This window comes from Pseudomonas sp. URMO17WK12:I7, from assembly GCF_003269045.1.
Classification (GTDB): Bacteria; Pseudomonadota; Gammaproteobacteria; order Pseudomonadales; family Pseudomonadaceae; genus Aquipseudomonas; species Aquipseudomonas putida_J.
Genome location: NZ_QLTL01000007.1, coordinates 57521 through 115191 on the forward strand (window position 1 = coordinate 57521; position 57671 = coordinate 115191).

Annotated in this window: 51 protein-coding genes and 1 tRNA gene (2 of these 52 running past the window's edge); 31 read left to right on the plus strand and 21 right to left on the minus strand. The window is 60.5% G+C overall.

All coding sequences use genetic code 11. The features are described 5' to 3' along the window. From H040_RS11185 to H040_RS27270, 3 genes are all read left to right on the plus strand, one after another. Positions 1 to 23, plus strand: a tRNA-Ile gene (locus H040_RS11185); it begins 54 nt to the left of the window's first position. 126 nt (positions 24 to 149) lie between these two features. Then, a complete protein-coding gene (locus H040_RS11190; RefSeq protein ID WP_027917477.1) occupies positions 150 to 1214 on the plus strand; it encodes a tyrosine-type recombinase/integrase in 1065 nt (354 codons plus the stop codon). A gap of 459 nt (positions 1215 to 1673) precedes the next feature. Continuing rightward, complete coding sequence (locus H040_RS27270; protein WP_143512529.1) at positions 1674 to 2507, plus strand: hypothetical protein; 834 nt, start codon at positions 1674 to 1676, stop codon at positions 2505 to 2507. 275 nt (positions 2508 to 2782) lie between these two features. On the opposite strand, the gene H040_RS11200 is transcribed toward H040_RS27270, so the two are convergent. The 5 genes from H040_RS11200 to virB5 form a co-directional block, all read right to left on the minus strand. Then, on the minus strand, positions 2783 to 2974 hold the full coding sequence (locus H040_RS11200) for an antitoxin VbhA family protein (RefSeq protein WP_027917478.1): 192 nt from the start codon (positions 2972 to 2974) through the stop codon (positions 2783 to 2785). A 283-nt stretch (positions 2975 to 3257) separates the two neighbouring features. Further along, positions 3258 to 4292: a type IV secretion system protein gene (locus tag H040_RS11205; RefSeq protein WP_256208032.1), complete on the minus strand. Its 1035-nt coding sequence runs from the start codon at positions 4290 to 4292 to the stop codon at positions 3258 to 3260. Between the two features lie 47 nt (positions 4293 to 4339). Continuing rightward, complete coding sequence (locus tag H040_RS11210; protein ID WP_027917480.1) at positions 4340 to 4594, minus strand: EexN family lipoprotein; 255 nt, start codon at positions 4592 to 4594, stop codon at positions 4340 to 4342. Beyond that, positions 4591 to 5082: a hypothetical protein gene (locus H040_RS11215; RefSeq protein ID WP_027917481.1), complete on the minus strand. Its 492-nt coding sequence runs from the start codon at positions 5080 to 5082 to the stop codon at positions 4591 to 4593. Before H040_RS11215 ends, H040_RS11210 begins: the two co-directional genes overlap by 4 nt. Before the next feature lies 1 nt (position 5083). After that, a complete protein-coding gene (gene virB5 / locus H040_RS11220; RefSeq protein ID WP_027917482.1) occupies positions 5084 to 5848 on the minus strand; it encodes a P-type DNA transfer protein VirB5 in 765 nt (254 codons plus the stop codon). A gap of 393 nt (positions 5849 to 6241) precedes the next feature. On the opposite strand from virB5, the gene mobC reads away from it, so the two are divergent. The 4 genes from mobC (at position 6242) to H040_RS11240 (ending at position 9876) form a co-directional block, all read left to right on the plus strand. After that, a complete protein-coding gene (gene mobC, locus H040_RS11225) occupies positions 6242 to 6787 on the plus strand; it encodes a plasmid mobilization relaxosome protein MobC (protein WP_027917483.1) in 546 nt (181 codons plus the stop codon). A 233-nt stretch (positions 6788 to 7020) separates the two neighbouring features. After that, positions 7021 to 7905 carry a sce7726 family protein gene (locus H040_RS11230; protein ID WP_081784239.1) on the plus strand — a complete coding sequence of 295 codons (885 nt, stop codon included), beginning with the start codon at positions 7021 to 7023 and terminating at the stop codon, positions 7903 to 7905. A gap of 5 nt (positions 7906 to 7910) precedes the next feature. Continuing rightward, positions 7911 to 8843 carry a sce7725 family protein gene (locus tag H040_RS11235; protein WP_081784240.1) on the plus strand — a complete coding sequence of 311 codons (933 nt, stop codon included), beginning with the start codon at positions 7911 to 7913 and terminating at the stop codon, positions 8841 to 8843. A 49-nt stretch (positions 8844 to 8892) separates the two neighbouring features. Next, on the plus strand, positions 8893 to 9876 hold the full coding sequence (locus H040_RS11240) for an RES domain-containing protein (protein ID WP_256208029.1): 984 nt from the start codon (positions 8893 to 8895) through the stop codon (positions 9874 to 9876). A gap of 9 nt (positions 9877 to 9885) precedes the next feature. Here H040_RS11240 and H040_RS11245 read toward each other — a convergent pair whose 3' ends face one another. Next, positions 9886 to 10302 (minus strand): hypothetical protein, encoded by a 417-nt coding sequence (locus H040_RS11245; RefSeq protein ID WP_027917484.1) that lies wholly within the window; start codon positions 10300 to 10302, stop codon positions 9886 to 9888. 258 nt (positions 10303 to 10560) lie between these two features. Beyond that, positions 10561 to 12384, minus strand: a complete 1824-nt coding sequence (locus tag H040_RS11250) for a retron Ec67 family RNA-directed DNA polymerase/endonuclease (protein ID WP_081784242.1) — start codon at positions 12382 to 12384, stop codon at positions 10561 to 10563. A gap of 606 nt (positions 12385 to 12990) precedes the next feature. Between H040_RS11250 and H040_RS11255 the strand changes: the two genes are divergently transcribed. From H040_RS11255 to H040_RS11300, 10 genes are all read left to right on the plus strand, one after another. Next, on the plus strand, positions 12991 to 13452 hold the full coding sequence (locus H040_RS11255; protein ID WP_027917485.1) for an Lrp/AsnC family transcriptional regulator: 462 nt from the start codon (positions 12991 to 12993) through the stop codon (positions 13450 to 13452). A 192-nt stretch (positions 13453 to 13644) separates the two neighbouring features. Continuing rightward, on the plus strand, positions 13645 to 15327 hold the full coding sequence (locus tag H040_RS11260; RefSeq protein WP_027917486.1) for a flavin monoamine oxidase family protein: 1683 nt from the start codon (positions 13645 to 13647) through the stop codon (positions 15325 to 15327). A 15-nt stretch (positions 15328 to 15342) separates the two neighbouring features. Continuing rightward, positions 15343 to 16137 (plus strand): carbon-nitrogen hydrolase family protein, encoded by a 795-nt coding sequence (locus H040_RS11265; protein ID WP_027917487.1) that lies wholly within the window; start codon positions 15343 to 15345, stop codon positions 16135 to 16137. 156 nt (positions 16138 to 16293) lie between these two features. Then, positions 16294 to 18573 carry a pyrroloquinoline quinone biosynthesis protein PqqF gene (gene pqqF, locus H040_RS11270; RefSeq protein WP_027917488.1) on the plus strand — a complete coding sequence of 760 codons (2280 nt, stop codon included), beginning with the start codon at positions 16294 to 16296 and terminating at the stop codon, positions 18571 to 18573. Positions 18574 to 18742: 169 nt separating this feature from the next. Continuing rightward, the gene (gene pqqA, locus H040_RS11275; protein ID WP_003243383.1) at positions 18743 to 18814 is read left to right on the plus strand and encodes a pyrroloquinoline quinone precursor peptide PqqA; all 72 of its coding nucleotides are present in this window, start codon (positions 18743 to 18745) and stop codon (positions 18812 to 18814) included. Between the two features lie 81 nt (positions 18815 to 18895). Next, positions 18896 to 19807: a pyrroloquinoline quinone biosynthesis protein PqqB gene (pqqB, locus tag H040_RS11280; RefSeq protein ID WP_027917489.1), complete on the plus strand. Its 912-nt coding sequence runs from the start codon at positions 18896 to 18898 to the stop codon at positions 19805 to 19807. A 27-nt stretch (positions 19808 to 19834) separates the two neighbouring features. Continuing rightward, complete coding sequence (gene pqqC, locus H040_RS11285; RefSeq protein WP_177326674.1) at positions 19835 to 20572, plus strand: pyrroloquinoline-quinone synthase PqqC; 738 nt, start codon at positions 19835 to 19837, stop codon at positions 20570 to 20572. After that, positions 20569 to 20844 (plus strand): pyrroloquinoline quinone biosynthesis peptide chaperone PqqD, encoded by a 276-nt coding sequence (pqqD, locus tag H040_RS11290; protein WP_027917491.1) that lies wholly within the window; start codon positions 20569 to 20571, stop codon positions 20842 to 20844. The genes pqqC and pqqD overlap by 4 nt, the downstream gene beginning before the upstream one ends. After that, the gene (gene pqqE, locus H040_RS11295) at positions 20816 to 21964 is read left to right on the plus strand and encodes a pyrroloquinoline quinone biosynthesis protein PqqE (RefSeq protein WP_027917492.1); all 1149 of its coding nucleotides are present in this window, start codon (positions 20816 to 20818) and stop codon (positions 21962 to 21964) included. Before pqqD ends, pqqE begins: the two co-directional genes overlap by 29 nt. Next, positions 21930 to 23753, plus strand: a complete 1824-nt coding sequence (locus tag H040_RS11300) for a S9 family peptidase (protein ID WP_027917493.1) — start codon at positions 21930 to 21932, stop codon at positions 23751 to 23753. Before pqqE ends, H040_RS11300 begins: the two co-directional genes overlap by 35 nt. Before the next feature lie 108 nt (positions 23754 to 23861). Here the strand turns inward: H040_RS11300 and H040_RS11305 are convergent, their stop codons facing one another. Further along, positions 23862 to 24020, minus strand: coding sequence for a YqaE/Pmp3 family membrane protein (locus H040_RS11305; protein ID WP_033696002.1), 159 nt, complete (start codon positions 24018 to 24020; stop codon positions 23862 to 23864). 139 nt (positions 24021 to 24159) lie between these two features. After that, positions 24160 to 25440 (minus strand): aspartate aminotransferase family protein, encoded by a 1281-nt coding sequence (locus H040_RS11310; RefSeq protein ID WP_027917494.1) that lies wholly within the window; start codon positions 25438 to 25440, stop codon positions 24160 to 24162. 212 nt (positions 25441 to 25652) lie between these two features. Between H040_RS11310 and H040_RS11315 the strand changes: the two genes are divergently transcribed. Beyond that, a complete protein-coding gene (locus tag H040_RS11315; RefSeq protein WP_027917495.1) occupies positions 25653 to 26576 on the plus strand; it encodes a LysR family transcriptional regulator in 924 nt (307 codons plus the stop codon). 291 nt (positions 26577 to 26867) lie between these two features. Here the strand turns inward: H040_RS11315 and H040_RS11320 are convergent, their stop codons facing one another. The 10 genes from H040_RS11320 to bioB all read right to left on the minus strand — a co-directional run bounded on the left by H040_RS11320 (position 26868) and on the right by bioB (position 39959). Beyond that, complete coding sequence (locus H040_RS11320) at positions 26868 to 28646, minus strand: acyl-CoA dehydrogenase C-terminal domain-containing protein (protein ID WP_027917496.1); 1779 nt, start codon at positions 28644 to 28646, stop codon at positions 26868 to 26870. A 134-nt stretch (positions 28647 to 28780) separates the two neighbouring features. Beyond that, complete coding sequence (locus H040_RS11325) at positions 28781 to 30064, minus strand: GGDEF domain-containing protein (protein WP_027917497.1); 1284 nt, start codon at positions 30062 to 30064, stop codon at positions 28781 to 28783. 274 nt (positions 30065 to 30338) lie between these two features. Continuing rightward, complete coding sequence (locus tag H040_RS11330; RefSeq protein WP_027917498.1) at positions 30339 to 32480, minus strand: cytochrome-c peroxidase; 2142 nt, start codon at positions 32478 to 32480, stop codon at positions 30339 to 30341. A gap of 495 nt (positions 32481 to 32975) precedes the next feature. After that, positions 32976 to 34781 (minus strand): phenylacyl-CoA dehydrogenase, encoded by a 1806-nt coding sequence (locus H040_RS11335; RefSeq protein WP_027917499.1) that lies wholly within the window; start codon positions 34779 to 34781, stop codon positions 32976 to 32978. Positions 34782 to 35079: 298 nt separating this feature from the next. After that, positions 35080 to 35376, minus strand: coding sequence for a hypothetical protein (locus H040_RS11340; RefSeq protein WP_027917500.1), 297 nt, complete (start codon positions 35374 to 35376; stop codon positions 35080 to 35082). A gap of 124 nt (positions 35377 to 35500) precedes the next feature. Next, positions 35501 to 36181 carry a dethiobiotin synthase gene (gene bioD / locus H040_RS11345; protein WP_027917501.1) on the minus strand — a complete coding sequence of 227 codons (681 nt, stop codon included), beginning with the start codon at positions 36179 to 36181 and terminating at the stop codon, positions 35501 to 35503. 10 nt (positions 36182 to 36191) lie between these two features. Next, entirely contained in the window at positions 36192 to 37010 is an 819-nt protein-coding gene (gene bioC, locus H040_RS11350) for a malonyl-ACP O-methyltransferase BioC (RefSeq protein WP_027917502.1), read from the minus strand. Then, positions 37003 to 37734, minus strand: coding sequence for an alpha/beta fold hydrolase (locus H040_RS11355; protein WP_027917503.1), 732 nt, complete (start codon positions 37732 to 37734; stop codon positions 37003 to 37005). Before H040_RS11355 ends, bioC begins: the two co-directional genes overlap by 8 nt. Next, on the minus strand, positions 37727 to 38899 hold the full coding sequence (bioF, locus tag H040_RS11360; RefSeq protein ID WP_027917504.1) for an 8-amino-7-oxononanoate synthase: 1173 nt from the start codon (positions 38897 to 38899) through the stop codon (positions 37727 to 37729). The genes H040_RS11355 and bioF overlap by 8 nt, the downstream gene beginning before the upstream one ends. A 1-nt stretch (position 38900) precedes the next feature. Beyond that, positions 38901 to 39959 (minus strand): biotin synthase BioB, encoded by a 1059-nt coding sequence (gene bioB, locus H040_RS11365; protein WP_027917505.1) that lies wholly within the window; start codon positions 39957 to 39959, stop codon positions 38901 to 38903. A gap of 89 nt (positions 39960 to 40048) precedes the next feature. On the opposite strand from bioB, the gene H040_RS11370 reads away from it, so the two are divergent. The 4 genes from H040_RS11370 (at position 40049) to rarD (ending at position 43608) form a co-directional block, all read left to right on the plus strand. Continuing rightward, positions 40049 to 40786 (plus strand): ComF family protein, encoded by a 738-nt coding sequence (locus tag H040_RS11370; protein WP_033696005.1) that lies wholly within the window; start codon positions 40049 to 40051, stop codon positions 40784 to 40786. Positions 40787 to 40812: 26 nt separating this feature from the next. After that, positions 40813 to 41577, plus strand: a complete 765-nt coding sequence (locus tag H040_RS11375) for a TOBE domain-containing protein (protein WP_027917507.1) — start codon at positions 40813 to 40815, stop codon at positions 41575 to 41577. A 113-nt stretch (positions 41578 to 41690) separates the two neighbouring features. Then, positions 41691 to 42665 (plus strand): serine/threonine protein kinase, encoded by a 975-nt coding sequence (locus tag H040_RS11380; protein ID WP_027917508.1) that lies wholly within the window; start codon positions 41691 to 41693, stop codon positions 42663 to 42665. Between the two features lie 55 nt (positions 42666 to 42720). Then, complete coding sequence (gene rarD, locus H040_RS11385; protein WP_027917509.1) at positions 42721 to 43608, plus strand: EamA family transporter RarD; 888 nt, start codon at positions 42721 to 42723, stop codon at positions 43606 to 43608. A 258-nt stretch (positions 43609 to 43866) separates the two neighbouring features. Here the strand turns inward: rarD and H040_RS11390 are convergent, their stop codons facing one another. Then, on the minus strand, positions 43867 to 44385 hold the full coding sequence (locus H040_RS11390; RefSeq protein WP_027917510.1) for a glycine cleavage system protein R: 519 nt from the start codon (positions 44383 to 44385) through the stop codon (positions 43867 to 43869). Between the two features lie 456 nt (positions 44386 to 44841). Between H040_RS11390 and H040_RS11395 the strand changes: the two genes are divergently transcribed. Further along, positions 44842 to 47019 carry a malate synthase G gene (locus H040_RS11395; RefSeq protein WP_027917511.1) on the plus strand — a complete coding sequence of 726 codons (2178 nt, stop codon included), beginning with the start codon at positions 44842 to 44844 and terminating at the stop codon, positions 47017 to 47019. Positions 47020 to 47138: 119 nt separating this feature from the next. Here the strand turns inward: H040_RS11395 and H040_RS11400 are convergent, their stop codons facing one another. Beyond that, on the minus strand, positions 47139 to 47582 hold the full coding sequence (locus H040_RS11400; protein ID WP_027917512.1) for a response regulator: 444 nt from the start codon (positions 47580 to 47582) through the stop codon (positions 47139 to 47141). Between the two features lie 214 nt (positions 47583 to 47796). On the opposite strand from H040_RS11400, the gene H040_RS11405 reads away from it, so the two are divergent. From H040_RS11405 to H040_RS11435, 8 genes are all read left to right on the plus strand, one after another. Then, on the plus strand, positions 47797 to 49734 hold the full coding sequence (locus H040_RS11405; RefSeq protein ID WP_027917513.1) for a putative nucleotidyltransferase substrate binding domain-containing protein: 1938 nt from the start codon (positions 47797 to 47799) through the stop codon (positions 49732 to 49734). Next, a complete protein-coding gene (locus H040_RS11410; protein WP_027917514.1) occupies positions 49731 to 50441 on the plus strand; it encodes a 3'-5' exonuclease in 711 nt (236 codons plus the stop codon). Before H040_RS11405 ends, H040_RS11410 begins: the two co-directional genes overlap by 4 nt. A 373-nt stretch (positions 50442 to 50814) precedes the next feature. After that, on the plus strand, positions 50815 to 51333 hold the full coding sequence (locus H040_RS11415; protein ID WP_027917515.1) for an RNA polymerase sigma factor: 519 nt from the start codon (positions 50815 to 50817) through the stop codon (positions 51331 to 51333). Next, positions 51330 to 52286 carry a FecR domain-containing protein gene (locus H040_RS11420; RefSeq protein ID WP_027917516.1) on the plus strand — a complete coding sequence of 319 codons (957 nt, stop codon included), beginning with the start codon at positions 51330 to 51332 and terminating at the stop codon, positions 52284 to 52286. Before H040_RS11415 ends, H040_RS11420 begins: the two co-directional genes overlap by 4 nt. 260 nt (positions 52287 to 52546) lie before the next feature. Then, the gene (locus H040_RS11425; protein ID WP_027917517.1) at positions 52547 to 54979 is read left to right on the plus strand and encodes a TonB-dependent siderophore receptor; all 2433 of its coding nucleotides are present in this window, start codon (positions 52547 to 52549) and stop codon (positions 54977 to 54979) included. 56 nt (positions 54980 to 55035) lie between these two features. Next, the gene (locus H040_RS11430; RefSeq protein WP_027917518.1) at positions 55036 to 56148 is read left to right on the plus strand and encodes a PepSY-associated TM helix domain-containing protein; all 1113 of its coding nucleotides are present in this window, start codon (positions 55036 to 55038) and stop codon (positions 56146 to 56148) included. Continuing rightward, positions 56145 to 56321 carry a DUF4175 domain-containing protein gene (locus H040_RS27475; protein WP_143512528.1) on the plus strand — a complete coding sequence of 59 codons (177 nt, stop codon included), beginning with the start codon at positions 56145 to 56147 and terminating at the stop codon, positions 56319 to 56321. Before H040_RS11430 ends, H040_RS27475 begins: the two co-directional genes overlap by 4 nt. A 72-nt stretch (positions 56322 to 56393) precedes the next feature. Further along, positions 56394 to 57671, plus strand: the beginning of a protein-coding gene (locus H040_RS11435; RefSeq protein ID WP_027917519.1) for a dermonecrotic toxin domain-containing protein. 1740 nt of this gene lie beyond the right edge of the window; the window shows 1278 of its 3018 coding nt (coding positions 1-1278); the start codon lies at positions 56394 to 56396; the stop codon falls past the right edge of the window.

The window sequence follows — 57671 nt, forward strand, 5'->3', positions numbered from 1 at the left end:
TTCGAGTCCGTGTGGGCCCACCAACCTAGAAGCCGCGTATTACGCGGCTTTCGGCTTTTTGGGTTTGTGGCAGCCGGATCAGTCCTATGGTCCGAAGGTACAAATTAGGTACAGTGCGGCTTCGCTTGCACGCCTTTGGAGTCCTTCAGATGGCCACAATCGTCAAAACCCCTGCCGGCACCTGGAAGGCCGTTATCCGCAAGACCGGATGGCCGACCAACGCCAAAACCTTCCGCACCAAACGCGACGCCGAGGATTGGTCGCGGCGCACCGAAGATGAAATGGTGCGGGGTGTCTATATCCAGCGCAGCGGGTCCGAGCGACTGACACTCGAAAATGCGCTGCAGCGATATATGCGCGAAGTCAGCCCTACCAAAAAGCCCACCACGCAGAAGGCCGAGGCGACCAAGGCTCAGCAGTTGATAAAGCACCTGGGCAAATACTCGCTGGCGGCTCTGTCATCCGAGGTTATAGCCAACTATCGCGATACACGCCTGGGCTCCCTGACCAACCGCGGCCAACCCACCAGCAATAACACCGTGCGGCTAGAGCTTGCCCTCCTCAGCCACCTATTCACTGTCGCAATTCAGGAATGGGGCCTCGGACTCACATACAACCCTGTGCTCAACATTCGGAAACCGAGCCCAGGTGAAGGCCGAAATCGTCGGCTTACAGCAGACGAGGAACGTCGCTTGCTGAAAGAGGTAAACAAGCACAGCAACCCTATGCTCGGATGGATCGTCAGCATCGCCTTGGAAACGGGTATGCGGTCGTCTGAAATCACAGGGCTACGTCGGCATCAGGTCGATGTCAAAAAGCGCGTAGCACGTCTTCTGGTAACGAAGAACGACAGCGCCCGGACTGTGCCACTTAGCAAGCTCGCTGCAGCAACATTCCAAGCAGCGCTTCAAAACCCTGTGCGCCCCATCGATTGCGATTTGATCTTTTTTGGTGAACCTGGAAAGGACGGAAAGCGGCGCCCTTATGCCTTCACCAAAATCTGGGGATTGCTCAAATCTAAGCTGGGCATGCCAGATTTCCGCTTCCACGACCTCCGCCATGAGGCTGTCAGCCGATTAGTTGAAGGTGGGCTTTCAGACCAAGAGGTTTCTACCATCAGCGGCCACAAGTCAATGCAGATGTTGAAACGATATACGCATCTTCGCGCGGAGGACCTAGTGGTGAGGCTCGATAGCTTGAAAGCTAAAAAATAATTTCTATTAAATATTCTCCGACGATAGATTTCAGGAAAACACCTATATACGTTAGCTTTCCACACCCGCCAACTAACCAAAACTATATATTTTGGCAATCACAGACTAACAAAGTCTTTAATCCAAACTAATACGCCTTGGTCGAAAACCGAGGCGTAGCCATTTGACGACTGCGCATCATTACCCAAAGATACGCCTAACTATTAGCAGCTATGGTTGATTGACAATGACGACCGAACAATATTTGCTTGAGCGCTTTGGCCCACTAATGAGCATCGTAGACATTGCCGCGATATTAGGCCGATCTCCAGAAGGCGTTAGAGTCGCCCTTTACTCAAACACCGAAATTTCTAAAAGACTCAAACCTACGATGCTCAAGATCGGCCGGCGAGTTTACTTCCGCACCCTCCAAGTCAAGGAGGTATTGTCGCTCGACGGAGAGCGTGGAAGTGCAATCCCATGAGCACGGATCAAACCTTCAAAGTCAAAAGGCCGCCCTACTGCATTGTTCCAGCAAGCGTCCTAACCGAGAGCAGGCTGAGCTGGCGCGCGCGTGTGGTCTTGTCTTGGATGCTGGGTCAGAACGAAGGCTGGGAGCTTAGAGTCGGCCACATACGTGGAAAATTTGGCCTCAGCGAGCAGCAATGGAGCGCTACAAGCAAAGAGCTACGGGCGCTAGGCTACTTCAAGCAGGAGCGATTCCAGAATGAATCAGGGAAGATCATCTGGGAGAATTTTGTCACGTATACCCCCAGTGAACCATCCCCCCAAAAACCAGGGGATGGTCGATCATGCCATGGTGAGCCACTGCCCGGGAAACCATCCCCTGGCCCCAAGGGGGATATACCAATAAAAAGAGAAAACAATACAAACCATACCAATATAAAAGAAACTAGAACAAAACCTAACACCAGCGAGATTTCACCGAAGCATACGCTCACATGGCCAACACTGGCCGCCACAGAGCGGAGCCTCATTGAGCCATTATTGATAGATGTGGACCAACAAGCCGCTCAGATGCTTCTTGATGAGCTAGCAGGCAACCTGGAAGCAGGTAGAGTTAAAGCACCTAACAGATGGTTTAAAGCAGTTCTCAAACGCTACAGGGAAGGTAAGTTCTCACCCACGATTGCACGCGCCATGGCAAATAAGCAGAATTCTTCATTGCCGGACCAGCCGCCCAAAACGAAGCGGGTAATTAAGACGAGATCGGTTGCGGATGCAAACATCTCCGGCATGCCAAAGCACATAGCCGCAGTTCTGAATAGAAAATATCAGCAGCCACAAGCGTAGGAGCGGAGCGCTGTGAAACCTCGCCTTCATTCGCCGTTCATCTCCGCGCTCCGCTTGGGCAACCCCTTCGGTTGCATCCCGCGTCCTATCCTTGCCGGACGGGCGGCAGGGGCAGGTCCGGCGGCTTCGCCTTGTTCCTCCCCCTGTCGCTAGGCTTGGTCGCTTACAGCTGCATCAAGGGTACGGCTAAGCCCATCATCCTCACCCGTTCGGTGCTCGCCCTCCGGGCTGCGCTCCGCTGCGGCTTGCGGTGATGCCCTTGACCCAGCTTCCAGCTATTCGTGAATGCTGGCTGAAACAAATTCGGTCAGAGTGAGCTTCCCGTCCACAAAAGCTTGAGCGCGTCGCTTTTCTTCAGCGCTCAATACAAAGCCCTCGAGCCCGATTGACGCGCAAGCATACTCGACAGCCTTCCGACGCCGCTCCCGCTCAGCACTCGTGATGATGATGCTCTCCGAAGTATTCACGGGCTTCCCCTCGTGTCGGTGACTAAAGCAAGACAATTTCAGCGCTGAACAGATAAACGAGGGTCAAGGGCGTCACCGGAGGCCGCAGCCCGTGAAACGGGACCGGGCGAGGATGACGGCGAAGCGCACCCTTGACGCTGCGCCCCCCAATCCTATTTGCGGGGCTGCTGGGTGTTTTTCCCAGCAGCCCCTGCTACCGGCGAGGGCGGGAAGTCCAGAGGGGCAGAGCCCCTTTGGGCAAGCCCGCCAGGGCGCGCAGCAGGGTCCACGGCACTGATACCCGCTAACTACCAACTTTCCCTCCTCTCGCCCTACCCCAGTTCTTGCCCAGGTTCTGCATCACATGCTGCCGGTAGGCTGGGTTCCAAACACTGTTTCCCGCGATCACATGATTCACACCTCTTGCAGTGGTCATCATGCCCGACTGAAGGTCACGGCGCGTTGACATCGGATTGACTGTGTTGAAGACAGCTTTGGCTGGATTTAACGCAGCCTGAGCCATCTGCCGCAATGTGATCGCACTGGACGACAATCCACCTGCAAGCTGGCCTCCTAAAGAGTAAGCCTGATAAACCATATAGAGCACGACCCCACTCAACGCGAGGATCTCCAGCACGTCGGTCGCTGGACCGCTTCCAGCAGTGGGCTGCACATCAGCAAGCATTGTCGAAAAAAACTTCATCCCCAGCGTAAGCACTGACGTGATCGCTGCGCATTGGATGATGTAGGTCATCACTTGGGCGAACCATTGATCGAACCACTTGCTGGTCATCTGGCCGAACAGCAGCAGTGCAATGAAGAGCGGTCCGCACCCCAGCAAAAATGCCAACAGCACCTTGGCTGTAATGATCATCGCTCCAGCGGGTACCGTCATCAGGAATGTTGCAAAGAGCATCGTCCCAGCGATGAGCCAGTCATAAAGAATCATGCCTATCTCGGTCATCCCACGCCGTCCTGCACGAGCAATGAGATCGGAAAAGATATCCATGCCGTCGGTCATAGCTCTATCAATCACCTGATAGACCGATTTCGCAGCTACACCGTCGCCGTTTGGCGAAAATGCATCTGCCAGGCCAACCTCCAGGCCGTGAATCGCGTCCACCACCCAACCAAGGTACGTATCAGCATTGAGTGCCAATGCGCCGACGAATACCCACTTCAGCATCAACTTGAAGAGATGTGGAAGGGGATGCTCGATGAATCCACCGACTGACAAAAGGCCTAGGATCATGAAGAACAGACCACCGCCGACAACGAACAAGCCCGAGAAATCATCAATGACACTATGTGCCATGAGCTGAACGTAGCTGTTCAACACCGCGTCGACTGAACCTCCTATCCATTCGAAGATATTCGACCCCATAGTCACTGCCCCTCCAAATTCAGCAACTCACGCTTCCGATAGCCACGCTGATCGAGCTGCTGCTCATTCCTGGCTTGCTTGGCATTAACGCAGTTCGGCGTAAGGGCCAGAGTCCCGGCATTTCGCTCGCACTCTGATATACGGATATCCCTCTCCGAGCTGTGGGCTTTGTACCAATCGACAGAATGGACCGGTTCATCCGCCCCGCAGCCCGTGAGCAGAAACAAAACGACAATTGAGAAACGAGAGGCTGTCATTTCCGGCCCTCCCGATTCCGATCCGCCCGATTCACTTCACGAGTCAGCACATGCTCCGCCTCCGTGCGGAATTCCCCAGCAAATTTCAGCGAATAGGCCAGCTCAGCAGCGTTGATAATCTGAAGTGCTGCAAGCGTTCTCAACGCGCTTTCCCTTGTCCCTGCCCAACTACCCGCGATGCGGTATTCAGACCTCGAAATCAATAGCGACGAACCCAGTGCACATGCGAATGAGATCAAAACGGCGAGCGTTGACGAGATTGGTCCAGTTGCTCGGGGCGGCACTATCTGCAACCAATCGGCAAGCGCTAATACACAAGGCACGATCGCGGCCGACGCCGCCAGGAGATCGCTCTGGATCAACTCAGGTGCACGTCTTGACACCTCTTTCAAAGCCCCGAACCGGCCAATGCAAATCCAGAATCGTCGTAAGGAAGTGAGGATGAAGAAGCACACGACCAAGGGGAGGATATGAGCGTACGAGATCATTTCAGTTGCTCCCCAGGTTCAGCAATTCGCGATTCTTGTAGCCTCTCTTGTCGAGCACCTGGGCATTCAGTTCCCGTTGCCGCTGCTCCTGAATCTTGCCCTCGGCCTCAGCGACCATTTGGAACATCTGCAATTTGGTCTGCTCGTTCTGGATCATCGCTTGCTCTGCAGCGATGCGACCCTGCAGCTCTGCGATCCCTTTGGGATCTTGCGTTTGATTGATCTGCCCCATGAGCTGGTCAATCTGACGCAGTCGGGCTTCGGCCTGGTCATAGGCCTCCAGAGCAAACGCCTTATCCTGTGACGGCTTCACCGCCTGTGCTCGGCAAGCATCGCGCTGCTGATCCTGAACCAGGCTTTCGCAGGCATCGAACACCTTGTTGTCCGAATAGATCGAACCAGCACGGCTATTCAGGCCTGAATAGCCGCCACGCTTCACTGCGTCATACACAGCCTGCCAATCTTGGGGCAGATACTCTCGCAGCTGCGGATCATCAAATACTCGACCGAGCCCACGCGACCCCGTGAGCGCGCCGTACTGCTGCTTCATCTGATCAATCTGGGATGTCATCTGCTGAACCTGTTGGGCCCAGCGAGTCGTGTTAGATGTGAACTCTGCAACAGTCATGGGGGAATCCGTCACTTGGGTAGTAACGGTTACAGGGATTTGCGCGTATCCCTGCTGCGAGCCCAGCATCAACGCGAGCGTTGTCGCGAAACTAAATGGTTGGAAGCCTTTGAAGGCGAAACGCTTGAACAGATCCATAGTCACCTCTCCATTGGACATGGTGAACACTGGGCCGTCTGTCCGGCCTGTCGATCTGTTTAGGAATCGCACCCGGCACGGTTGTACCGTTCTTGGGGTGACTATGCGCCAGTCTTACCCGGTGTAGGCCCTGTTTTTTAGGGGCCGCGCCCATAATGCAATAAGCATCAGCGAGGCGGTTACAGCGTTCACAGAATTAACCAAAGCACTACACTTTGGCGATACATATTATCTCACTTTGGATCAATATATAAAAGCGCCATACGTCCCAATTCTTCGTCATGACGAAATCCCGATTGCTATGAAGTACTACTGCAGGATAGGCTAACCGCCGGTAAAACGTCATACATCACGGATGTCACTTTGTTTGCTAGCACAGACAGGGCCCATGCTATGAATACTGAGAAAAGATCACCGATTCTGAGTGTCCGTCTAGGACCTGAGCTTAAAACTCGCTGGGAAAACTATTGCGAAGAGCTAGGCCGAGCCCCTAGCTCCGCAATCAGAGAGGCTGTCGAGCGACAACTTAAGGCTGTTGATGAACCTCTTGCACCTAAAACCTATCGCCAGATCGAGAACGAACAAGAAATAAAACAGCGCTTTGAAATCCTGCTGACCACTTCCGAGAAAAAATCAATAAAAGAGCGGGCGCATATTGAGCGGTGCTCAATGCGTCGCTGGATTATTGATGCCATCCGCGCTGGACTTACGCACGAACCCCAGTTTGGGATGTCTGAAATTGACGCACTAGGTGAGTCCAATTATCAGTTGTTGGCCTTAGGCCGCAACCTTAACCAGATTGCCCGGCGATTGAATGAGGGGAATTACGAGCCTGTCACTGTTCAGAGAATCGAGGCACTAAGCCGGATCATCGACAAGCACACTGACCTGGTTAGCTCAGCCATTCGTGCGAGCTTGGAGCGATGGAGCCTCAAGTGACCTAGCCTGACCTAGGTTCATCCGCGCTTTCGCCACCAGCCGAACGGAACCAGGCACCTCCTCGGCCCCAACACCCAGCGGTAGCCGCCGTAAGCCAAAACTCACGGAGCATTACGAGGTCCAATCGGCGCAGACTGCCTGTGCAGATCGACTCAGAAATTCCCCGCTGCGTGTGAATGGTCTAGAATTGCTTACCGCTTTGAAATCCTAGGCAAGCGGTCTGCGGAGGCATCGTGTCACCTAATGCATCACAACTCTCAGCGCTTTCACGGCTGTTTTCCCCAGGTGTTTTCCGGGAAATTTCGCGGAAAGGGCAGTCGGCGCTGTTTTCTCGGCTATTTTCGCAAACGGGCATTGACTTGGTGTCACACCACACGGTGGCTGATGGCTTCGATGCAGCCTTTGCGATTCTCCGGAGGTCTGGGTGTCGCGACGAGTATGTCTATCGTGCAGCATTAACACAGAACGTCTTGCTCGGTACTCACTCCTTAAATAGTGCAAGCATGTTGACAGAGTTTCGTGCTGGTGCCTGCAAAGCCGATTTGGCTATTCTAAACGGAACAGCAACTGTCTATGAGATCAAATCTGAACGAGATTCGCTCGCACGCCTAGAAAATCAGATCAAAAATTATCGGAAAGTCTTTGCCAAGATATATGTTATCGCAGGTGAAGCGCATGTAAACAGCGTATTGGAAAATACACCTCCCGATATCGGAGTGATGTGCTTAAATCGCAGAAACCAGATTTCAAAACTTCGCGTAGCAGTTGATAAGTCGGAGAGTGTATGTCCTGTCACAATCTTCGAATCTCTGCGTTCCGATGAAGCTCGCTCTATTTTAACCGACCTTGGATTGGTAGTTCCTGACGTACCAAATACCATTTTACGCAGTGCAATGCGTGACTTTTACGCACAACTTGCACCAGCAGAAGTTCATAAGGCTATGGTCAGCACCCTGAAACAGACGCGTAGCCTCGCTCCTCTTAGTGGATTTATTCAGCAGCTGCCTCTATCACTGCGCCCAATAGCTCTATCAGTACAGCTACGGAGCAAAGATCAACAGCAGCGCTTTATCAACGCAGTAAATCTTCCTCTAGCTCAAGCCATGGACTGGAAATAATCTGAATGTACTACCCATATTTTCGTGGAAAACAGTTCGAACTAATTTCTATTCGTGAAAATGCACCTCTTATGGCTGCTTCAAATTTTGCACCCATAGTCGAGCCAGTCCGAGAGGCGCTAAGTGGTTTAGACAGAGCTATAAAAGCTGTATGCGAAGCGAAGGGCAAAGCAATAGTGATCGTCAATCCCTATCATGGTGATCACCGGGAGAATGGGGCAGGCATAACTGAATTTGTACGAGGATATATCGATAACCCATCAATTGGAGCGGGGATTCTACTCCGTCAAGATATGGGGATAGCTGAGGCGATGCAGCTTTGCGAGCGTCATCACCAACACCAATTAAACTTTATCCACGCTGGATTCACGCACGGAAAGGAGTTGGCGCACGAGCTGGGAGAGACTCCCACTACAGCGCGACATATTTTCAATGAAAACTTCTGCCCCAAAACATATCGGAAACATTTCAGCGGAAGTGAGCGTATTCTTCTCCGAGATGGCTTCAAGCGCCGTCGAAATAGAGACTATCCACCGGTAGAACTATTTTCAGACCTTAACGTGACCTTCCAAGATGAAGGCATGAACGCTTTCGGAGATTTTTCGATCGTTGGAGATGACTACTCGGAGTCCGGCGGGCCAGCTTATGCGGTAGCAATCCATTTAACATTCATTGATCCCGACCAAGATGATGCAATGTTTATATATCACTTTGTATCCACTAGCCAAGACACTCCTACCGATCCAGCGGGAAAATTTGCTGAAGCGCTTGACAAACTAATCGACAAGCTGAATTCCGGAACCTCTAATTTATACGAGACTAATGCTTTGCAAGAGCTTCGTTCGCTGCATAGCAAAGGGCATTTCCCAGGACTAGGCTATTTAAAGAAAATCTCACTAAATCACCATATCGAGACCGTAGCCAAATTTTTTAGCTGAGAATAATATGCCAGCCCATTGCTGCCCAGAATGTTTTGGTGACCGCGGATTGAGACACAGTATCATCCCGCTGAATTCTAAAACAGTTGGGAAATGTGACTTTTGTGATTCAGTCGATCAGAATCTAGTGGAACCAGGAGTTCTAGCCGAATGGTTCAACTTATTGATAAGCATATATGAACCAGATGCAGATGGTAAGCTATTAGTTGAGTGGTTGAAAGAAGACTGGGAGCTTTTTTCGCACACAAAGATGGATACTGCTCACGCCAAGGAGCTGCTGGGTGAAATACTTGACGATGGAGATATCGTTCGTCGGAACTTTTCTCCGTCCGAGAAGTATAAGAGTGAAGTACTCGTTAGATGGGAAACTTTCCGCGACGAGTTAATGTACAAAAACCGATACTTCCTTGATGAACCATTAGATACTGATCGGCTTAAAGAACTATTGGCTCACCTGCCTGCTGATGACTTACCACAACTATGGTACAGAGCTAGGATTCGTACTGGCGAAAAAAATTATGAAATCAAAGATATGGGACCTCCACCGAATCGACTAGCTTCCCATGGCCGAGCGAACCCTCCTGGAATTCCATATTTGTATGTTGGCTCACAGCCGGACACAGCAGCCTCGGAAGTCCGCCCTCACACTGGCGAAGTTGCATGCGTAGCTGAATTCAAAATTACCGCTCCCCTCCGAGCAGTAGACCTTAGAAACCCACGAAAGCTGGTATCGCCATTTTTGCTGGGTGACGCAAGTGCAATCGGGCAATTGCGTGCCGACATTCCGTTTCTTGAGCGTTTGGGGGAGGAACTTACCAGGCCAGTTCTACCTCAAGGTGCAGCGATTGACTACGTACCAAGTCAGTATCTATGTGAGTTCATTAAGAAAAGCGGATACGACGGGGTAATCTACCGAAGTTCAGTAAGCGACGGAATGAACTTAGCCCTTTTTGACCCAAGCAAAGCAGAGGGTGGGGATGTTAGCCTGTACAAGATTAATAGAGTATCAGTGGATGTCCAAAGAGAGCAGTGACAATCATCCTTAGAATCGTCCTGACCTTTGAACATCAGTGAGCAACAGATAAACTGCTTTATAGCCACCCATGAAGGCTAATGGGTGGTAAGCCCCTCTCCCCCTACTCGCCATGCCGATTACTTTCATGGATTCCAAGAAAGTATCAAAGCCAATTAGATTTGACTCCGCCTCAACAATGCGCAGCACTTCGTCGAGATTGTCAATCACAAAACTCTTATCTTGGGTTTCATCCGCCAATGGATTATCGATAACCATATCAAACCCCAAATCTGAAGGCTTGACCTTGGCTAAATCCACCCAAAAAAACCTGTTACAACTCCCGAGCTCAATTAAATCTTTTGCCAACGGGCATCCAGCAATCATAGGGATGCCTAAGCTACGCCCCGCCGCAGCTGCTACAGCCAATTCGTGGTTGATTTTCATATGGATCAAACCGTTTTGTTCTCTTAAAACCTTAGGGCGCCTGGCGTATAAGCCCAAGACTCTAAATCCATGAGCGCTGTGCAAGTCCTTGGATAAGCCTGATCCCTCCCGAGTCATCCACGGATAAATTGGGGTTACGGAGGTGTACTTTTCACGTAGTTTATTTACCAGCTCAGGGATAAGCACATACTCCGCAGATCTTTCACATACATAACTTATCGGCCCAAGCATATCCACCCCAAACTTGCTTAAACAATATCATTTTATCGAATCGTAGTGCTCTATGCATTGCACAGTACGATTTAAAATTGTTGAAAACCCTGAAAAATCTATACTGCCTTTTTTAGCCAGAATGACTTTTTTGGCAAACACTTCTTTGCCATACTCCGTAGCGGTGTCTATATTTTTGTCAGGATTGAATTTTTTTCCGGAAACCTTTTCATCCAAAGTCGACTTTAAAAATAGATCTTCAATTGCTGTACTCTTTGCGCCCCCTAAAGGGGTTAGCACGATATATAGATTATGGATGACATGGATAAATTCTGCGTGGCGATACCCTGCCCCTCTACTCGCAACCGGATAAACTACCGCTGAACTTTTGCCCTTGAGAAAATTTTCAGTCGTGCCAAAACCGCTATCATTATCAAACATAATAATTACAGGATTTTTAGGCTTTGGCGCCTGATAGAAACCATAGTGTCTTTCATATTGCTCGATGAAGCTCTTTAGATAATTAGCACCACCATACAACTGAAGCAAAAATTTGGTTCTTTCACTGTATCCGAACAAAGAAATCAGAAGTTTATAGGGCGCAACAGGAGTTTTCACGTTTGCAAGACGCGGGTACGCCGCAGCAAGACTGTGTATGGCTGATCTTATGTAAATATTGTCAGTTTGACCTTCGCATATAATAACCGGTTTATCGTTAGCGTAAAAATGCCGATAATACAAAAATCTACTAAACGTTCTTTCTCTACCGCTTAGGAGTTCGCGAGTATTGAGCTTATGGTCAGCCAAAGCATACTCGCGATTTAGTGGCAGCTTCTGTCGCAGGCGATTATAGTAATCGACCTGGTCAATAAAATTTAAGCGGCCCTCCAACTCAAACAGCGTTCCCCTTCTACTTACGGCGCCATTATTAATTACAAACTCTCCAGTTCTGAAAAGCGAATGGCATTGAGATTTCACTGTCCGCCAGTACTCACTCTTTACGTTTGGCTTTTCATTCACGACAAGGCCTGTAACATCCTGACGTGAGTCCTTATACTGAACCCTTGTTTTTTTAGCGTTCAGTTTAAAGCCAGCTCGAATAATCTCGCGTTCGATGTCGAGGCCGCACTCATAGCTTCCGGAGACATCCTTAGCAATAGCTATAGGAAAAACATTTTTTCGCGTTGAGAAAGTTATATCATCTGCATAGCGTGAGTAAGTACAGGAGTTCTTCTTTGCCAGCGCGGCCAGCCTGATATCTAAACTGTGGGCTATTAGGTTTGTGATGACTGGCGAGCATGGACTCCCTTGCGGAAGCTTATTGTCATAACAGGCTATTTGAGCGAGAACGGTTGCGACATTAGGATCAAGACGAAAATTGTTATTGGTTATAAAAAATCCCCGGACACGGCCGAAGTTAAAACTATCAAAGAAGTTATTAATATCTATGTTTAAAACGTTCTTCTTACCCAAATGCATCAAAGCATTTGTTATGATCGACCTTTTCCGCACAAAACCGTGAGAAAGCGTTGACGTAAAAACATAATCCACCCGCTTTGCGCGCCTCCCACGAGTTTTACCCTCGTTTTTTGCGAATCTACCCTTAGGAGCTCGCGGGGGCTTTGCTTTATTTATTTCCTCGATGCAATCCTGCAGAAGTATAGATAGAGAAGATTGCACAGCTTTGAGCCGCTCAGAGGGGGCAAAGATCGTGCGAGTTCCACCACTTTTTTTTGGAATTTCAAACCTAGCGTACTGGGTAGACGGTTTCAGTACGTAAAGCAGATAGGTAAGAGCAGAGGCTTTGATTCCCAAGAGTAGTGCGAGTTCAGGCTTCGTCCGAACGGCCCGGAGGGCATCGATTTTTCTCATAAGACGCACTACGCAGGTGAGGTGAGAGGCGGCTTATGGGCACTCCTACGCAACTGGAGGGACCGTCAAACGTCGACAAGTCTCATAGGGCAGTCCTTTCGGACATTGTTTTCACTGATCGCGATCCGCGATCCAAAATCTGCCCATAAGCCTGAGCCGAGGCTATCAAAACGATATCACCGATTCAAGGTAATGCCGTTCGTAGGCTTTCCGCTGGTTTCGTCGACCCCTTCGACATGCATCGAATCTCAACACTCAATGATTTTTTGCTACGGAGGACAGCCACTGCGACTCATGGAAACGGTACGATCACGGTACAGCACCGAGCTTGGATGGATTTCTGTAGATTACGGACAACCCCTTGTATTACTGGGATTTCAGGTGTGTTAGGTTACGTTCAGCTTCGGGTGATTTCTCTAGTCATATCAAACCGCCCGGCAACTCATAATCCTTTGGTCCACGGTTCGAGTCCGTGTGGGCCCACCAGATCATGAAAAAGCCGCGCATCCGCGCGGTTTTTTTATGCCCGATTGCCGGCAAGGGTTTGGGGCTTGCCCTGCTCATCTACGGCTGGCTAGGCTAACGGACCAACCGTAGAGACTCACCATGTCGGATGCCCGCCCCATCACCCTCGACGAAATCGACCGTCAGTTGCTCGCCCTGCTGCAGATCAACGCCCGCGAAAGCGTCGCCACCCTCGCCCGCCAGCTGGGCATCGCCCGCACCACGGTCAACTCGCGCCTGGAGCGGCTTGAGAAGAACAAGGTAATCACCGGCTATGGCGTGCGCCTTGGCCAGCGCCTGATTGGCGGTGGGCTGCAGGCTTATGTCGGGATCAAAGTACAGCCACGCTCTGGCAAGGAAGTGGTCCGGCGGCTGAGTGCCATGGGGCAAGTGCAGCAGCTGTGCGCGGTGAGTGGCGAATTCGACTACGTGGCCTGGCTACGCAGCGATTCGCCGGAACAACTCGACCAACTGCTGGACCAAATTGGCAGTGTCGAGGGAGTGGAAAAAACCACCACGTCGATCATCCTGAGCAGCAAGGTTGATCGGGGGCAGCCCATCTAAACCTTCGCGTGGGATCGGCGTTGCCTGCTGATCATCAAAATAGCCACAGAATCGGTCGATATGACCACCGAACACACATTACGACATCATTCTGCATCTTAATTACGAACACCCCGCTTCATAAAATGACCCACAGCCATCTCCTATACTCAGGCTCCGCCCTTCGCGCAGCCGCTCTGGCAAGGTCACTTCATGAACAAGAAAAACCGCCACCCCGCCGACGGCAAACAACCCATCACCATCTTCGGCCCGGATTTTCCCTTCGCCTTCGACGACTGGCTGGAACACCCGGCCGGCCTGGGCAGTATCCCGGCCGAGCGCCATGGTGAGGAAGTCGCCATTGTCGGTGCAGGCATCGCCGGCCTGGTGGCGGCCTACGAATTGATGAAGCTTGGCCTCAAGCCTGTGGTGTACGAGGCCTCGAAGCTCGGCGGGCGCTTGCGCTCGCAGGCCTTCAACGGCACCGACGGCATCATCGCCGAGCTCGGTGGCATGCGCTTCCCGGTGTCCTCCACCGCCTTCTACCACTACGTCGACAAGCTGGGGCTGGAAACCAAGCCCTTCCCCAACCCGCTGACCTCTGCCTCGGGCAGCACGGTGATCGACCTCGAAGGCCAGACCTACTACGCCGAAAAAGCCAGTGACTTGCCCAAGCTGTTCCATGAAGTGGCCGATGCCTGGGCCGATGCACTGGAAAGCGGTGCCAGGTTCGCCGACATCCAGCAGGCGATCCGTGACCGCGACGTACCTCGGCTGAAAGAGTTGTGGAACACGCTGGTGCCGCTGTGGGACGACCGCACCTTCTACGACTTTGTCGCCACCTCGCGCTCGTTTGCCCAACTGAGCTTCCAGCACCGCGAAGTGTTCGGCCAGGTCGGGTTCGGCACCGGCGGCTGGGACTCGGACTTCCCCAACTCGATGCTGGAAATCTTCCGCGTGGTGATGACCAACTGCGATGACCACCAGCACCTGATCGTCGGCGGCGTGGAGCAAGTCCCTCAGGGTATCTGGCGCCATGTGCCGGAGCGCTGCGCCCATTGGCCGCAAGGCACCAGCCTGAGTTCGCTGCATGGCGGCGCGCCGCGCACCGGGGTAAAACGCATTGCACGTGCCGCCGATGGACGCCTGGCGGTCACCGACAACTGGGGTGACACCCGCCACTACGGCGCGGTGCTCGCCACCTGCCAGAGCTGGCTGCTGACCACCCAGATCGACTGCGAAGAGTCGCTGTTCTCACAGAAGATGTGGATGGCCCTGGACCGCACCCGCTACATGCAGTCGTCGAAAACCTTTGTCATGGTCGACCGGCCGTTCTGGAAGGACAAGGACCCACAGACCGGCCGCGATCTGATGAGCATGACCCTTACCGATCGCCTCACCCGCGGGACCTACCTGTTCGACAACGGTGAGGACAAACCGGGCGTCATCTGCCTGTCCTACGCCTGGATGAGCGACGCCCTGAAGATGCTGCCGCATCCGGTGGAGAAGCGCGTGCAGCTGGCTCTGGATGCACTGAAAAAGATCTACCCGAAAACCGACATCGCCGGGCACATCATCGGCGACCCGATCACCATTTCCTGGGAAGCCGACCCGCACTTCCTCGGCGCCTTCAAGGGCGCTCTGCCGGGCCACTACCGCTACAACCAACGCATGTATGCGCACTTCATGCAGCAGGACATGCCCGCCGAACAACGCGGCATGTTCATCGCCGGCGACGACGTGTCGTGGACCCCGGCCTGGGTCGAAGGCGCAGTACAGACGTCGCTGAATGCGGTGTGGGGTATCATGAACCACTTCGGTGGCCACACCCACCCGGACAACCCAGGGCCGGGCGATGTGTTCGACGAGATCGGGCCGATCGCCCTGGCCGACTGAAAACAAGGAGGCAGCATGCGCATCGCTCTGTTCCAGGGCGCACCCAACCCGCTGGACGTGCCCGGCAACCTGCAACGGCTGCGTCACCAGGCGCAACTGGCAGCCGAGCGTGGCGCGCAGCTGCTGGTGTGCCCGGAGATGTTCCTGAGCGGCTACAACATTGGCCTGGCGCAGGTCGAACGGCTGGCCGAAGCCGACGATGGCCCCTCGGCCATGGCGGTGGTGGAAATCGCTCAGGCGCACCGGATCGCCATCGTCTATGGCTACCCGGAGCGTGCCGATGACGGGGCGATCTACAACAGCGTGCAGTTGATCGATGCCCATGGCCGCAGCCTGAGCAATTACCGCAAGACCCACCTGTTCGGCGAGTTGGACCGGTCGATGTTCAGCCCTGGCGCCGACCATTTCCCGGTGGTCGAGCTGGAAGGCTGGAAGGTCGGCCTGTTGATCTGCTACGACATCGAGTTCCCGGAGAACGCCCGGCGCCTGGCGCTGGCAGGTGCCGAGCTGATTCTGGTGCCGACCGCGAACATGGCGCCTTACGATTTCGTCTGCCAGGTGACCGTGCGCTCGCGAGCGCAGGAAAACCAGTGCTACCTGGTGTATGCCAATTACTGCGGGGCCGAAGACGAGATCCAGTATTGCGGGCAAAGCAGCATCATCGGGCCGGACGGCAGCCTGCTGGCCATGGCCGGGCGCGACGAGTGCCTGCTGCTGGCGGAACTGGAGCATGAGCGGGTGGTGCGGGGGCGTGAGGCGTTTCCTTATCTGACCGATCTGCGTCGAGAGTTGCATCTGCTTCAGGGCTGACAGGGGCCGCTTTGCGGCCCATTCGCGGGTAAACCGCTCCCACAGCATGTTTACAGGCCTTGGTCCTGCGCAACGCCTGTGGGAGCGGGTTTACCCGCGAATGGGCCGGGCCTGCCTTACAAATGGGTTAGCATGGACACCTGCCCCGGAGTTCCCATGCCTGACACCACCCGCCACCTCGCACTCGCCAACGGCCTGCAACTGACCTTGCGTCATGCCCCGCGCCTGAAGCGCGCAGCTGCAGCTCTGCGAGTGCACGCGGGCAGCCACGACGCTCCGCGCCAGTGGCCGGGCCTTGCCCACTTCCTCGAGCACCTGTTCTTCCTCGGCACCGCGCGCTTCCCACTGGAAGACGGCCTGATGCGCTACGTCCAGGCCCTCGGCGGCCAGGTCAATGCCAGTACCCGCGAACGCACGACCGACTTCTTCTTCGAAGTACCACCGGCCGCGCTGGCCGGTGGGCTGGAGCGCCTGTGCCAGATGCTTGCCGAGCCGGACCTGAGCATCGAGCGCCAGCACCGCGAGCGGGAAGTCATCCACGCCGAATTCATCGCCTGGTCACGCAACCCGCAAGCACAACAGGCGTTTGCCTTGCTGCAGTCGGTGGTAGGCGATCATCCGTTGGTCGGCTTTCATGCAGGCAACCGCTATTCCCTCGCTTTAGGCAATATTGCCTTCCAGCAAGCCCTCACCGGTTTTCACCAGCGCTTCTACCAGGGCGGTCAGATCACATTGAGTCTGTGCGGCCCGCAGCCACTGGATGCACTGGAACTACTCGGCAGGCAATTCGCCGGCATCTTCGAATCGCGCGCAACTGTGCCCCAAGCATTGCCACCCGCCCTGGCTGCCAACGAGCCGCTACTGTTCGCTCACGAAGGCTTGCCTGCAGGTGCAGAACAGGCGCTGGAGCTGCTGATGGCCTGCCTCGGCGATAACCGCCCCGGCAGTTGGCTGGATGCACTGCAGCGACGTGGCTGGCTCAAAGGGTTCAAGGTCGAGAAGCTATATGCCTTCGCCGGTCAATTGCTCTGGCACATCGACCTGAAGCTCGGCCCAGATGCGAGTTTCGACGAAGCCCGGAAGCTTCTGCACGGCTGGTTCGACTTCATCCGCCAGTCAGACCCCGTCCAGCTCAATGGCGCGTTCGGCCTCTTGCAGCAACGTCGCGAGCGCAATGCCAGCGCACTGGAACTGGCCCGCCGCGACAGCGCCAGACAACCGTTCGCATCGCTGGATACGCAAGCTCTCGCCGCGCTTGCGGCATTGCTTGAGCAGCTGCCGTGCCGCGCATACGCACAATGGCATCTGCCTGCGGCCGAGCCTTTGTTGTTCGATGATTTGCCCATTTCTGAAAATACAGCGCTGCCACGTGCGCTCACCCTCTGCGACCTCCTTCCGCCAGCCAGGCAATACGCAGCGCTTTATCTGCGCTGGCACGTCCCTTCGGCATTGCGCCAGCATCTCTATGGCGTGCTTGAGCGCGCCTTGCACCCCCTGCAAATGCGTTGCGAGCAGGCCTGTGTGCAACTGCAGTTCAGTGCGTCAGGCGAATACTGGCAGTTGCGCTGCGCTGGCCACCCGGCTGCCGTGATACGCGCCACAGCCCAAGCCCTGGCGCTTTTGCAGGCGCCCTCCAACTGGCAACTTTCGCCGCCTGAGGCGCCCACCCTGATACCGATCAGGGCGCTGATCAAGCAACTACCTGACGCAGTGCTCGACACCTGCCCCGAAGCATCTACCTCATGCACCGTCGACCAGTCACGCCTCAACGACGCCTGGCAGCACAGCCACTGGCAGGGCCTCGCGACGGGTTTCGATACCCACGCCGCGCAGGCACTGGGCGCAGTGCTGCAGGGCTGCCCCGGGCAAGGCGCTGCGCCCACGCCTGCCGCCCTTTGGACTGGCCATCGCTGGCAGCATGCCAAGATAGCGGGCAGTGAGAATGCCCTGTTGCTGTTCTGCCCACTGGCTGCCGAGCAGCAGGCCTGTGGTCGTCTGCTGGCGCAACTGCTGCAAGGCCCGGTCTACCAACGCCTGCGCGTCGAACTGCAACTCGGCTACGCGGTTTTCAGTACCTTCCGTCAGGTCGAGGGCATCGGTGGCCTGCTGTTCGGCGTGCAGTCGCCACATGCCAGTCACGCCGAAATCCTCGGCCACCTGCGCGAGCTTCTGAGCCAAGGCGTCACACTCGACACCGACGCCCGACAAGCACTGGCCGAGCAATTCGACGAACCTGCCATGGCCAACGCCGAGGTCGCCGAATGGGCTTGGCAGACACACCTGGCCAGCCAGCGCGCAAGCTTGCCTGCACTTCAGTGGTCTATCCTGAATACACGACAAGCAGATCTGGACGACATGCTACGTGACCTGCTCAGTACCGATCGCGCTTGGCTCTGCGTGGCCAACAGCGCCGCTCCAGATGCGTCCTGGAACTGACCAATCGAAGATTGTTACGTTTTCTACAAGGGCGCATATCAAAGAATTAACCTTTCGGTACAAAATTTTCTTGTAAGATAACGCTATCTCAGCAAATGGAACCTCCTGCTCCAGGCGGCACCCAACGAGTAGCTGAAACACCCCAACCCCATCCGGAAGGAGAACGCCCATGTGGACCAAACCTGCATACACTGACCTGCGTATCGGCTTCGAAGTGACCATGTACTTCGCCAACCGCTAAGCCCTGCTTTGCGGCATGACGCCTCGGCCCGCCGGGGCGTCGTCGTTTTTCGGATACGGCTTTTTCGCAGAAGGAGTGGCCATGTACATCCAGATTCTCGGTTCCGCCGCCGGCGGTGGTTTCCCGCAGTGGAACTGCAACTGCGTCAACTGCAAGGGCTTTCGCGACGGCAGCCTGCGCGCCACGGCACGCACCCAGTCGTCCATCGCCCTGTCCGACGACGGTGAGCACTGGATCCTGTGCAATGCCTCACCCGACATTCGCGCCCAGCTGCAGGCCTTTGCGCCGATGCAGCCTGCGCGTGCGTTGCGCGATACCGGCATCAACGCCATCGTCCTGCTCGACAGCCAGATCGACCACACCACCGGCCTGCTCAGCCTGCGCGAAGGCTGCCCGCACCAGGTCTGGTGCACCGACATGGTCCACCAGGACCTGACCACCGGCTTCCCGCTGTTCAACATGCTCAGCCACTGGAACGGCGGCCTGCAGTGGAACCGCATCGAGCTCGAAGGCAGTTTCGTCATCGAAGCCTGTCCCAACCTCAGGTTCACACCCTTCCCTCTGCGCAGCGCCGCACCCCCCTATTCGCCGCACCGCTTCGACCCACACCCGGGCGACAACCTCGGCCTGCTGGTCGAGGACACCCGCACCGGCGGCAAACTGTTCTACGCCCCCGGCCTCGGCCAGGTCGACGACCAGCTGCTGCAGATGATGCACGGCGCCGACTGCCTGCTGGTCGACGGCACGCTGTGGGAGAATGATGAAATGCAGCGCCGTGGTGTCGGCACCCGTACCGGCCGCGAGATGGGCCACCTGGCGCAGAACGGCCCCGGCGGCATGCTCGAGGTGCTCGATGGTTTCCCGCGCCAGCGCAAGGTGCTTATCCACATCAACAACACCAACCCGATCCTCGACGAAGACTCGCCCGAGCGCGCCGAAGTCCAGCGCCGTGGCGTCGAAGTCGCCTTCGACGGCATGAGCATCGAGTTGTAAGGAGGCCCCGTGAGCGACGCACTGCCAATGTCCCCTGCCGAGTTCGAGCAGGCCCTGCGCGCCAAAGGCGCCTACTACCACATCCACCACCCGTACCACGTGGCGATGTACGAAGGCCGCGCCAGCCGCGAGCAGATCCAGGGCTGGGTGGCCAACCGCTTCTACTACCAGGTCAACATCCCGATGAAGGATGCCGCGATCCTGGCCAATTGCCCGGACCGCGAAGTACGCCGCGAGTGGATCCAGCGCCTGCTCGACCACGACGGCGCGCCCGGTGAGGACGGCGGCATCGAAGCCTGGCTGCGCCTGGGCCAGGCAGTCGGCCTCGACCCCGACCAGCTGCGCTCCCAGGAACTGGTGCTGCCCGGTGTGCGCTTTGCAGTGGATGCCTACGTCAACTTCGCCCGCCGCGCCAGCTGGCAGGAAGCGGCCAGCAGCTCGCTGACCGAGCTGTTCGCCCCGCAGATCCACCAGTCGCGTCTGGACAGCTGGCCGCAGCACTACCCCTGGATCGACCCCGCCGGATACGCGTACTTCCGCACCCGCCTGGGCCAGGCCCGGCGTGACGTGGAGCACGGTCTGGCGATCACCCTCCAGCACTACACCACCCGCGCGGGCCAGGAGCGTATGCTGGAAATCCTGCAGTTCAAGCTGGATATTCTCTGGAGCATGCTCGACGCCATGAGCATGGCCTACGAGCTGAACCGCCCGCCTTACCACTCCGTCACCCAGCAACGGGTCTGGCACAAGGGGATCGCCCTATGAGCTTCGAACGCAACCAGGTGCCGAACTGGCGCCCTGGCTACCGCTTCCAGTATGAACCGGCGCAGAAGGGGCATGTGCTGCTGTACCCCGAGGGCATGATCAAGCTCAACGACAGCGCCGGCCTGATCGGCGGGCTGATCGACGGCAAGCGCGACGTGGCGGCGATCATCGCCGAACTTGAACAGCAATTCCCTGGTGTGCCTGAAGTCGCCGACGACATCGAGCAATTCATGGAGGTGGCCCGTGCCGAACACTGGATCACCCTCGCCTGAGGTGCCGGTCGGCCTGCCGCTGTGGCTGCTGGCCGAGCTGACCTACCGCTGCCCGCTGCAGTGCCCGTACTGCTCCAACCCGCTGGACTTCGCCGCTCAGGGCCAGGAGCTGAGCACCGCGCAGTGGTTCAAGGTGATGGCCGAAGCCCGCGAGATGGGCGCCGCACAGATCGGTTTTTCCGGTGGTGAACCGCTGGTGCGCCAGGACCTCGCCGAGCTGATCGGCGAGGCGCGCCGGCTGGGCTATTACACCAACCTGATCACCTCAGGCATCGGCCTGACCGAAGCGCGCATCGCCGCCTTCAAGGAGGCCGGGCTGGACCATATCCAGATCAGCTTCCAGGCCAGTGACGAGCAGGTCAACAACCTGCTGGCCGGCTCGAAGAAGGCCTTTGCCCAGAAGCTGGAGATGGCCCGTGCGGTGAAGGCCCACGGTTACCCGATGGTGCTCAACTTCGTCACCCATCGGCACAACATCGACAAGATCGACCGCATCATCGAGCTGTGCATTGCCCTTGAGGCGGACTTCGTCGAGCTTGCCACCTGCCAGTTCTACGGCTGGGCGCACCTCAACCGCCTGGGCCTGCTGCCGACCCGCGCGCAACTCGAACGTGCCGAGCGGATCACCAACGAGTACCGGGAAAAACTCAAGGCCGAGGGCCACCCGTGCAAGCTGATCTTCGTCACCCCGGATTACTACGAAGAACGCCCCAAGGCCTGCATGAACGGCTGGGGCAGCCTGTTCCTGACCATCACCCCGGACGGCACCGCCCTGCCCTGCCACGGCGCGCGCCAGCTGCCGGTGCAGTTCCCCAACGTGCGCGAGCATGACCTGCACCACATCTGGTACGACTCGTTCGGCTTCAACCGCTTCCGCGGTTACGACTGGATGCCCGAGCCGTGCCGTTCGTGCGACGAGAAGGAAAAGGACTTCGGCGGCTGCCGTTGCCAGGCCTTCATGCTCACCGGCGATGCCAGCAATGCCGACCCGGTGTGCGCCAAGTCGGCCGACCACGGCATCATCCTCAAAGCCCGCGAGGAGGCGGAAACCGCCCAGCTCGCCATCGAAGAGATGACCTTCCGCAATGAGCGCAACTCCCGTGTCATCGTCCGCGGCTGACTTCAGCGCCGCACAGGCCGTCGCCGCCGGCACCGACTTTGCCGAACTCAAGGTCAGCCCCGAGGGGCTGTTCTGGAACGAGTTCCGCCCGGCCGATGGCGCCTGCCGTATCTGGCATTGGCGTGACCACCAGGCCCGTTGCCTGACGCCCGATGGCTTCAGCGTGCGCAGCCGGGTATACGAATACGGTGGCGGCAGCTTCTGCCTGGGCGGCGACGGGCTGCTGTTCGTCAACGAAGAGGATCAGCAGGTCTATACCCAGAGCCTCGCAGGCTCTGCACCACGCCCCCTGAGCGCCGAGGCCGGCTGCCGCTACGGCGATCTGCAGTGGCACCACGGCAAGGTGCTGGCGGTTGAAGAGCGCCATGGCGACGGCGTCGAACATCGCCTGGTGGCATTGGGTGAAAACACCCGCCAGGTACTCGCCGAAGGTGCCGACTTCTATGCCTCGCCAACGGTCAGCGCTGATGGCAACCGCCTGGCGTGGGTCGAATGGGACCGCCCGGCACAGCCCTGGACCCTGACCCGGCTGATGTGCCGCGAACGCGACGCCAAGGGCGACTGGGGCCCCGCACAGCCCATCGCCGCCGCAGACGAATCGCTGCAACAACCGCGTTTCGACGCTGAGGGCCGCTTGTATTGCCTGTCTGACCGTAATGGCTTCTGGCAGCCCTGGGGCGAGGTCGACGGCCACTGGCAAGCATTGCCGGCCAAGCCTGCCGACCATGCCGCCGCGCCTTGGCAACTGGGCACCTGCACTTGGCTGCCGGTGAGCCCTCGACAATATCTTGCCACCTGGTTCGAAGGCGGTATCGGGCAGTTGGGCCTGCATGATGAAAATGGCCGATTGGAGCGATTCGCCAGCGCTTACACCCGATTCCGCAACCTGGCCATGGACGCCAAACACCTCTACGCCATCGCCGCCTCGCCAATCAGCCCACCAGCGGTGATCGCCATTGCCCGCGCCAACCACGCAGTCAGCGTGCTGGCCGGCGGTGCCGAAGTGCTGCCGGCAGGGCAGATCAGCCTGCCGCAATCGATCCACTACGAAAGCGGCGGCGCGTTTGCCCATGGCTTTTTCTATCCGGCACACGGCTCCAAGGGCCCTGCGCCTTTACTGGTGTTTATCCACGGCGGCCCGACCTCGGCCTGCTACCCGGTGCTCGACCCGCGTATCCAGTTCTGGACCCAGCGCGGTTTCGCCGTGGCCGACCTGAACTACCGGGGCAGCACCGGCTATGGCCGGGCCTACCGCCAGGCGCTGCACCTGCGTTGGGGCGAAAGCGATGTGCAGGATGCCTGCGCCGCGGTCGAGCATCTGGCAGGGCAAGGGCTGATCGACCCCGGTAAGGCGTTCATTCGCGGTGGCAGTGCCGGTGGCTACACCACGTTGTGCGCCCTGGCGTTCCACGACGTGTTTCGCGCCGGCGCCAGCCTTTACGGAGTCAGTGACCCCGTTGCCCTGGGCCGGGCCACGCACAAGTTTGAAGGCGACTACCTGGACTGGCTGATCGGTGATCCGCAACAGGATGCCGAACGCTACCGCCAGCGCACACCGCTGCTGCATGCCTCACGGATCAAGGTGCCGGTGATCTTCTTCCAGGGCGAGCTGGATGCCGTGGTGGTGCCGGAGCAGACGCGCTCGATGCTGCAGGCGTTGCAGGCCAATGGCATCGCGGCCGAAGGGCATTTCTATGCAGGGGAACGGCATGGGCTGCGCAAAGCCGAGAACCTGGCCCATGCGCTGGAGGAAGAGTGGAGGTTTTACTGCCGGGTGCTGCAGGGCTGAGACCTTGGGGCCGCTTTGCGGCCCTTTCCGACCGGTCCGGCGCCCCGGCAAGGCCGCTCCTACAGGGTCGCGTTCAGTTGTAGGAGCGGCCTTGCGGCCCCGGCATCCTCAGCGCTTGGCGATGATGTACACCGCATGCACGATCCCCGGGATGTAGCCCAGTAGGGTCAGCAGAATATTCAGCCAGAACGCCCCGGCAAAACCCACCTGCAGAAACACGCCCAGCGGCGGCAGGATGATAGCGATGATGATGCGAATGAAGTCCATGCGGGTCTCTCCTGAAGGGGTTACATCAGAGACTAGTCGCGCATCGCAGAGGTTCCACAGGCAAAAAAAACGCCCCGGGCCAAATGAAACAGGCACGGGGCGATGCGCAGGAACGCCAGACGGTTCGTTGAATTCTTGATCAGGCCGGCATCTCGCGGCGGGCCTGTTGCTGCGCGTGCAGGCGGGCAAAGGCCCGGGCCAGGCGCAGGAGCATTTCATCGATGTTGCCCTTGCTCACCGTCAGCGCCGGCGAGAAGCGCACCACATCGGGTTGTGGCGCATTCAGCAGCAAGCCTTCGTGCAGGGCGGCCTCGACCAGTTCTTTTGCCAGGTTCTCCTGCAGTTGCAGGGCCCAAAGCAGGCCCTGGCCACGCACTTCCCCCTGACCGTAGCGGCCAGCCAGGCGGCTCAAGCCATCGCGCAGGTGACGACCACTGTCCTGCACCTGTTCGAAGAAGCCCGGCTCCAGCACGGTCTCCAGCACGGCCAGACCGGCAGCGCTCATCAGCGCATTGCCGTGATGGCTGCCCTCCAGCTCACCCGGCTCGGCACAGCAGGCCGTCCCGCGAGCCAGCAACGCGGCCAGTGGCACACCGCCGCCCAGGCCCTTGCCCAGGGTGATGATGTCGGCGCGCACGCCGTAGGTCTGCTCTGCCAGCAAGGCTCCACAACGGCCAATGCCAGTCTGCACTTCGTCGAGAATCAGCAGGATGCCCAGCTCCCGGCAGAGCTGTTCCACCCCTTGCAGGTACTCGCGTGTAGCCGGGATCACACCCGCCTCGCCCTGTACCGGTTCGAGCATGATCGCCACCGTGCGCGAATCGACCTCGGCGTGCAGCGCCGCCAGGTCGTTGAACGGCACCTTGCTGAACCCCGGCAGGCCCGGTTCGCAGCGGTTGCACGGCAGCGGGTCAGAGGCCGACAGCGCACCCAGGCTGCGGCCATGACAGGCCTGGCTGGCGGTGATGATGTGGTAGGCGCCGTTACGGTGCAGCTGGCCCCACTTGCGCGCCAGCTTGATCGCCCCTTCACAGGCCTCGGCACCGCTGTTGAGCAGGTAGGCCTGGTCGCTGCCAGTGCTCTGGCACAACCGATTGACCAGCGCCAGCAGGCCATGGCTGTGGTAGCCCGCACCTGGGTTGATCAGCGCCTGTGCCTGGTTACCCAATGCCTTGACCAGCGCCGTGGGGCTGTGCCCGAGGCTGTTCACCGCGCCGCCCTGGGTAAAGTCCAGGTAGGCATGCCCTTCGTTATCCCACAACCAGGAGCCCTGACCACGCACGAACACTTGCGCCGCACGCTCGGTGCTCGGCATCAGGCGCTCGCGTGACAACTGCGGCGCATCCGCCACGATCACCGGCGCACGCTTGGGCTCGGCAACCGCGGCAGGGGCCGAACGGCGCAGGTTGAACAGGTTCATCGGGGCTCCAACCAATCACGGTAAAGGGCGGCCAGGGGTCCGGTCTTGCTGCCGGCGCTGGATAATTCTGCCTTGCCTATCAAAAGTGTTTTTCAAACGCGGTAACAATGAGCTGAATGATCGCTGTAACCCGTTGGAATACGGCGATAGACTAGGCGTCGCCCGTGTTTTCGGCCATTTCGTTTTCCCAGCTTTTTCGATAAGTGTTACTTATGGATTTTCGCCAACTGCGTTATTTCGTCGCGGTGTACGAAGAGGGCCATGTCGGCCGTGCTGCCGAACGCCTTTCACTGTCGCAACCGGCGCTGTCGCAACAGATTCGCCAGCTTGAGCACAGCCTTGACCTCAGCCTGTTCGAGCGCAGCAACAAGCGCCTGCTGCCGACCCTGGCCGCTCACACCTTGTACAACCATGCGCTGCCGCTGCTGGATGGCCTGCAACGGGCCCATGAGGCCATGCGCAATTTCAAGGGCCATTCACTTCGCACGCTGGCCATCGGTGTGCTGCAGACCGTGCGGCCAAGCCTGGTGCCACAGTTGCTGGAGCGGGTGCGCAAGGCACAGCCGCATCTGGTGGTGCAGATCTACGAACTGTCTGGGCTGGAGATCGAACGGCGGTTGCTCAACGGCAACCTGGACATTGGCATCAGCTACCTGCCACCCCGTCAGCCAGGGCTGCACGGCTCACTTCTGTACGAAGACGAGTTGCAGGTTGTCATCCCGGATACCCACCCCCTCAAGGACTTCAAGAAGGTCTCCATCAAGCAGGCCGCCGAATTACCCATGCTGATGCTCGGTGAGGAATTCCAGATCCGCCAGATCTGGAAGGAACAGCTCGCCGCCCAAGGCCGCAGGCCGCAGGTGCAGGCCGAGATGAACAACATGGCGGGGATCCTCGACAGCCTGGCGCACACGGCGCTTGCGACCATCCTGCCAGGGCGGGCCAAGGATGCCGCCGAGGATGAGCAGGGCTTGCTGTGGAAGCCACTGAGCGAGCCGCGCGTGCCGCTAAAGGTTGGCCTGGTGTTCCGTGATGCACAGCGTCAGCAGGCGTCGGTGGAGCTGCTGCGCACGTTGCTGGAGGAAGAGACCGACACCCGGCAACTGGGCGCCTCGCCGCTGGATGTGCTTGGCTGAAAAACACGCAGACAAAGAAAACCCCGCCGAAGCGGGGTTCTCTAGACTGTTTCCCTGTGACATCCCTATCGCCCCGCCATCCTGGCAGGAAATCCTTCGTTGTCCCTGTTCTGTCCTTTGCACTTCCTGCGCAACGTCCATGTAGAAAGATTAACCGTGGATCCAATCTGACACCAGTGGCGAAAAGTCACCACGTCATGTAGGAAAAGGCTTACAAGAAGTAGTCATTCCCAGATACATCGGCTTGAGCCCATTCGCGGGTAACGCCGCGAATGGGCCCCACGCAATCGGTCAGAACTGCTCGGCATGCAGCAAGTACAACGACTCACTGCCCGCCTTCACCGAGGCCACCAGCGAATTCACCCGCGGCAGCAAGCGCGCGAAGTAGAACCGCGCCGTGCCCAGCTTGGCCGAATAGAACGCCTCATCGCCCTCACCCGCCTTGGCCGCACGTGCCATCAACGCCCACATGTAGGCATAGGCTACATAGCCAAAGGCATGCAGGTACTCGACCGACGCGGCGCCGATTTCATTCGGATTGCCCTTGGCCTGCTCCAGCACCCACTCGGTCAGCCCGTCGAGCTGATCCAGTGAGACGCCCAGCGGGCCGGCAAACTCCTTGAGCTCATCGCCCGCACTGGCAATGAACTGGCGAATCTCGTCAGAGAACAGCCTGTAGTACGCGCCACCGCTGGCCACCACCTTGCGGCCCATGAGGTCCAGCGCCTGGATGCCGTTGGTGCCTTCGTAGATCTGGGTGATACGCACATCGCGCACCAGTTGTTCCTGGCCCCACTCGCGAATGTAGCCATGGCCACCAAATACCTGCTGGCCGTGCACTGTGCACTCGAGGCCAAGATCAGTAAGGAACGCCTTGGCCACCGGCGTCAGCAGCGCCACCAGCTCTTCGCTGCGTTTGCGCGTAGCCGGGTCTTCGCTGTACTTGGCGCTATCGAGTTGCATCGCCACATAGGTGGAGAAGGCACGACCGCCCTCGATCAGCGCCTTCATGGTCAGCAGCATGCGCCGCACATCAGGGTGGACGATGATCGGGTCAGCGGCCTTGTCCTTGGCCTGCGGCCCGGTCGGTGCGCGGCTCTGCAGGCGGTCACGGGCGTATTCCACAGCGTTCTGGTAGGAGCGCTCGGCCGACGCCAGGCCCTGGATACCCACGCCCAGGCGCTCGTAGTTCATCATGGTGAACATGGCCGCCAGGCCTTTGTTCGGCTCGCCGACGATATAGCCGACCGCCTCGTCGAAGTTCATCACGCAGGTAGCCGAAGCCTGGATGCCCATCTTGTGCTCGATCGAGCCACAAGTGGCCGGGTTGCGCGCGCCGAGGCTGCCATCTTCATTCACCAGGTATTTCGGCACCAGGAACAGCGAGATGCCTTTGGGCCCCGCCGGCGCGTCGGGCAGCTTTGCCAGCACCAGGTGGATGATATTCTCAGTCAGGTCGTGCTCGCCGCCGGTAATGAAGATCTTGGTGCCGCTGACTTTGTAGCTGCCATCGGCCTGGGGCTCGGCCTTGGTGCGAATGATGCCCAGGTCGGTACCCGCATGCGGCTCGGTCAGGCACATGGAGCCGGCCCAGACGCCGGCGTACATGTTCGGCAGGTACTTTTCCTTCAGCGCTTCACTGGCATGGGCATTGATCGACAGGCAGGCGCCGGCGGTCAGCATCGGGTACAGGCCGAAGGCCAGGCTGGAGGCGTTGACCATTTCCTCGACCTGGGCCGATACGGCCTTGGGCATGCCCATGCCGCCAAATTGCGGGTCACCGCCCACGCCCACCCAACCGCCTTCGGCGTAGGTGTTGTAGGCCTCGATGAAACCGGCGGGCGTACGCACGGCACCGTTGTCCCAGTGGCAGCCTTCTTCATCGGCAGCGCGGCTGAGCGGGGCAATGCTCTTGCTGGTGACCTTGCCGGCTTCTTCCAGTACGGCCATGGCGGTTTGCGCGTCGACCGCCTCGGCCAGTTCGGGCAGTTGCGCCCACAGCTCGGCCACGTTGAAGACTTCATTCAGTACGAAGCGCATGTCGCGCAGGGGCGCTTTATAGTCAGCCATGACAACCTCTCGCTGGTCGGGTCGGGGCGGCCTCACGGGCCACGGCACGGGTTGAAACCCGGCGTTGAAACCAGTGTAACCGAACAACTTTTGCGAGACATAGGGTCATCACGCGACCATATGGTCAATCCTGGTCACGCCATCCGCACTGCCCCGCGCTGGGATTGTTGCCCATAGACCATGACACAGTTGCGCCCGGCGCTCTTGGCGCTGTAAAGCGCCTGGTCGGCGGACTTGAGCACTTGTTCCGGGTTGCGATGGTCGATTTGGCGCTCTGCCACGCCAATGCTGATGGTCACCGATACCGTACCGCTGGCGCTGCCGCTGCGGCGCTGGCGCCCGGCGGTATCGTCCTGCGGGCGGCTGTTCTGGTCACGCAGGTGCATGGTGTAGTTGGCGATCATCTCGCGTACGGCTTCCACATGCGGCACGCACTCTTCGGCAGTCTTGCCGGCGAACACCAGGGCAAACTCTTCACCGCCGTAGCGATAGGCACGGCCACCGCCAGTGACCTTGGACAACCGGCTGGCGACCAGGCGCAACACCTGGTCGCCGACATCGTGGCCGTGGGTATCGTTGAATTTCTTGAAATGGTCTACGTCGGTCATGGCGATCACGTAGTTGCGCCCCAGGCGCTGCATGCGCTCGTTCAACGCACGGCGCCCAGGCAGCCCGGTAAGCTCGTCACGGAAGGCCATCTGATAGGCCTCGTGCGATACCGCAGCGGCGATCATCAGCATCACCTGGCTGCACATGATGTTCAGGGTGAACGGCAGGATGAAGGTCTTGGGCAACATCCAGAAGATGCCGACCAGGCCAATCAGCTGCGCCGCATGCAAAGGCCGAGGCTCGCGCAGGTATTGCACCACCAGCAGGGCGAACACCCCGAAGAACACCGGGTAAACCATCTGGATCAGGCTCATCCACTGGCCATGCAGCGAAGGCCAACGAATCTCTGCCAGCCAGCCCAGCAGCGCCTCGGGGAAGCTTTGCTCCAGGGCCACCGCCACACTGCCGACGGCAAACAACACGGCGAAGCGGGCCAGCAGGTCCTGGGCCAGGTGAGTGCGTTCCTGCCATGCGCCGAACAACCCATACAGGGCGGGCAGCAGCAGGCACACCAGGTGGAAGATCACTGCCGCATCCTCACGCACACGGCCGTTGTCGCGGTAGTAATCGGTCTGCGTGTCGAGCAGGAAGTAGGCGATGTACACCGTGACCATCAGGAACAGCTCACGCTGGCGGCGGTAGACAGCGCAGTAGGCACCACCCAGCAGCAAGACCAGCGTGGGGAGGACGTTGAACAGTGACGTGAAGAAGACGCTGAGGTCTCTTACGTAAGCCGCCGCAAGCCCAGCCAGCAACAGAAACAGCGAAGGCAGGAAATGGCTCGCGCGAACAGCATTTAGACGAAACAAGGGCAATCTCCGACCCGGCAGATCAATAATAGCATTGTGCCTTTACTTCATCGGCAGCACACGTGAATAGATGAGTACACCGGTGGGTTAACGGCAGCGAGGGTGGAGGGCTTGAGCTTTTCTTGTAACTGCACGATCGGTGTAGGAGCGGCCTTGTGTCGCGAAAGGGCTGCTTAGCAGCCCCTGCGTTCCCTGATCGACGCCGAAATCGAGGGGCAGCCATGCGGCCCTTTCGCGACGCAAGGCCGCTCCTACAGGGCACCACACAGCCCCGCTACAGGTCGTTGTTGAATGGCTGCAGCGGTCCTTGCAGCGTGGAGCGACCTGAAGCACCGACGGCATTGAGCTGGAATTCGGCGTCTTGCGCTTGCCGCGAAGTGGTCTGTGCACTGGCCGGTTTTTGACCGACCGAGTTTTCATCCCCCTTCTCACCCTGTGGCAGTATCAATGACGGGTGATCGAACGGTGCCCGTTCCCAGGCAACGCGCGGATCGGTCAAGCCGACCTCCATGAACTTGACCAGTGCCTCTACCTCATCCGGGGTCAGGTTCAGCGGGGTCATGTCTGGGTCAAGGTTGGAGCCGTTGTGCTGATTGACTGCCGGGTGTTCGAAGCCGCTGGTGTTGCTTGCATCTTCGCCACGCCGGTCGCCACCACGGTTGTAGAACTCCATCACCTGTTGCAGCGTTGCCCGGCTGCCATTGTGGAAGTACGGCCCGGTCAGCGCGATGTTACGCAGGGTAGGCGTCTTGAAGGCGCCATCGACCGAGTCGCGGAAGCCGACACTGGGCTTGAGTGTCGGGTCGCAGGGGACCGCTGCGCTCAGCGGTGCCTCGAAGGTGCACACATCGACATCCAGAGGGTCAGGGATATTCCCGCCTTGAAGTTGGGTGTTGTACTGGCGGGTGAAGGACAACGGATTGCCCCAGGCGTCCGAACCTCCCAGCGCCAGGTCTTCCGAGGTCGGGCGTACACCGGTGTTGTAGAAGCCATTGTCATAGAGCGTGGTCAGGCCGTCGGCCATGACCATGCGCTCGATGCGCTCACGCGGCTGGAACAGCAGCCGGCTCCCGGCGTTGGTCAACTCCGCACCACCATGGCAGGCAACGCACTTGCCCTTGCCCAGGAACAGTTGCATGCCTTGCACCTGCTGCGCATTCATGGCGGTGTGATCGCCCTGCAGATAGGCATCCAACGGCGCCTGGTCGGAGATCAGCGTGGACTCATACATCTGAATTGCCAGGCCGAAGAACAGCGGGAAGTTGGCCTCCATCTGACTGTAGGGTTCGCCGCCCAGCAAGACCTGTTGCGTGGCATTCCACAGGCGTGGCTGGAAGGCGTTCCTGATCAGTTCGCGGTAGGTCGGCCGGCGGGCGCTGGAGACCGGCCCGAGTACCGAGTCGGTGGGCGAGATCTTCTGCCCCTTGAGCATCATGGTGTCGAGCATGCGCCGGCCAATGTCGGCGAAGGTGCGCCCGCCACAGGACATTTCCACCGCACTGCCGGGTGGGCCGACGGCTTGCGAGGCTGCCGAGGCATCCTTGAGGGCCAGGCGTACCTTGACTGCCACGCCGCTGGCATCCTTGGTGACGAAGATCCCCGCGTCAGGGTCGCGGTTACCGAACGGCGACAGGCCGTTGAACACGTTGTTGGCCCGGCCATCCCAGAAGTTGCGCACGTTGAATGCAGCATTGATCACCGACGGCGCATTGCGCCCGGTGGCGCGGCGCACGTTGATGCCGCCCACCTGGAAAATACCGTCCGGTTGCTGGGTGCACTTGTCGAAGCGCGATTGACGGGGTTTGACGAAGTTTGCGTCGAACACACCTTGTGAGCCAATGACGTCATCGCTGGAATAGACGATCGCTGAGTTGCGATCCAGGGGGTTGGCCAGCACGTGGGTCGGGAAGTCGCCTTTTTTCAGCGTGTAGTTCGGTCCGCCCTTGCCTGCGGAGCGCATCGCGTAGCTCGGCACGTCGCCGGGAATATCGGCGGCCGTGAACGGCTTGTTGAAGATCGACGCGACATTGGCATTGGTATTGGCCTGGCCGGGGTTGATCTGGTTGGTGATCCGATGATCGACACCCGCGTGGTAGTGGCATGACGCGCAGGCGGTGGCGCCATCGCTGCCGACCGCCATGTCCCAGAACAGGGCCTTGCCCAACAGCACCACCGCCCCACGATTGATCACATAATCGGACATCAGGTCGACCTTGCGCCCCCCCTCGGTACCTGAAGGGTCCGGCGGCGTCATGCCACGCAGTGACTGCAGGCTGGGCACATCCGGCACGACCGGCGCGGGCTCGGCCGGGTCCGCGGCCCGAACGCTCATGAAAGGCAAGCCGGCAGCGCAGAGGGTCATCGCTGCCGCACAGGCCAGATGGGGGACTCGCAAGTTACCAAGATACTTGACCATGATGGACTTCCCGACGGCTCAGGTTTACAGACTGATCGTTCACGCCACTGAGTGCGCTTAATGCCACGATAGCTGTAACAAAGTATGTCGACGGGAAACATTCACTATTTTTTATATCAGTTTACTTAGGGCGTCATGCCAATAAATGCTGACCCCCAACGTTCCTCAGTTCCGGTGTTAACTTATCCCCCACTTATGGGGGCCATTCCCCATCAGCCTGCTGGCGAACCGCGCAAACCCCCGCAGTAAATGGCCTGAGCGCCGCCGAGTAAAAGTTGGCAATGTATTTGCTCAAACTTGATGAGTGGGGCCCTTGGAACTCGGCCGACCAAAGTCGACAAGAACAAATACACGCGCATTAACGCTGCGCTGCGCAAGCTATTGCCGTTTTGCCAGTTACCAAGTAAAGAAGTTACTCAACCCGTGTGGAATTAGAACGAGAATAAAAAAACCGCTCCCTGGGGAGCGGCTTTTTACTTGGCAACTCAACCAGGCTTAGTAACCCAGCGAGAAGTCTTCCTCTTTCATGTCCATCAGGTTGTTGGCACCCGACAGCATGGTGGCCACATGGGTGCGCGTACGCGGCAAGATGCGCTGGAAGTAGAAGCGCGCGGTCTGCAGCTTGGCGGTGTAGAAGGCCTCTTCGCTGGTGCCGGCAGCCAGCTTTTCAGCAGCCAGGCGTGCAATGTCAGCCCAGAAGTAGGCCAGGCACGCGTAACCGGAATACATCAGGTAATCCACCGAGGCGGCCCCCACTTCTTCACGGTCCTTCATCGCGGCCATGCCCACTTTCATGGTCAGCTCGCCCCACTCCTTGTTCAGCGCTGCCAATGGCTCGACGAACTCCTTGACCGCGTCATTGCCCTCCTGCGCCTGGCAGAACTTGTGCACGATCTTGGTGAAGCCCTTGAGCGCTTCGCCCTGGGTCATCAGTACCTTGCGACCGAGCAGGTCGAGTGCCTGGATGCCGGTGGTGCCTTCGTACAGCATGGAGATACGGCTGTCGCGCACGTTCTGCTCCATGCCCCACTCGGCGATGAAGCCGTGGCCGCCATAGATCTGCACACCGTGGTTGGCGGCCTCGAAGCCGACTTCGGTCATGAACGCCTTGGCGATCGGGGTCAGGAAGGCCAGCAGTGCGTCGGCATTCTTGCGCGCTTCCTCGTCCTGGCTGTACTTGACGATGTCGACCTGCTTGGCGGTGAAGTACACCATCGCACGGTTGCCTTCGGCGAAGGCCTTCATGGTCAGCAACATGCGACGCACGTCCGGGTGGACAATGATCGGGTCAGCGGCTTTGTCCGGTGCTTTCGGGCCGGTCAGGGAACGCATCTGCAGGCGGTCGCGGGCATACTTCAGGCCGCCCTGGAACGCCACTTCGGCGTGGGCCAGGCCTTGCAGCGCGGTACCCAGGCGTGCGGTGTTCATGAAGGTGAACATGCAGTTCAGGCCCTTGTTGGCCGGGCCGATCAGGTAGCCGGTGGCGCTGTCGAAGTTCATCACGCAAGTGGCGTTGCCGTGGATGCCCATCTTGTGTTCGATGGAACCACAGCTCACGCCGTTGCGCTCACCCACACCGCCTTCGGCGTTGGGCAGGAACTTCGGCACGATGAACAGCGAGATACCTTTGGTGCCCGCCGGAGCGTCCGGCAGGCGCGCCAGCACGATGTGGACGATGTTATCGGCCATATCGTGTTCGCCGGCCGAGATGAAAATCTTGGTGCCAGACACTTTGTAGCTGCCGTCGGCCTGTGGTTCGGCCTTGGTGCGCAGCATGCCCAGGTCAGTACCGCAATGTGGCTCGGTCAGGCACATGGTGCCGGTCCACTCGCCGGATACCAGCTTGGTCAGGTAGGTGTGCTGCTGCTCGGCGGTACCGTGTGCGGAGATGGTGTTCATCGCGCCATGGGACAGGCCTGGGTACATACCCCACGACCAGTTCGAACCGCCGACCATTTCGCTCAGGGCCAGGCCCAGCGACTCCGGCAGGCCCTGGCCGCCGTGCTCGACATCATGCGCCAGGCTTGGCCAGCCGCCTTCCACGAACTGCTCGTAGGCCGCCTTGAAACCGGTCGGGGTCTTCACACCCGACTCGCTCCAGGTGCAGCCTTCCTGGTCACCGACACGGTTCAGCGGCGACAGCACCTGCTCACAGAACTTCGCGCCTTCTTCCAGGATCGCGTCGACCATGTCGGGCGTTGCGTCCTGGCAACCCGGCAGGCTCTGATAATGCGCCTCGTAGCCGAGCAGCTCGTCGCGGACGAAACGGATATCACGCAAGGGGGCTTTGTAATCAGGCATTGCGATGAACCTCTGTGATGAGTTCGGTAGGGGACCGCTGGTACCGACCAGCTCTTGTCGGCTTTCGGTCAAACAGTTGTTTGAAACTTACGTTTAGCACCGTCCGATGTCAAGGAGGGACTATGGTTCCATTTACGCCGCGAAAGATGGCATTTATGCCAACGCATGAAATCGCAGGCAGAAATGACTGTGGGAGCGGGTTTACCCGCGAAAGGGCCAGCCCAGAAAACAGAGATGTCTGGGCGGACGCATTCGCGGGTAAACCCGCTCCCACAGGGATAGCGGGGGGAGGCAAGAATCAGGCGTAGGTATCGATGAAGCGCCCAAGCATTTCGTCGGACGCCTTGGCCACCTTTGCACCAAGTTCAACCTCGGTCTTGCCCAGGGCCAATTGCACGGTGCTGGTTGCCAGGTCCATCTGCTGGCTGCGGTCGACCCCACGCAGGCGCTCGGCCTGGAAGTCGCTGGACTGGCTGGTGGCAGAACGCTCGACCGACGCATTGGCAATCTGGCCGGCGGCCTGATCGACACGATCCTGGCCGTTGTAGATGGCGTTGAGGCCCGCGTAATACGCAGTGCTGCCGGTGATTTCCATGTCAGAACTCCAATGACGCTGGATATGAACACGGCCAATTAAAGCAGGCCAGGCACGAAAAGGCCCGTTTAAATCCCTAATGGCTCGGTGCTATCTGATAGCCCACGGGCATTTCTGCCAGCGCTCAATCCAGCAAGTCGAGCTGCAAGTGTTCCGCCACCGCATCCGCAGTTGCCTGCTTGAGCTTTGGCACTCGCCCCAGGCACGGCGCTGGTAAACGCTCTGCCAGGCTGGCCAGGTTTTCCTCCAGCCGGGAGGTTCTGGGCTCGATGATATTCGCCACCCAGCCCGCCAGTTGCAGCCCATCCCGGGCAATCGCTTCGGCACTGAGCAGCGCATGGTTGATGCAGCCAAGGCGCACCCCGACCACCAGAATTACCGGCAGCTCAAGGGCAATCGCCAGGTCCGAAAGGTTGGCATGGTCGGACAATGGCACTCGCCAACCGCCCGCCCCTTCGACCAGGGTGAAGTCGGCCCCTTGGTCCAGCACATGGCGCATGGCCCTGGACAATTCAGTGACCTCCAGGGCAACACCCGCCTCCCGGGCAGCCACATGCGGCGCAATGGCCGGCTCGAAGGCAAACGGGTTGACCTCTTCATAAGCGAGCTTGATCGAACTCTCGTCGATCAGCGCCTGGGCATCGCTGTTGCGCAGGCCTTTGGGCGTCACTGTGCAACCCGAAGCCACCGGCTTCGCGCCCAAGGTACTCAGCCCTTGCAACCGCGCCGCATGCAGCAGCCCGGCGGCGATGGTGGTCTTGCCGACATCGGTATCGGTCCCGGCGATGAAATAGGCCTGGCTCATGTTGCTCCTCTCATGCCTGTGGCTTGCGCAACACACCATAGACCACTTGATAGGTGGCTGGCAGCCCCTGGGGCTGGCGAAACGCTTCATAGGCCTGCAACAGGCCTTGCATGCGCGCCCGGCCGGTCAGCCCTGAAGGTCGCCCAGGGTTGAGGTTGTGGGCACCGAGGGCCTTGAGTTCATGGGTCAGGCTACGCACATCGGGGTAGTGCAGCACGTGGGCCTGGCGCTGCAGGCTGACCTGGGCGAAGCCACTGGCGGCACACAGGCGCTGGTAGTCTTCGAACCTGCGGAAGCGATTGACATGCACCATGCCATCAACCGCCTGCCAGCTGGCGCGCAACTCATCGAGTGTACCAACGCACAGGCTGCTGAAGGCCAGCACGCCACCTGGGCGCAGTACCCGCCGGGCTTCATCGAGGACACGGGCGAACTGACCGCACCACTGCACCGCCAGGCTGCTGAACACCAGGTCGACACAGGCATCCCCCAGCGGCAGGCGCTCGGCATCACCGGCAACATGGTAGTGCGCCCCGCCGCGCTTGCCACGGGCGTGACGCAACATGCCTTCGGCGATATCCACCGCCACACCGGTTGCCTGTTCGAAGCGTTCGCCGAGCACTCGGCTGAAATGCCCGGTGCCACTGCCCAAGTCCAGCCAACGTGCCGGCGTCAGGCCGTCCGGCAGCTGGTCCAGCAGGCTCACCCCTACTGCACGCTGCAGGGCCGCGACGCTGTCGTAGCTGGCCGCCGCACGGGAGAACGAGGCAGCCACCTGGCGCTTGTCCGGCAACGTACCGGGCAGGGTTGGACGGGAAAGGTCAGTCATCGCCACTCTCATGCAGGAAACTCTTGATGCCCGCCGCCAGCTCCTGCGGATACTCCAGCAAGAAGGCGTGGGAACTGTCTTCGACCAGGCCGACTTCCACATCGGGCAGCAGCTCGCTCAAGGCTTTGGCCGCTTCAGCCGGCACCAACGCATCGCTGCCGGCGAACAGGTGCAACTGCGGGCCGGCATAGGCTTGCAGGGCTTCACGGGTATCGAGCCCGGCCAGCACTTCAAGGCCAGTAGCCAGGTACAGCGGGTCGGTGTCTGGCACACCGACACCCAGTTGCCGCAGCAGCGTGCGAGGTTGCAGGGCGCCCTCGCTGCACAGCGTGCGGAAGCGCTTGAGGGTCACCGAGGTATGGCTGCGGCAACCATCGAGGAAGGTGCCGAAGGTGTCGCCGGCCATACCGTGGGGCCAATCGGGGCGGGCCACGAAACTGGGGTTGCTGCCCAGGGTCAGCAAGCCGCAGCAATGGTCGCCGCGCTTGCGCGCCAGCTCGCTGGCGAGCATGCCACCTAAAGACCAGCCACCCAGCCAGGTATCGCTGGGCAATTTGCGGTCGAGGTAGTCCACCCACGCCTGCACATCGGCTTCGGCCAGTTCCGGCAGTGGCATCAGCTCGACCTGCAGGCGCGCGTCCTGAGCCCGCAGGCTGGCGGCCAGCGGCTCGAGGGCGGCAGTGCCCAGCCCCCAGCCAGGAAGAAGGATCAAACGGTTACGCATCGGCGGCCTCCAGCTGTGGATAACACTCGCCCAATGCATTCAACAATAGCTGTACCTGCGCCTCACTGTGCGCGGCGCTCAGGGTTACCCGCAGGCGCGCACTGCCGGCAGGCACGGTAGGCGGGCGAATGGCGGTCACCAGCAGGCCGCGTTCGCGCAGCATGCGCGACAATTTAAGGGCCTGGGCACTGTCGCCGATCAGGATCGGCTGGATCGGCGTCGGGCTGTCCATCAGTTGCAGGCCCATTTGCTCGGCGCCCTGGCGGAACTGGCGGATCAGCGCAGCCAGGTGCTCGCGGCGCCAGGTTTCGCGGCGCAGCAGTTCCAGGCTCTTGAGCGTGGCGCAGGCCAGCGCCGGGGGCTGGCTGGTGGTGTAGATATACGGCCGAGCGAACTGCACCAGGGCTTCGATCAGCTCTTCGCTGCCGGCGACAAACGCACCTGCGGTGCCACAGGCCTTGCCCAACGTACCGATCAGTACCGGTACATCCTCGATGCCCAAGCCGAAGTGCTCGACGATGCCGCCGCCTTGCGTACCCAAGGTACCCAGACCATGGGCGTCGTCGACCATGAGCCAGGCACCACGGGCACGGGCGACGCCGGCCAGCGCCGGCAGGTCGGCGAGGTCGCCGTCCATGCTGAACACGCCGTCGGTGACCACCAGCGTGTTGCCGGTGGCTTTGCCCAGGCGGTTGGCGAGGCTGGCAGCGTCGTTGTGCAGGTAGCGGCTGAAACGGGCACCGCTGAGCAACCCGCCGTCGAGCAGCGACGCATGGTTCAAGCGGTCCTGCAGCACCGTGTCGCCCTGCCCGACCAGAGCGGTGATGGCGCCAAGGTTGGCCATGTAGCCTGTGGAAAACAGCAGCGCACGCGGGCGGCCGGTCAGTTCGGCCAACGCTTCTTCGACGGCATGGTGCGGCGAGCTATGGCCGATCACCAGGTGCGAGGCGCCGCCACCGACACCCCAGCGTTCGGCGCCCGCCTGCCAGGCGGCGATCACTTCAGGGTGGTTCGCAAGCCCCAGGTAGTCATTGCTGCAGAAGGCCAGCAAGCGCTGGCCGTCGACCACTACCTCAGGCCCCTGTGGGCTTTCCAGCAATGGCCGCTGCCGATAAAGGTCTGCGGCGCGCCGTTCGGCCAGGCGCGCCGCCAGGTCGAAGGCCATATCAGGCCATGGCTGCGTTATAAAACAGCTCGCTGCTGCGTTGCTCGACCAGGGCCTGCTCGATGGCCGCCTGGTGCACTTCGTCGGCATGCTCTTCGCGCGCTTCAGGCTTGATGCCCAGGCGGGCAAACAGCTGCATGTCCTTGTCGGCCTGCGGGTTGGCGGTGGTCAACAGCTTCTCGCCATAGAAGATCGAGTTGGCGCCCGCCATGAAGGCCAATGCCTGCATCTGCTCGTTCATCTGCTCGCGGCCGGCGGACAGGCGCACGTGCGACTGGGGCATGAGGATACGGGCGACCGCCAGCATGCGGATGAAGTCGAACGGGTCGACATCTTCTTCCTCGGCCAGTGGGGTGCCGGCTACCTTGACCAGCATGTTGATCGGCACCGACTCTGGGTGCTCGGGCAGGTTGGCCAGCTGGATCAACAGGCCGGCGCGGTCATCCAGCGACTCGCCCATGCCGAGAATACCGCCGGAGCAGATCTTCATCCCGGCATCGCGCACGTAGGCCAGGGTCTGCAGGCGCTCGCTGTAGGTGCGGGTGGTGATGATGCTGCCGTAGAACTCTGGCGAGGTATCGAGGTTGTGGTTGTAGTAGTCCAGCCCAGCCTGGGCCAGGGCCGCGGTCTGCTCCTGGTCGAGCTTGCCGAGGGTCATGCAGGTTTCCAGGCCCATGGCCTTCACGCCTTTGACCATCTCCAGCACGTAGGGCATGTCCTTGGCCGACGGGTGCTTCCAGGCCGCCCCCATGCAGAAGCGCGTGGAGCCGATGGCTTTGGCCCGCGCGGCTTCCTCGAGCACCTTCTGCACTTCCATCAGCTTCTGTTTTTCCAGCCCGGTGTTGTAGTGGCCGGACTGCGGACAGTATTTGCAGTCTTCCGGGCAAGCGCCGGTCTTGATCGACAGCAGCGTCGAAACCTGGACGCGGTTCGGGTCGAAGTGCGCGCGGTGCACGGTCTGCGCCTGGAACAGCAGGTCATTGAAAGGCTGCTGGAACAGTGCCTTGACCTCGGGCAGGGACCAGTCGTGACGTGTTGTTGCAGTTGTGCTGGCGCTCATCGGCGTTTCCTTGTTTAGGCTGTAACTGGCGCCGAGGCAGGAGTGCCCGCCAGCGCATCACGGATAGCTCGCATAGTCATGGAAGGCCTATGAACTGTCAACCTTGGTTAAAAGCACTGGTTTACAAGTGTACGAATATTAACCACTCCTGCTTGCTGTGCAACGAACCCGCCGAGCAACGCTACCCGCTGTGTGTTGCCTGCGAGCAGGAACTGCCCTGGAACGAAGAGCATTGCCTGCGCTGCGCCCTGCCCCTGGCGATGGCCGGCCTGACCTGTGCCCAGTGCAGCCGCCGCCCGCCGGCCTTTGATCAGGTCATTGCGCCCTGGCACTTTGGGTTTCCGCTGGACACGCTGATCAGCCGCTTCAAGCACAACAGCCAATGGCCGCTTGGCCGGCTGATGGCCGAAATATTGAGCCTGAACCTGAGTCATCGCTTTCAGGAGGGCCTACCCAAGCCAGACCTGCTGTTGCCTGTACCACTGGCTCGGCGTCGACTGCGCAAACGCGGCTTCAACCAGGCCGGCATGCTAGGGCGCTGGCTGTCGAAAGCGTTGGTTATCGAATGCAATGAGCGGTTGCTGCTGCGCACACGCGAGACGCCGGCTCAACAACACCTGGATGCCCGGGCACGCCGTCGCAACCTGCACCAGGCATTCGCGCTTGCCGGTGAGGCATCGCTCGAGGGCAAACACGTCGCGGTGGTCGACGACGTACTGACCACCGGGGCCACCGCGCAGGCCACCGCACAGCTGTTGCGCCAGGCCGGAGCACGCAGGATCGATGTGTATTGCCTGGCACGCACGGCAAAACCGGGGCAAGCTTGACGGGTCAGTTCCAGATAGGCGCCACCATGTCACTGCCCACCCTGCTCACCCAGCACATCGCCCGCCGCCCGCAGCGCATCGCCCTGCTCCAGCACATCGCCGAGCAAGGCTCGATCACCCGCGCGGCCAAGGCTGCCGGCATCAGCTACAAGGCTGCCTGGGATGCGATCGATGAACTCAACAACCTGGCCAGCCAGCCACTGGTCGAGCGCAGCACGGGGGGGCGTGGCGGTGGTGGCGCGAGGCTTTCGCCAGAGGGTGAGCGGGTGCTGCGCCTGTACCAGAAACTACAGGCACTGCAGGCACAGATTCTCGAAGCCGCGGAGGAGTCCAGTGACCTCGACCTGCTTGGCCGCCTGATGCTGCGCACCAGTGCGCGCAATCAGTTGCAGGGGCAAGTCAGTGGGCTACGCAGGGAGGGCCGGCATGATCGGGTCAACCTGGCGCTGGGCGGCGGGCTGGAGATCGATGCGCTGATTACCCATGACAGCACGGCACGGCTGGAGCTGACCCTGGGAACCACAGTGATGGCGCTGCTCAAGGCCGGTTGGGTGCAGCTGCTGGGCGCGGAGGATGAAGCCGACGCGGGAAGCAACGTGCTCAATGCCACTGTGGTGGAGGTGCTGGAAGATGCACAGGGCGAAAGCGAGGTACGGTTGGCACTGGGCAATGGGCAGACGTTGTGTGCGATTGCCGAGGCCGCTTGGTTGGTCGAGCAGTCGGTCAAGGAAGGAAGCAACGTGAAGGTGCAGTTCCATCCGTCCTATGTGCTGCTGGGGGTACCGGTGTAGCCTGACCCTGCCCTTTCACCGGTAAACCCGCGACAGAGCAAGCTCAGGCGAAATCAGAGCAGGCCCTGCAATGCGGTACCATGCCGACATGCCGCCCACCTCCCGGAGCTTCCATGTCCCACCCCTTCGACACCCTCACCCCCGACCTGGTCCTGGACGCCGTGGAAAGCCTGGGCTTTCTAAGCGATGCCCGGATCCTGGCGCTGAACAGCTACGAAAACCGCGTCTATCAGGTGGGCATCGAAGACTCGCAACCCTTGATCGCCAAGTTCTACCGCCCCGGCCGCTGGAGCGACGAAGCGATTCTCGAAGAACACCAGTTCACCGCCGAGCTTGCCGATTGCGAGGTACCGGTGGTCGCCCCGCTGCAGCACGAAGGCAGGACCCTGTTCGAACACCAAGGCTTCCGTTTCACCCTGTTCCCCCGTCGCGGCGGCCATGCGCCGGAGCCGGGCAACCTCGACCAGCTCTACCGCCTTGGGCAACTGCTCGGCCGCCTGCATGCAGTAGGCGCGGCACGCCCCTTCGAACACCGCGAAGCACTGGCTGTGGACAACTTCGGCCACGCCTCGCTGAATACCTTGCTCGAAGGCGGTTTCGTGCCCAAGGAGTTGCTGCCGGCCTTCGAGTCGGTGGCCCGTGACCTGCTCAAGCGTGTCGAGGCCATCTACGCCCGCACCCCGCACAAGGCGATTCGCCTGCATGGCGACCTGCACCCTGGCAACCTGATGCACCGCGACGAGGTGTACCACGTGGTCGACCTCGACGACTGCCGCATGGGCCCAGCAGTGCAGGACCTGTGGATGATGCTCGCCGGCAGCCGCGAGGAGCGCCTGGGGCAACTGGCGGAACTGGTTGACGGCTACAACGAGTTCCACGATTTCGACCCACGCGAGCTGGCCCTGATCGAACCGCTGCGTGCCCTGCGTCAACTGCATTACAGCGCCTGGCTGGCACGCCGCTGGGACGACCCGGCGTTCCCGCCAAGCTTCCCCTGGTTCGGACAGCCACGTTACTGGGGCGACCAGATTCTCGCCTTGCGCGAACAACTGGCTGCGCTGGACGAGCAACCGCTGAAATTGTTCTAGAAGCGAGCGCGCCTCTGTCTACAATAGGCGTCGCTTTATTCAGCAAGGATTCACCATGCAAGCTGCAAACCCGCGCCGCGGGTACCTTCTGGGCCTTGGTGCCTACATCATCTGGGGCTTGTTCCCGCTGTACTTCAAAGCTATCCAGAGCATTCCAGCGGTGGAAATCATCGTCCACCGGGTGCTCTGGTCGGCGCTGTTCGGTTCACTGTTGCTGCTGGTGTGGAAGCACCCCGGCTGGTGGCGCGAGCTGCGTGAAAACCCGCGCCGCCTGGCGATCCTGGCACTGAGCGGTACATTGATCGCCGGCAACTGGCTGACCTATGTCTGGGCGGTCAACAACGGCCGCATGCTCGAAGCCAGCCTGGGGTACTACATCAACCCTTTGATCAATGTGCTGCTGGGCATGCTGCTGCTTGGCGAGCGCCTGCGCCGCCTGCAATGGCTGGCGGTGGCCATGGCGGCGGTAGGCGTTGCGCAGCAGGTATGGCAGGTGGGCAGCCTGCCGTGGGTGTCGTTGGCACTGGCGCTGAGCTTCGGCTTCTATGGCCTGATCCGCAAACAGGCACCGGTTGCTGCACTGCCCGGCCTGGTAGTGGAAACCTGGATGCTGGTGCCACTGGCGCTGGGCTGGATGTTGCTGCACCCGTCGGCGATGAGCGTGCAGAGCGAGTTCTACACCAGCAGCCAGGCATTGTGGCTGATGGCTGCGGGCCCTGTGACCCTGGTGCCGCTGGTGTGCTTCAACGCCGCTGCGCGTCACCTGCCCTACACCACGCTGGGCTTCCTGCAGTACCTGGCGCCAACCTTGGTGCTGCTGCAGGCAGTACTGCTGTTTGACGAGCACCTGTCGTCGAGCAGCCTGATGGCGTTCATCTTCATCTGGGCGGGATTGGCGGTATATAGCGTCGACGCCTGGTTGAATCTGCGCAAGCGTGCCTGATCAAAAAGTGATCAAAACCTTGCAGGCCACGTATTTTGTGGCCTGCAGCAACATCTCCAAAGGTTATCCACACCCTCGTCCCCGTGCTTTGTGCACAAGCGACTGATTTCTGTACGTTTTTTGCTCAAACCTTGGGAGCGCTTGCCACGTATGGGCTGTAGAGGTGAGCCCCCAGCTTATCCACAGGGCCTTCCCCGTGAAATCGGGATAACCGCAGAGGGCCGCGAATCGGCTGCGAGCGGCCCCGGCCGTTTCAGATCAGTCCTCCGGTCGCAGCTTCAACTCCACCATCAAGTCATCCGCCAGGCTTTCCAGCTCCTGCTGCAATTCATCCAGCGACAATGTCAGCGGCAACGCCAGCAAGGCATCAGCATGGAACAGCGGCTCACTGCTCATCGGTGCCGGCCGCACTTCGGTGGTGAAGCGCTCCAGGTTCACGCCATGATCCGCCAGCAAGCGAGTGATATCGCGCACGATCCCCGGGCGGTCATTGCCCACCAGCTCCATGGCAATCGGTTTCCAGGTGCAGGACGGTTCTATGCCACTCTCGGCAATAAGCACGCGAATATCGTATTGCTCCAGCGCCTGCAGAGACTTCACCAGCTCGTCATAACTTTCGGCTGGCACCGCTACCCGCAGGATCCCGGCGAACTGCCCGGCCATCCGCGACATGCGGCTCTCCAGCCAGTTACCGTTATGATCGGCAATGCACTGGGCTATGCGCTCCACCTGGCCGGCCATGTCCGGGGCAATCACGGTCAATACAAGATGATCCACAGGGGCTTCCTCTGCTTCGAGCCGCCCTGAGGGGCGGAAATACGGGGAATCGACTCAGTATAGGCAAGGCGCGGCAACCTGCCGCAGGGCCGTCCGCGGAACTAATCGTGTACTGTTTCAAGATTTATCTGGAACAATCCACCGGTTTTTTGCGAACATACCAATTCCCAGCGTGACCCAATGCGACCACCCGGTCGCAGAGCGACGCTTTTAGTCTGATGTTTACCTGCCTGCTGCTTCATGTAGTATGCGCTGGCGCGGACTACAAAACGTCGTTTCGATGTCTGCCAAGGCGCCTGTGAAAATACGCCAACCGCCCGCCAGCCTGCCTGGCGAGCCGCACCCAGCCGCTCTCGTGAGTGGCGAGAGCATGAACTGGTGCCGTGTTTAGAGAAGCGCTACAGGCTTAATACAGAAGAGCGAAAGCGAAATAGCTGAGCAGAGGTGAGGCAAGCAATGACTGGATACGTTCAAGTCGGTGGCCTTCAGGTCGCCAAGGCCCTGTATGACTTCGTCAACAACGAAGCGATCCCTGGAACCGGCATCAAAGCCGATGCGTTCTGGGCCGGGGCGGAAAAGATCATCAACGACCTCGCCCCCAAGAACAAAGCCCTCCTGGCCAAGCGCGACGAGCTGCAAGCCAAGATCGACGCCTGGCACCAGGCACGCAAAGGCCAGGCACACGACGCCGTAGCCTACAAAGCATTCCTCCAGGAAATCGGCTACCTGCTGCCACAAGCCGACGATTTCCAGGCCACCACCCAGAACGTGGACGAAGAAATCGCCCACATGGCCGGCCCGCAGCTGGTCGTCCCGGTGATGAACGCCCGCTTCGCCCTGAACGCCGCCAACGCCCGTTGGGGTTCGCTGTACGACGCGCTGTACGGCACCGATGCCATCAGCGATGAAGGCGGCGCCGAGAAAGGCCAGGGTTACAACAAGCTCCGGGGCGACAAGGTCATCGCCTTCGCCCGCGCCTTCCTCGACCAAGCCGCACCGCTGGCGGCCGGCTCCCACGTCGACTCCACTGGCTACCGCATCGAAGGCGGCAAGCTGGTCGTTGCGCTGAAAGGCGGCAGCAACAGCGGCCTGCGTGATGACGCACAGCTGATCGGCTTCCATGGCGACGCCAAGGCGCCGACCGCCGTGCTGCTCAAACACAACGGCCTGCACTTCGAGATCCAGGTCGACGCCAGCACGCCTGTCGGCAGCACCGATGCCGCCGGCGTCAAAGACATCCTGATGGAATCGGCACTGACCACCATCATGGACTGCGAAGACTCGGTCGCCGCCGTCGATGCCGATGACAAGGTCATCGTCTACCGCAACTGGCTGGGCCTGATGAAGGGCGATCTGGCCGAAAGCGTGAGCAAGGGTGGCAAGACCTTCACCCGCACCATGAACCCGGACCGCGAATACGCCGCTCCCAATGGTGGCAGCGTAACCCTGCACGGCCGTTCGCTGCTGTTCGTGCGCAACGTGGGTCACCTGATGACCAACCCGGCGATTCTCGATGGCCAGGGCAATGAAATCCCTGAAGGCATCCAGGACGGTCTGTTCACCAACCTGATCGCCCTGCACAACCTCAACGGCAACACCACCCGCAAAAACACCCGCAGCGGCAGCGTATACATCGTCAAGCCGAAGATGCACGGCCCGGAAGAAGTCGCCTTCGCCGCCGAGATCTTCAGCCGCGTCGAAGACCTGCTGGGCATGCCACGCAACACCGTCAAGGTCGGCATCATGGACGAGGAGCGCCGTACCACGGTCAACCTGAAGTCCTGCATCAAGGCTGCCGCCGAGCGCGTGGTGTTCATCAACACCGGCTTCCTCGACCGCACCGGTGACGAAATCCACACCTCGATGGAAGCCGGCGCCGTAGTGCGCAAGGGCGCCATGAAGAACGAGAAGTGGATCGGCGCCTACGAGAACAACAACGTCGATGTGGGCCTTGCCACTGGCCTGCAAGGCCGTGCGCAGATCGGCAAGGGCATGTGGGCCATGCCTGACCTGATGGCCGCCATGCTCGAGCAGAAGATCGCTCACCCGCTGGCAGGCGCCAACACTGCCTGGGTACCGTCGCCAACCGCCGCCACCCTGCACGCCCTGCACTACCACAAGGTCGATGTGCAGGCACGTCAGCGCGAGCTGGCTTCGCGCACGCCGGCGTCGGTCGATGACATCCTGACCATCCCATTGGCAGCCGACACCAACTGGTCGGCTGAAGAGATCCGCAACGAGCTGGACAACAACGCCCAGGGCATCCTTGGCTACGTCGTGCGCTGGATTGACCATGGCGTGGGTTGCTCGAAAGTGCCGGACATCAACAACGTCGGCCTGATGGAAGACCGAGCCACCCTGCGCATCTCGGCCCAGCTGCTGGCCAACTGGCTGCGCCATGGCATCGTCAGCGAGGAGCAGGTGGTAGAGAGCCTCAAGCGCATGGCTGCGGTGGTCGACAAGCAGAACGCCGGTGACGCCCAGTACCGGCCGATGGCAACGAACTTCGACGACAACGTGGCCTTCCAGGCTGCAGTGGAGTTGGTGCTCGAAGGTGCCAAGCAACCGAACGGCTACACCGAGCCGGTGCTGCACCGCCGTCGCCGCGAGTTCAAGGCGCGTAACGGGCTGTAAACCGCAAGGGGCCGCTTTGCGGCCCTCTCGCGACACAAGGCCGCTCCTACAGGAATATGCGATCCCTTGAGGTGCGGCATTGTGTCGCGAAAGGGCTGCAAGGCAGCCCCAGTCCTGCACTACTCGATTTTCAGTTCCTTTTTCACCAACCCCAGCAGTTTCCCCAGATCCACCGGCTTCAGCAGAAAATCCACCACCCCCAAGTGCATCACGTCCACCGCCTCCTTCACATCGGTGTCGCCCGACACTACGATGATCGACAACGCCGCCCGCTCCGACTCGCGAATCTGCCGGATCAGTTCCAGGCCATCGCTGGGCTGCATGCGCAGGTCTGTGATCATCAGGGCGATGCGCGGTTCGTAATGCAGTTTGAGCATTGCCTCCTGCGCCCCGTCAGCCGTCATGCTCTCGATGCCCCTGCTCTTCAGGTAGAGCTTCAGCGCCTCGCTGTTGACCGGGTTGTCATCGACAACCAGTACCACAGGACTCGGCGCAACAGGTGCGCTTACCACGGCCAACGCCTCGCGTTCGGCGTCACTCAGGATGTCTTCATGCTCAGCCATGGTCATCTCGTCAAAAAAATCCCGCTCAGTGATTAGGACCACAAAACCCCTGTAACCCCGCTCGCCTTTCGTCGGGTCTTTGACAGCCACGGTTCACTAGACTTACGTCCAATGGGCACCACCCCGCTGCCAGCCGACCATGGGAGCCGAGAACAACAAGGCCGGCACCTATATATAGATATATATAGTTCGGCGTAGCGATACGGTCAGTGTCATGAGCAAAAAGGACGCCTACAACCAGGCGGGTAGAACGGCAGTACTGCAGAATATCCAGGGCACCTTGCAGTTCCTGCAGCGTTTCCCGCCGTTCAACCAGATGGAGCAGAGCCATCTGGCCTTCCTGGTGGAACAGTGCCAGCTGCGCTTCTATGCCAGTGGCGAAAGCATCATCAAACCCACGGACGGGCCAGTCGAGCACTTCTACATCGTCAAGCAGGGCCGAGTGGTCGGCGAGCGCCAGCACTTGGTCAAGCCCGGGGTGGAAACCACCTTCGAGATCACCGGCGGCGAATGCTTCCCGCTGGCGGCACTGCTGGGCGAGCGGGCGACGCGCACCGAACACCTGGCGGGCGAAGACACCTTCTGCCTGCAACTGAACAAAGCCGCGTTCATCCGCGTGTTCTCAATGTCGGAAGTGTTTCGAGATTTTGCCCTGCGCGGAGTCAGCAGCCTGCTCGACCAGGTCAACCAGCAAGTACGCCAACGCGCGGTGGAAACCCTCGGCACCCAGTACTCGCTGAATACCCCCCTGGGCGAACTGGCCATGCGTCACCCGGTGGTCTGTGCGCCGGATACGCCGCTGCGCGAGGCTGTGCGGCTGATGCATGAACAGCAGGTCGGCAGCATCGTGGTGATCGACCCGCAGCGCTACCCGGTGGGCATCTTCACCCTGCGCGACCTGCGCCAGGTGGTGGCCGCCGCTGATGCCGACCTCGGCGCGCCGATCGAGCAGCACATGACCGCCAGGCCGTTCTACCTCAGCCCACAGGCCAGCGCCTTCGATGCGGCCATGGCGATGACCGAACGGCATATCGCCCACGTCTGCCTGGTGGACAACCAGCGCCTGTGTGGCGTGGTCTCGGAGCGCGACCTGTTCTCCCTGCAGCGGGTCGACCTTGTGCATCTGGCGCGCACCATCCGCCATGCACCCCGCCTCGACGCTCTGGTGCAATTGCGCGGCGAGATCGGCCAGCTGGTCGAGCGCATGCTCGCACACGGCGCCTCTTCGATGCAGATCACCCAGATCATCACCCTGCTCAACGACCACACAGTGTGCCGGGTGATCGAGCTGGCCATTGCCGAACGTGGCGACCCCGGGGTGCCGTTCAGCTGGCTTTGCTTCGGCAGCGAAGGGCGACGCGAGCAGACCCTGCACACTGACCAGGACAACGGCATCCTCTTCGAAGCTGCCGATGACGCTGAAGCCGAGGCCATTCGTACACGCCTGCTGCCCCTGGCGCAGTACATCAACCAGTGCCTGGCCCAATGCGGCTTCACCCTGTGCAAGGGCAACGTCATGGCCGGCAACCCCGAGCTGTGCCTGTCACGCGCGCAGTGGGCACGACGCTTTGCCAGCTTCGTGCGCGAAGCCAGCCCGGAGAACCTGCTGGGTTCGAGCATCTACTTCGACCTGCGCGTGGTCTGGGGCGACGAACACGGCTGTGAACAACTGCGCCAGCAACTGCTGCAGCAAGTGGCGGACAACCGGATCTTCCAGCGTATGCTGGCCGACAACGCCCTGCGCCAGCGCCCTCCGGTGGGCCGCCTGCGCGAGTTCGTGCTGACCCGCCAGGGCAACGACAAGGCCGCTACCCTCGATCTCAAGGTCCAGGGCCTGACACCTTTCGTCGATGGCGCCCGCCTGCTGGCCCTGGCCAATGGCATTGGCGCCTGCAACACCTTGGAGCGCCTACGCCAGCTGGTCGGCAAAGGGGTCATCGAAGCGCTCGACGGCGCCGCTTATGAAGAGGCCTACCACTTCATTCAGCAAACCCGCATGCAGCAGCACCAGCGCCAGACCCGCGACAACCTGCCGTACTCCAACCGCGTAGATCCGGACAGCCTCAACCATCTGGACCGGCGCATCCTGCGCGAATCCCTGCGCCAGGCCCAGCGCCTGCAGAGCAGCCTGGCCCTGCGGTATCAGTTATGAGCCTGTTCGCCTGGCTGCGCCCTGCCGCCCCGCTGCTGAGCGATGCCTTGCGCCAGCGCCTGGCTCGGCTGCCCAAGGCCAGGCCACTGGGCGTGTGCGCGTTGCGTGAGCAGCGTTGGGTCGTACTCGACCTGGAAACCAGTGGCCTGAACCCCAATCGTGACCAGGTGCTGTCGATCGGCGCGGTGGCCATCGAGGACGGGGCGATCGATTTCGCTCAGCAGTTCGAACGCACCCTGCACCGCCCAGAACAGAAAACCAACGCCAGCGTACTGATCCACGGCCTTGGGCCAAGTGCCTTGGCTGCTGGCAGCGACCCGGCCGAGGCCTTGCTCGACCTGCTCGAATTCATCGGCGACAGCCCGGTGCTGGCGTTTCATGCGCCGTTCGACCAGCGCATGCTTGCCCGTGCCTTGAAGGAAAGCCTGGGCCATCGCTTGCAGCTGCCCTTCCTCGACGTTGCAGAGCTGGCACCGATGCTCAACCCCGACACCGTACTGCGCGAGGCCGGGCTGGACGACTGGGTGGCGCGCTTTGGCCTGCAGGTCGATGAGCGTCACCATGCCAGCGCCGATGCACAGGTCACGGCAGAGCTTGCACTGATCCTGCTCAGCCAGGCACGGCGCCAGCAGCTCGACAGCCCGTTGCAGCTGGAACAGCGACTGCGGGGGTGGCGCAGGCGCGCAGTGCATAACCACGGCCTCTAGAGGTTCAGGGCTTGAGGGGTTTTGCGCCTGTGAGATCGAGCGCCGCCCGCGCGGCGCATCGCGGATGAATCCGCTCCTACATCTTTTGCAACGTGCCAAACCTGTAACGCCATGGTCGCCTGCCTTGGCGCATGACGTGAGCCTTACAAACAAGGCTGACAACCATGGCCTCACAGGCATGGCCACGTTGCAACAAATGTAGGAGCGGATTCATCCGCGATGCGCCGCGCGGGCGGCGCTCGATCTCACTGGCGCCGCAAGACCAAGCTCTGATGATGGCAATCCGATAAGCGTCCATTGCACCCCACCCCTCGCCTCTGCAACAATCGCGAATAATTATCGTTAGTTAATGCATTCGTTCCGGGGACGCTGCATGTCTTCTGCCCACAGCCCACGCGCCGAACTGGTCGGCTCGCTTTACCGCGACCATCGCGGCTGGCTGCTTGCCTGGCTGCAGCGCAGCATGGCCTGCCGTCAGCGTGCCGAAGACCTGAGCCAGGACACCTTCGTGCGTCTGCTCGGCCGCGAGCAGCTGGAAACCCCGCGCGAGCCGCGGGCCTTCCTCGCCGCCGTGGCCAAGGGCCTGATGTTCGACCACTTCCGCCGCGCGGCGCTGGAACAGGCCTACCTGGCCGAGCTGGCATTGATCCCTGAAGCCGAACACCCGTCCCCGGAAACCCAGCACCTGATCCTCGAAGACCTCAAGGCCATCGACCGCCTGCTCGGCAAGCTGTCGAGCAAGGCCCGTGCAGCCTTCCTGCACAACCGCCTGGATGGCATGGGCCACGCCGAAATCGCCGAACGCCTGGGCGTTTCGGTGTCGCGCGTGCGCCAGTACATCGCCCAAGGCATGCGCCAGTGTTACGTGGCTCTTTACGGGGAACCGACGTGAACAACACACCGGTTTCGTGGCAGGTGCTGGAAGCCGCCATTGCCTGGAAAATGAGCCTGGACGATGGCAGCGGCACGCCTGACGAGCGCACCGAATTCATCCGCTGGCATGCCGCCAGCGAGGAACATGCCCGAGCCTGGCGCCAGCTCGGCGCCCTCGACCAACGCGTCAGCGTCGCCGCCGGCCCTGCGCGCCAGGCCCTGCTGCAATCGCGCGCCGGTTTGCGCCGGCGCATCGGCAAAGTCGGTGGCGGGCTGGCCGGGATGTTCCTGCTTGGTTCGCTACTGGCCTGGGTCGGTGCTCCGTCACTGGCGCCCAGCTACTGGCTGGCCGATCAGCGCACCGCCACTGGCGAACTGCGCACCTTGCGCCTGGAAGATGGCACGCTGCTGAGCCTGAACACCCACACCGCCGTCGACATCGACTACCAAGGCGAGCAGCGCCTGATCGTGCTGCATCAGGGCGAAATCTCGGTCGAGACCGGCCATGACGACCCACGCCCGCTTCTGGTCCGCACTGACGATGGCCGCCTGCGGCCACTGGGCACGCGCTTCCTGGTACGCCGTGAAGACCAGGGCACGCGCCTTGAGGTGCTGCAGTCTTCGGTAGCCGCCATGCCGCACAACAGCGGCGACGAACAGGTGCTGCGCGAAGGCCAGCAAGTGCTGATGAACAGCAACGGCCTTGGCCGGATAGGCCCGGTGCAAGCCGGGGCCGACGCCTGGACCCGCGGCATGCTGGTGGTCGACAACGTGCGCCTGGCCGACCTCCTGAAACAGCTGGGCCATTACCGCAACGGCCACCTGGGCGTGGCCGATGAAGTGGCCGACCTGCGCGTCACCGGCAGCTTCCCGCTGACCGATACCGACCTGGCCCTGGCTTCGCTGGTGCCGGCGCTACCGGTGAAGATCGAGCGGCATACGCCGTGGTGGGTGACTGTCGTCCCCAAGTAAATCGGACTCCTCGCCTGTAGGAGCGGCCTTGTGTCGCGAAAGGGGTGCGAAGCGCCCCCCAGATATCAGCGCGACTGCTGAAATTGCCGGGGCTGCTTTGCAGCCCTTTCGCGACACAAGGCCGCTCCTACAGGCAATGAGCTGGTGCAGGCGAAAGCCAGACTCAAATAATTCTCACTTTTTTTCCGATTCCCCCTGTCACTTCTGGAATCTCGCTCGGCAAGGAAGCAGTTAGCACTTATCCGTCGAGGAACCGCTGCATGTCCCGTGCCGTTGATCGTATCCTGCGTCCCAGCCTGATGGCTCTGGCCATTGCCATGGCCGCGCCCTTGTCCAGCACTGCCCTGTTCGCCGCCGAGCAGTCCGCACCGCGCGCCTACAACCTGCCCGCCGCCCCGCTGGCCGCCACCTTGAACCAGATCGCCAGCCAGTCGGGTATCGCCCTGGCCATCGACCCGGCACTGGTCAGCGGCCGCACCTCGGCGCCGGTCAATGGCCAGTACGATGGTCTCGGCGCCCTGCAGGCCGCACTGCTGGGCACCGGCCTGCAACTGCAGCAGAGCAGCGTGGGCAGCTACAGCCTGGTCGCCGTTCCGGAGGGTGCCCTGGCCCTGCCGGAAACCACCGTGAATGCCGCCAGCGCTTCCGAAAGCGCCTGGGGCCCGGTCGACGGTTACCTGGCCAAGCGCACCGCCGCCGGTACCAAGACCGACACCGCACTGGTCGAAGTACCACGCTCGATTTCCGTGGCCACCCGCCAGCAGATGAGCGACCGTGGCGTGCACAGCCTCGACGACGCCGTGAAATATATGCCGGGCATCGTCTCGGCCAGCTTCGGCAGCGACACCCGCTACGACTGGATGCGCGTGCGCGGCTTCGAGCCGACCCAGTTCCTCGACGGCCTGCCGCTGCCACGGGGCGTGTACGCCAACCCGAAAGCCGAAACCTGGAACCTCGACCGCCTGGCCCTGCTGCGTGGCCCGGCCTCATCGCTGTATGGCCAGACCCCACCCGGCGGCCTGCTGGACATGGTCAGCCGCCGCCCGCAGGCTGAAAGCGCCCACGAAATCGAACTGCAGTACGGCAGCGATAACCACCGCCAGATCAACTTCGCCAGCACCGGCAAGATCGATGACCAGGGCCAGTTCCTGTACAGCGTCAGCGGCGTGATCCGCGATGGCGGCACGCAAATCGACCATATCGACGACAAGCGCTACAACATTGCCCCGAGCCTGACCTGGAACATCGACGACGACACCTCGTTGACCCTGCTGACCCAGTTCACCCGCGACGATACCGGCGCTACCAGCCAGTTCCGGCCAATCCAGGGCACCAAGCTCGATATGCCGTTCGGCAAGGTCTCCCACCACAAGAACCTGGGTGACCCGGACTACGAGTTCTACGACCGCACCTACTACGCGCTGGGCTACGCCTTCGAGCACCGCATCAACGATGTCTGGCAGTTCCGCCAGAACCTGCGCTACACCAAGACTGACCTGGCGTTCCAGACCATCACCCCCGGCAGCTACAACGCAACCACGCCGCCAGTGCAGGACGATGGCACCGTCAGCCGCATGTCCACCAACACCGATGAAGACATCAGCCAGTTCGCTGTGGACAACAACTTCCAGGCCGACTTCGCCACCGGGGACGTTACCCACACCCTGCTGCTGGGCCTGGACCACCAGCGCGTCAACACCAACTACCTGTCGATCTTTGACTTCAACGTGCCGGACAGCAACGTGATCAACCCGGTTTACGGGGTACCGATTACCCGCCCGGATCGCTCCACGGCGTTCTACGACTACGACCAGAAAACCTATCAGACCGGCGTGTACATCCAGGACCAGATGGCCCTCGGCAACTGGCGCCTGACCTTGGGCGGTCGTGAAGACTGGGTGCACACCAGCACCACGTTCCTCAACCAGGGCGATGCCACCAATACCCAGCGTGACAAGAAGTTCAGCGGCAACGCCGCCATCAGCTATGTATTCGACTCGGGCTTCGTGCCCTACCTGTCGTATGCCGAGTCGTTCCAACCTTCCAGCAACGCTGCCGTGTCCGCCTCCGAGTCGTTCAAGCCAACCGAAGGCAAGCAATGGGAACTGGGCGTCAAGTACCAGCCACCGGGTTCCAACACCCTGCTGTCGGCAGCCGTGTATGACCTGACGCAGAAAAACGTCTCGGTCACCAACAACGAAGGCGGCATAACGGTCACCAGCCAGACCGGCGAAGTGAAAGTCCATGGCCTGGAGCTGGAAGCGGTTTCCGACGTCACCGAAAACCTCAAGCTGACTGCTGCCTATACCCTGGCCAAATCGGAAGTGCAGGACGGCCTGTACAAAGGCAACCGCCTGCAGCTGATGCCCAACCAGCAAGCCTCGCTGTGGGCCGACTACACCTGGCACAGCGGCGTGCTCGACGGTTTCGGCATCGGCGGCGGCGCGCGCTATACCGGCAACACCTATGGCGACCAGGCCAACACCTACCTGGGCAAGGCCAATGCCTACACCGTGTTCGACGCCTCGGTGCACTACGACCTCGGCCGCCTGAGCACCAGCCTCAAGGGCGCCTCGGTGGCGGTCAATGCCACCAACCTGTTCAACAAGGACTACATCTCCACGTGTGATTCGTACTACTGCTACTACGGCGATGAGCGCAGCGTCGTTGCCAGTGCTTCCTACCAGTTCTGAGTGAGCGGGGGCCGCTTTGCGGCCCCACGGTCCAACAGACATAAATCGGTACCGTGATGAAAAGCCCAACCATCCGCCGCTGGTCGGTGATCCATACCTGGAGCAGCCTGGTCTGTACCCTGTTCCTGCTGTTGCTGGCGCTTACCGGCCTGCCGCTGATCTTCCACCACGAACTCGAACACCTGCTCGGCGATGCCCCAGAACTACGCGAGATGCCCGCTGGCACCCCGCAGCTGGACCTGCAACAGCTGGTCATCAAGGCCGAGCAGCACCGCCCCGGCGAGGTCGTGCAGTACTTCGGCTTCGACGAGGACGAACCCAACGGCGTGCTCGCGATCACCGCTGCCACCGCCGGCACAGAACCCAATTCCTCGCACACCTTCATGCTCGACGCCCGCACCGGCGAAGCCGTGGCCATGCCTGCCGCCAACGGTGGTTTCATGATGCTCATGCTGCGCCTGCACGTGGACATGTTTGCGGGGCTCCCCGGCAAACTGCTGCTGGCATTCATGGGGGTGCTGTTCGTCGTCGCGATCGTTTCCGGCACCGTGCTCTACGCGCCGTTCATGCGTCGCCTGGGCTTCGCCACCGTGCGCCACGACAAGTCCCGCCGCCTGCGCTGGCTCGACCTGCACAACCTGATCGGCATCGTCACCCTGACCTGGGCCCTGACGGTCGGCATTACCGGGGTGATCAGTGCACTGTCAGACCTGGTGATCGCCGCCTGGCGCAACGACAGCCTCGCCACCCTGGTCGCGCCCTACCGCGATGCCCCGCCACTGACGCAGCGCTCGCCCGCCACGCAACTGCTGGCCATCGCCGAACAGGCAACGCCCGGCATGCGCCCTGATTTCATCGCCTTCCCTGGCACCCGCTTCTCCAGTGAGCACCACTACGCCGTGTTCATGAAAGGTGCCACGCACCTGACGTCGCACCTGCTCACCCCGGTACTGATCGATGCACAAACCCTGCAGGTGACCGCTGTCGGCGAGCGGCCCTGGTACATGGATGCCATGGGCCTGTCGCAGCCCCTGCACTTCGGTGATTATGGCGGCCGCCCGATGCAGATTCTCTGGGCGGTGCTCGATGTGCTGACGCTCATCGTCCTTGGCAGCGGCCTTTACCTGTGGTGGGGCAAGCACCGCAAACCACGGGAGGCCAGGGCATGAGCCACACGTCGCAATCGATCCGGCGCATCTTCGCCTGGCCGGCTCTGATCGCTGCGCTGGGTGCCCTGGGCCTGTTTGCGGCCTTGCTCGGTGACGGCGCCTGGGACGCGCTTTCCTGGCTGGGCCTGGGCGCTCCGGCATGGCTGGCCTTACGTGGTATATGGCGCCGCTGAGGTAGCGGGTTAACGCAGTGGCGCACTGGCAACGGTGCAGCATGGTAGGTTTTCACTCCCCGGAGACGGACCATGACCCCGCTGTTGCAATTACTGGCCCTGGACAACCGACTGCAAACGCTGCTGCCACCGCTGGACGGCGTCGAACACCGCCTTGACCAGTACCTGGCCGTACTGTTTCCAGGCAAGGTCATCCGTGCCAGCGCTCTGCGTATAGGCCGTCACAGCCTGCTGGAACTGGTCGGCCTGCACCTGTTCGATGGCGGCATATTCCGCTTGCCCATCGGTAGTCAGCCCGAGCATGAGCAGTACCCACGACTCGCCCTGCCCGTCGACTTCAACGCCCGGGTCGACAGTTTCTGCAAGAACATCCGCAAGGACCTGCACGCACAGTTGGCTGAATACTGGCAGGCCCGCGACAGCACGGGCCTCACCCGCCTGGTGCGCCTGGCGTCCTTGCGACGCGAACAGCTGGATATCGAAATGCGTTTGCGCAGCGGTGATCAGACCTTGTCGGCAGCGCATGCCCAACTGCTTAGGACCTGTATCGAATACCCCCTCCCCTGGCAACGCCGCCACTTGCCCACGTCAGCGCGGCCGCAGGTCTATCGCCCACTGCTGACCGCCACCGCGCCCAACTGGCGCAGCCATCTGCCCGGCGTATTGATACTCACCGAACAAGGCCAGGAAGGTCGGCTGCTCGAAGCCCACGAACCGGTCGGCAGAGCCGTGTTGTACACGGCTCTGCACGGGGTGGAGGCATTCGAAAGTCTCGCCGAGCTTCACCTGGAACTGTGCCAGCGCCTTGAAGACCCACTGGAGAGCGCCCCGCTTGTCAGCCTGCTGCCCCACCCTGAAGACCAGCGACGCGCGCGCATGGCCGAACGCCTGCGCTATGACTGGTACAGCGAGGATATTGCTCAGAGCCAGGCCATGGCCATCCGCGACGCCCACATTCAGCGCCTGACCCATGCCTGGCAAGATGCCTGGCAACGAGGCCAACAGCGCGATGTAGCAACGCTCGATGCAGCACTGGCTAAAGCGCTGGACCTGCACATGGAACTCTCCAGCAAAGGTCCGCTGGCCACCCGATACGGGCTGCTGCTCGAAAAACACCTGCCAAACTGGCTGCGCTCCACCTCACAACAAGGCGTGGCGCACATCATGCAGGCCATGCAGGAACAAGTGGCCGCCATCGAGGCAGCGGCAGCCCCGGGTATTCTCACCCTTGAGCAATTCAAGCAGCAGCATGCCTTGCTGGCTTGGGTGCGTGAACGTTTGCACGAGTTCCTGCAACGTGACCCCGGCATCGATACGGACCCGCAATCCATCTGCGTCAGCGTGACCTTG

Bases quoted from the DNA above. Each gene is read 5' to 3' on its own strand.
- H040_RS11190 (WP_027917477.1), top strand. From the start codon at position 150: ATGGCCACAATCGTCAAAACCCCTGCCGGCACCTGGAAGGCCGTTATC.
- H040_RS27270 (WP_143512529.1), top strand. From the start codon at position 1,674: ATGAGCACGGATCAAACCTTCAAAGTCAAAAGGCCGCCCTACTGCATT.
- H040_RS11210 (WP_027917480.1), bottom strand. From the start codon at position 4,594: ATGACAGCCTCTCGTTTCTCAATTGTCGTTTTGTTTCTGCTCACGGGC.
- H040_RS11215 (WP_027917481.1), bottom strand. From the start codon at position 5,082: ATGATCTCGTACGCTCATATCCTCCCCTTGGTCGTGTGCTTCTTCATC.
- virB5 (WP_027917482.1), bottom strand. From the start codon at position 5,848: ATGGATCTGTTCAAGCGTTTCGCCTTCAAAGGCTTCCAACCATTTAGT.
- mobC (WP_027917483.1), top strand. From the start codon at position 6,242: ATGAATACTGAGAAAAGATCACCGATTCTGAGTGTCCGTCTAGGACCT.
- H040_RS11235 (WP_081784240.1), top strand. From the start codon at position 7,911: ATGTACTACCCATATTTTCGTGGAAAACAGTTCGAACTAATTTCTATT.
- H040_RS11245 (WP_027917484.1), bottom strand. From the start codon at position 10,302: ATGAAAATCAACCACGAATTGGCTGTAGCAGCTGCGGCGGGGCGTAGC.
- H040_RS11250 (WP_081784242.1), bottom strand. From the start codon at position 12,384: ATGAGAAAAATCGATGCCCTCCGGGCCGTTCGGACGAAGCCTGAACTC.
- H040_RS11255 (WP_027917485.1), top strand. From the start codon at position 12,991: ATGTCGGATGCCCGCCCCATCACCCTCGACGAAATCGACCGTCAGTTG.
- H040_RS11260 (WP_027917486.1), top strand. From the start codon at position 13,645: ATGAACAAGAAAAACCGCCACCCCGCCGACGGCAAACAACCCATCACC.
- H040_RS11265 (WP_027917487.1), top strand. From the start codon at position 15,343: ATGCGCATCGCTCTGTTCCAGGGCGCACCCAACCCGCTGGACGTGCCC.
- pqqF (WP_027917488.1), top strand. From the start codon at position 16,294: ATGCCTGACACCACCCGCCACCTCGCACTCGCCAACGGCCTGCAACTG.
- pqqB (WP_027917489.1), top strand. From the start codon at position 18,896: ATGTACATCCAGATTCTCGGTTCCGCCGCCGGCGGTGGTTTCCCGCAG.
- pqqC (WP_177326674.1), top strand. From the start codon at position 19,835: ATGTCCCCTGCCGAGTTCGAGCAGGCCCTGCGCGCCAAAGGCGCCTAC.
- pqqD (WP_027917491.1), top strand. From the start codon at position 20,569: ATGAGCTTCGAACGCAACCAGGTGCCGAACTGGCGCCCTGGCTACCGC.
- H040_RS11300 (WP_027917493.1), top strand. From the start codon at position 21,930: ATGAGCGCAACTCCCGTGTCATCGTCCGCGGCTGACTTCAGCGCCGCA.
- H040_RS11305 (WP_033696002.1), bottom strand. From the start codon at position 24,020: ATGGACTTCATTCGCATCATCATCGCTATCATCCTGCCGCCGCTGGGC.
- H040_RS11310 (WP_027917494.1), bottom strand. From the start codon at position 25,440: ATGAACCTGTTCAACCTGCGCCGTTCGGCCCCTGCCGCGGTTGCCGAG.
- H040_RS11315 (WP_027917495.1), top strand. From the start codon at position 25,653: ATGGATTTTCGCCAACTGCGTTATTTCGTCGCGGTGTACGAAGAGGGC.
- H040_RS11320 (WP_027917496.1), bottom strand. From the start codon at position 28,646: ATGGCTGACTATAAAGCGCCCCTGCGCGACATGCGCTTCGTACTGAAT.
- H040_RS11330 (WP_027917498.1), bottom strand. From the start codon at position 32,480: ATGGTCAAGTATCTTGGTAACTTGCGAGTCCCCCATCTGGCCTGTGCG.
- H040_RS11335 (WP_027917499.1), bottom strand. From the start codon at position 34,781: ATGCCTGATTACAAAGCCCCCTTGCGTGATATCCGTTTCGTCCGCGAC.
- H040_RS11340 (WP_027917500.1), bottom strand. From the start codon at position 35,376: ATGGAAATCACCGGCAGCACTGCGTATTACGCGGGCCTCAACGCCATC.
- bioD (WP_027917501.1), bottom strand. From the start codon at position 36,181: ATGAGCCAGGCCTATTTCATCGCCGGGACCGATACCGATGTCGGCAAG.
- bioC (WP_027917502.1), bottom strand. From the start codon at position 37,010: ATGACTGACCTTTCCCGTCCAACCCTGCCCGGTACGTTGCCGGACAAG.
- H040_RS11355 (WP_027917503.1), bottom strand. From the start codon at position 37,734: ATGCGTAACCGTTTGATCCTTCTTCCTGGCTGGGGGCTGGGCACTGCC.
- bioF (WP_027917504.1), bottom strand. From the start codon at position 38,899: ATGGCCTTCGACCTGGCGGCGCGCCTGGCCGAACGGCGCGCCGCAGAC.
- bioB (WP_027917505.1), bottom strand. From the start codon at position 39,959: ATGAGCGCCAGCACAACTGCAACAACACGTCACGACTGGTCCCTGCCC.
- H040_RS11370 (WP_033696005.1), top strand. From the start codon at position 40,049: ATGAACTGTCAACCTTGGTTAAAAGCACTGGTTTACAAGTGTACGAAT.
- H040_RS11375 (WP_027917507.1), top strand. From the start codon at position 40,813: ATGTCACTGCCCACCCTGCTCACCCAGCACATCGCCCGCCGCCCGCAG.
- H040_RS11380 (WP_027917508.1), top strand. From the start codon at position 41,691: ATGTCCCACCCCTTCGACACCCTCACCCCCGACCTGGTCCTGGACGCC.
- rarD (WP_027917509.1), top strand. From the start codon at position 42,721: ATGCAAGCTGCAAACCCGCGCCGCGGGTACCTTCTGGGCCTTGGTGCC.
- H040_RS11395 (WP_027917511.1), top strand. From the start codon at position 44,842: ATGACTGGATACGTTCAAGTCGGTGGCCTTCAGGTCGCCAAGGCCCTG.
- H040_RS11400 (WP_027917512.1), bottom strand. From the start codon at position 47,582: ATGGCTGAGCATGAAGACATCCTGAGTGACGCCGAACGCGAGGCGTTG.
- H040_RS11405 (WP_027917513.1), top strand. From the start codon at position 47,797: ATGAGCAAAAAGGACGCCTACAACCAGGCGGGTAGAACGGCAGTACTG.
- H040_RS11410 (WP_027917514.1), top strand. From the start codon at position 49,731: ATGAGCCTGTTCGCCTGGCTGCGCCCTGCCGCCCCGCTGCTGAGCGAT.
- H040_RS11415 (WP_027917515.1), top strand. From the start codon at position 50,815: ATGTCTTCTGCCCACAGCCCACGCGCCGAACTGGTCGGCTCGCTTTAC.
- H040_RS11425 (WP_027917517.1), top strand. From the start codon at position 52,547: ATGTCCCGTGCCGTTGATCGTATCCTGCGTCCCAGCCTGATGGCTCTG.
- H040_RS11430 (WP_027917518.1), top strand. From the start codon at position 55,036: ATGAAAAGCCCAACCATCCGCCGCTGGTCGGTGATCCATACCTGGAGC.
- H040_RS27475 (WP_143512528.1), top strand. From the start codon at position 56,145: ATGAGCCACACGTCGCAATCGATCCGGCGCATCTTCGCCTGGCCGGCT.